The following is a 57,267-nucleotide window of genomic DNA, read 5'->3' as shown; positions in this document are numbered from 1 at the left end:
CATCGCGGAGAAGTTCGTCGAAGCGAAGACCCAGGAGTTCGAGGAGTACCTCGTCGACGTCTCCGATTGGGAACTCGATCGCTACCTCGAGACGTTCTGATACCGCCGGCGATCCGTCCGACGGTACGAGCCGAGGGGTTTCGGACGCGCTGTTCGCACGCCGCTCCCGTCCGTTCGTTTGTCTCCCCCGCCGTCGACCCGAGTCCTCTCTTATACGTCAGTGGGGGCCGCCTCGTCGTCCCGATAGGCCGCCTCCGTGCGCCGTAGTACCTCCCTGGTCGGGAGGCCGGTTTCGTCGGCGACCGCCGCACAGTCGTCGTACTCGGCGCTCACGTCGTAGACGCTGCCGGCGTCGTCCATGGCGACCTTGACGTCGATCTCGTGGCCCTCGCCGCCGATCACGACAGTGACGGACTCGATCGAGCGCTCGGCGATCCAGCGGTGGGTCGCCGGCGTCTCTCTGATCCCGAGCGTGCCGGTCTCGGCCGCCAGCCGCCGAGTGACGCTTGCGACGTCCTCGGGCCGGACGATAACCCGTATCAGGTGGCCGGGTCGGGACTTTTTCATCACCGTTGGGACGATCGTCACGTCGCGCGCGCCGACGTCGGCGAGTCGATCGTGGAGGCCGCCGAGTACCTCCGGCGTCGCGTCGTCGACCGTTGTTTCGAGAACGCGGATCCCGTCGCGGACGAGGTCCCCGGACGTCTCGCCGGCCGTCGCACGGAGGACGTTCGGGCGGTCGCGGAGGGACATCCCTCCCGCGCCGTAGCCGACCGCCTCGACCGACAACGGCGGGAGCGAGTCGACCCCCTCGGCGAAGTGTGCCAACACGGCCGCTCCCGTCGGAGTCAACAGCTCGGCTTCGAGCGGTCCGCCGGCCAGTTCCCAGTCGGCCTCGCTTGCGACGTAGGTGACGGCGGGAGCCGGGACCGGATAGGTACCGTGGCTCATCGACACCTCGCCGCCGCCCGCGGCGATCGGCGTCGTCACGATCGACTCGACCCCGAGGTCGTCGATGAGGATCGCGGCACCGACGATGTCGGCGATGGCGTCGTCGGCCCCGACCTCGTGGAAGTGTGTGGATTCGAGATCGGTCCCGTGGACGCGGGCCTCGGCCTCCCCGAGCAGCCGAAACACCGCCAGTGCGTCGGTTTCGACGGACTCCGAAAGGTCCATCGCGGTGATGATTTTGCGACAGTCGGCGTACGTCCGGTTCGGGCCGCTGCCCTCGGCGTGGGGATGCTCGTGGGAGTGTGAGTCGTCGTGCTCGTGGGAGTGTGAGTCGTCGTGCTCGCGGGTATCGATGTGTTCGTCGTCCGCTGTCACCGAACCGTCGGTACCACCCGTGAAGACGACGTCGGCCGTCGTGGCGACGATACCCTTTCGTTCGGTCTCGTCGATCCGGTACTCGATCGGGAGGGCGGCCTCGACGGGAGCGAGGGCGTCGGGGTCGGCACCGGCCGCCACGAGCGCGGCGAGGATCATGTCGCCGCTAGCTCCGGTCCTGCCGTCGAACGCGAGCGTCTGCATGTGCCTGGATCGATTCGCCGCGGCGAAAAAGGGATCGGTCGGCCGAGTGCCGCCGCTCGCGATCGATGAAATACGAAACGCGAAAGACGATCGCTTACCGGAGGTCCGGGACGAGCGCGGCCTCTACCTCGTCGGCGTCGTAGCGCTTTTTGTGCCCGCCATCGGCGCGGACGGTCGTTGCGGGTGTGTCGTCTGTCGGCATCATCGGGACCATCGGTTCGATCTCGTCTCGGGGCATCTACTACACCCAAAAACGTACATGGTATTAAATGTAATGATCGATCATCATAGATACGGCAAATACTGCCGGAGGCATCCGGCGTCACACGGACTGGTGCGGCCATACCGGTGAGCGCCGGTCCGGGCAGACGCCCACCGGTGGTCCGGTATGCCGACCCGTATCAGGCCAGGCGATCGAGGACCGGGATCTCCTCGCGCCGTGTCTCCCCCAGTTCCGACCAGTAGATCCCGGCCGGTTTCGGTCCCGGGTCCGTCCGGATCGTCCGCGTCGGCGTACAGACGACGTCGATCGGAACGTCGTGACGGCCGGGATCGATCGTCTCCTCGATCACCTGGACGTCGTGGACGGTCGTCACCGTCGGCGTCTCGTCGTCGACGAGGCCGAACTCCCGCAACACCGCGAACTCGAGGTCGCTGTAGCCCTCGCCTTTTCCGATGCGGGCACCGGACTCGTCGACCGCGACGCTGCCGACGACGACGGCGTCGATCTCGGGGAGCGCCTCGGGGCCGACGCGGGTCCCGTAGTTGCCCATGTGTGAGACGGTCGGTGCGGCGTCGAGATCCGAAACCGATGCGGGGTCCAGCTCGACGAAACACGCCTCCTCGCCGAGCCGTGGAACGGCCATGTACACCGTCGTCCCGGCCTTCAGAAGTCGCCGTCGCAGCGGGAGTTGCGGGGCGTCCGGGTTGGCCTTGACCGCGTCGGCACAGTCCAGTTCCGGAAGCGCCATCGCTCGGTCGGCGGCCGCTGGCGCGCCCTCGACGTTCGTGATCCTGCCGTGGGGCGGAAACGGGAACCGCGCGATCCCGTCGGCCGCCAGGCGGTCCCAGATCCGGGCTCTGACGGCGGCTTTTTTCACCACTGTCAGGCCATCCCCCGGACGAACTCGATCTGTTCGGGGCTGTAATAGAACGTGAGCATGAGGTAGGCGGCTATTCCCAACACGAGGCTCACGAGCCACGCCGTCACCGCGAGCCGGCCGATCGTCGCGTGGGCGGTCTCGCGCAACTCGGCCGGCGTGTGAGTCACCCCCAGCGTGATCGCGTACAACACGAACGGGACCGAGAGCACCGAGAGAACGATGTGGACACCGAGGCTTCCGAGATACAGCCCCCGAAGCGGCGCTCCGGCGATGATCTCCTTTCGACCGCCGCCGCCGGTCTTCAACAGATACAACGACAGGAACACGAGAATGAGCGCGAACGCGGTAAGCATCGCCGCGCGGTGTTTCTCGATTTCGTCGTGTTTGATCCAGTAGACCCCGGCGAGCAGGGTGAGAACCGTCGTGGCGTTGACGACCGCGATGGCGTGCGACAGCAAGTCGACGGTCGATTCCGAGATCTCCGGATAGATTCCAGCACCGCCGTATACCGTTCCGATGACGACCACGTAGCCGACGACGGTGCCGATTGCCGCGACCGCGCGGGGGTGCTTTCGGGCGAACTGCGGCCCGCGGACTGTGGACATATCCCCGCTTTGGGTTCGCGAACAAAGGTCGCTTCGTTTTCCCCACTCGCTTGTCGGCTTCGACCGGGGGAGAAGATCCCCATCGGGGCGGGCAATCCCGCCGGAACGCCGTCGGGCGCACGTATCGGTACGGTCAGTCGGTCCGCGGCAGCGCGTAGGCCCCGACGGCGAAGAAACCGGCCGCGAGGACGGCGAGCACCGCCAGGTTGAGATACGGGTCGGCACCGACGAGACCCGCCTCGCCGACGCCCGTCGCCGTTGCGCTCGGCGGCCGATAGGTGGCCGCCCGCAGCCCCCGAGCGAAGTACGTCAGCGGCGACAACTGCATGAACGGGACGAACCATTCGGGGAGCATCTCGGTGGGGACGAACGTCTCCGAGAGGAACAAAAGCGGGATCGCAACGCCGTTCGAGGCCGCGATGACGCCGTCTTGGGAGTCCGAGACCCGCCCCAACAGAGCGCCGAACCCACAAAACAGCGCAACGGCGAGCCCGAGATAGGGGACCACGAGCGGCGAGACGACGAAGGACGCGTCGGTAACCGCAAGCACCATCCCGAGGATGACGAGCGAGGCGAGGCCGATGACGGCGACGTTGACGAGCGTCTGAGCCAGGAGCCACTCCGACCGAGACAACGGCGTCGTCGCGAGCTTCTCGAAGCGGTTGCCCTCGCGGTGGCGCGCCACCTCGCTGCCGATCCGCGACAGCGGAGTAAAGAGGACGACGACGGCGAGATAGCCGGCGACGTAGTAGCCCGGCGGTTCGGCGAACAGCCCGCCACCGGTGGGGTCCGTTCGGATCAACGCCCCGAAGATGAGGATGAGGATGACGGGGAAAAAGAACGTAAAGAACACCGCCGTCCGCCGCCTGATGAAGGCGAGCCACGCCGCGTGTGTTTCCGCGCCAATCCGGCCGAGTCGGCTCACCGTCGACCCCCCGAGACCGCCGTCTCCGGGGCAGTCGGCCCCGGTCCGTCTGCCGCCTTCGTCGTTCCCGACGCGTCCGTCCCGGCCAGGACGGCGTAGGCGTCGTCGAGGCTCGGCTGTCGCCAGGCCAGCCCCTCGTAGGCGATTCCGGCGTCGGCGAGACACTCGACGATCGACGAGATCTCGGCCGCGTCGGCGGGCACCGAGACGTGTCTCCCGGCGTCGATCGGACCGTACCCGGCCGCGACGAGGGCGTCCTCCGCGGCCCGGTCGTCGTCGGCCTCGATCACGACGCGGCTGTCGCCGCCGTATCGGTCGATGAGCGCGGTCGGCGACCCGAGCGCGACGAGTTCGCCGTCGGCCAACAGCCCGACCCGGTCTGCGAGTTCCTCCGCTTCGTCCATGTAGTGGGTGGTCAACAGGACGGTCGTTCCGTCGTTCGCGAGGCCCTCGATGAGCCGCCACAGTTCGCGCCGACCCGTCGGATCGATCCCGGTCGTCGGCTCGTCGAGCACGAGCAGGTCGGGGTCGTTGACCAGCGTCGACCCGACGCACGCCCGGCGTTTCTGTCCGCCCGAGAGGTTCTCGTAGTGCGTCTCCGCGCTGTCGGTCAGGCCGACGTCGGCGAGGACCGCGTCGGGATCTCTCGCGTCGTCGTAGAGCCCGGCGTAGTACGCGAGCAGCTCGCGGGCCGTGAGTCGGTCCGCAGGCGTGAACTCCTGGGGGAGCAAGCCCACCCGACCGCGGTCGACCTCCGTGGGCGGCCGTCCGAAGACCGAAATCTCGCCCTCGGCGTCGGTCGTTCCGAACAGCGCACGGATGAGCGTCGTCTTGCCGGCTCCGTTGGGGCCGATAAGCGAGAAGATCTCCCCCTCCGCGACGGAAAATGAGACGCCGTCGAGGGCGAGCGTCTCCCCGTAGCGACGGCGGACGTCGGAAGCGTCGATAACCATACGAATACAGCGGGCGTCTCGGGCCTAAAGGCTGCTGTTCGCGGCCTCCGGGAGGCCTCGCCGTACTCCTCAGATTCGAAACTGTTCGCCGTCGACGGCCATATCGGTCTCGAAGGCCGCCTCGGCCGGAATGTAATGCGAGAGATGGACGAGCCGGTAGGTATCGGCGTCGAGGTCCCCGGCCAGCGCTCTCGCGCCCTCGATCGTCATGTGTTTGCTCCCGAACGTCCGGTAGGTGCCGCCGTCGTCGGCGTGGTCGCCGCCGGCCGGGTGGTGTTCGGCGTGTGTCGCCGAGACGATCCCGTCCGCAAAGAACAGGTCCGGATCCCGGAGTACCTCGCGGGAGGGCTCTTCGATCCCGTAGTTCGTATCGCCGGAAATCGATAGTTTCGCACCGGTCTCGGGGTCCTCGATGGCGAGTCCATAACACAACAGCGGCGGATGCTCGACCGGGACGAGCGTCACCTCGAAGCCACAGGCGTCGAACGGTTCGAAGGGCGACACCGGTCGGACGGCGATCGCATCGAGGTAGTGGTACTTCTCCGAGACCGTCTCGGCGACGCTTCGGTTCGTCACCGGATCGGTCTCGTCGGCGGCGAATACCGGCACGTCGTCGAGCAGTCGGTAAGCGTTGCCGAGACCGTCGAGGTGATCGAAGTGGACGTGGCTGATGAGGATCGCGTCGGGCAACGGTACGTCGTGGGCCAGAAATTGATATCGAAAGTCCGGGCTGGCGTCGACGAGCAGCGACTCGTCGGTCCGTTCGTTGCGGACGTGGACCGAAAACCGCGTGCGCTCGACGCCGAGGTCGTCGGCGCGCCCGCAGGTGTCACAGCCGCACTTCGGCGTGGGCGTTCCCGTCGTATCGCCGGTCCCGAGCAGCGTGACTTCCATCAGTCGTCGTGTTCGTGGGTGTGATCGGGGGCGTCGGATCCGCCCGCCACGAGGGCGTCGGCGTCGCCCTCGATCATGTCCATGTTCTTTAAGTTGTCCCGTTCTTCGAACCCTTCGATCGCGTCCAGGAGGTCCTCCTGTGTCAGCGTCGTCCGCTCTTCGGTCAGCGCGTCGAGGACGGCCTCCCGAAGCACGAGTCGGAGGTCGCTGCCCGTCAGCCCCTCGGTCGCCTCCGCGAGCGTCGCGGGATCGAACTCCTCGATGTCCATCCGCCGGGTGACGATTCGGAGGATGTCCGCCCGCATGCCCGAATCGGGCTTCGGGAAGTTGACGATCTCGTCGAAGCGCCGCCAGGCCGCGGCGTCGAGTTGGTCGGGGTGGTTCGTCGCGCCGATCAACAACACGTCGTCTTGGATCAGCGAGATCTCGTCGATGCTCTTCAACAGCGTGTTGACCGCGCGTTTGATCGCGGCGTGTTCGTCCGACGAGCGCGTCTTCGCGACGAAGTCGAACTCGTCCATAAAGAGGATACACGGCGAGAGCCGTTTGGCGATCTCGAAGGTCTTGTCGACGTTCTTCGCCGTCTCGCCGAGATACTGGCTCGTGATCATCGAGAGTTTTACCTCGACGAAGGGGAGGTCGAGATCCTGTGCGAGCGCGCGGGCGACGGACGTCTTGCCGGTTCCCGGCGGCCCAACGAAGAGCAGTTTGCCGATCTCACGCAGTCCGATCTCGGCCAGGTAATCGCGGTGTTCGATCGCTTTGACGACCTTGTGGATCTCGTTTTCCTGGTCGGCGGTCAACACGAGATCGTCGAGCGTCATTTCGATCTCCTCCGGCGCTCTGATCTCGACGAGATCGAGCATCTCCTGTTCGTCCTCGTCGAACATCTCCTCTAAGAGGGAGTCTATCCAGACCCGGTCGGCGTGGATCGGCCGGTTCTGCTCGCGTGCGGTCTCGTAATCGATATCGCCCTCGACCGACTCCGCGAAGGCGTACGTAAGCGTCGGGTTGTCCCGGAGCGCGTCGGTCGAGGCCCGTTCGAGAAACCACGATTCGGCCATTCCGCGGTCGCTGAACTCGATCTTCCCGGAGAAGTCATCACGGTCCGTGAACATCAGTCCGGATATCGCCTCCCAGGGTCGATCGACGCCGGTCGCGGCGGCGGCGGTGTTAGTCGTCGTCGTCAGCGGGCGTTCGACCTCGCCGTCCTCCCAGAAGACCCGCCGGTATCGGGGCGGCAGATCGCGCTCGTCGAGATCGCGGTTTTCGGTGTAAATAACCGCAGTCAACAGGAACTCAACGACATCGAGTTCGGGGCTGCTCATTCTCACCAATCTTGCCGTGGAAGGCGTATAAGCCCGTCGAAACCCCGAATACCGGGGGAGGGGGGGCGTCCGGACGTCGACGCGGCTCGTTCGTCAGCCGTCGGTGCCCGGTTGGCCGTCAGCCGTCGACGCGGCTCGTTCGTCAGCCGTCGGTGCCCGGTTGGCCGTCAGCCGTCGGCGCGGCTCGTTCGTCAGCCGTCAGCGCCCGGTTGGCCGTCAGCCGTCGGCGCGGCTCGTTCGTCAGCCGTCAGCGCCCGGTTGGCCGTCAGCCGTCAGCGCCCGGTTGGCCGTGGTCTACGAGGGGTCGGCGGTCCGAGACCGTTCGAACACCGAAGTCGGTTTATTGACGCCGCCGTTCGATGGGTGTATGTCGCTTCGGGTGACGTTTCTCGGGACGGGCGGGGCGGTACCGACGACCCGACGGAACACGAGTGCGGTGTTTCTCCGCCGTGAGGGTGAGCGTTTGCTCTTCGATTGCGGTGAGGGGACACAGCGCCAGATGATGCGCTTCGGGACCGGCTTCGGCGTCTCTACGGTCTTCGTGACGCATCTTCATGGTGATCACACCCTCGGACTGCCCGGATTGCTCCAGACGATGGATTTCAACGACCGGAAGGCCCCGCTGTCGGTCTACGCCCCCGAGGGCGCACAGGGACGGCTGACGCAGTTGATCGAGACGGCGGCCGGCCGTCCCTCGTTTCCGCTCCGGATCGAGGGCGTCGAGGACGGCGAGACCGTATTCGAAGGCGATAGCTACGAAGTCGTCGCCTTCCGGACGGACCACGACACCCGATCGGTCGGCTACGCGCTCTCCGAGGAGGATCGGAAGGGCCGGTTCGACCGCGAGCGCGCCGAGGAACTCGGCGTCCCCGTCGGCCCGATGTTCCAGCGGCTTCACGCGGGCGAGGCCGTCGAACTCGAGGACGGCACCGTCGTCGATCCGGAGCAGGTCGTCGGCGAGCCCCGCCCCGGACGGACGGTCGTCTACACCGGTGATACGCGGCCGACCGACCGAACCGTCGAGGTCGCTGGGGACGCGGACCTGTTGATTCACGATGCGACCTTCGCGGCCGACAACGGGGCACGCGCGCGCCGGACCGCCCATTCGACGGCCGAGGAGGCCGCCGAGGTCGCCGCCCGGGCCGGCGCGAAGCGGCTCGCGTTGGTCCACGTCTCCTCGCGGTACGCCGGCAACGTCGCCCCCATAGAGCGGGACGCGCGTATCGGGGAGTCCGGCGAACGGGCGTTCGTTCCCGAAGACGGCGACACCGTCGACGTGCCGTATCCCGACGCCGACGCCGAGGTGGAGCCGACGTAGCATCCCTCGGCTCGCACGGGGACCGTGATATTAATGCGTATTCTTCGAGTATGCCTCCAGTATGCCCAAGATAAGCGTGGAGATCCCACGGGAGCTCCTGGAGGACCTCGACGAGCACGTCGGCGACGACGGCAAGTTCGTCAACCGAAGCGACGCCGTCCGGGCGTCGATCAGAAAGACCCTCGATCTGCTCGACGAGATCGACGCCCGCCACGACCGCCTCGAGGAGACCGATGAGTAGGCCGGCCGCGGCCCCCACGTCCCGGCCCGAGCCGCCCGCCGGGGCAATCGTGCTCGCGGCGATCTTCGTCGCCTCGCTCGCGACGGCCCAGTTGACGGCCGCGAAGGTATTGGCGTTCGACCTCCCCGTCTCGATCCCGCTTGCGGGGGCCGAACTGGCGCTGCCGGGTGCCGCACTCGCGTACGCGCTGACGTTTCTCGCCTCCGACTGTTACACCGAACTCTACGGCAAACGGGCCGCGCAGGTGCTCGTCAACGCCGCGTTCGCGATAAACTTCCTCGTGCTCGCGTTGGTCTGGAGTACGATCCTCGCGCCGGCGGCCGACCCGGCGTTCGCCGCCACGTTCGCCGAGGTGCTCGGTGCCTCGACGAACATCGTGGCCGGGAGTCTCCTCGCCTACGTCGTCAGCCAGAACTACGACGTGCTCGTCTTTCAGGCGATCAAAGAGCGGACCGACGGCAAGTACCTGTGGCTCCGCAACATCGCATCGACGGGGACGAGCCAGCTGCTCGACACCGTCATCTTCGTCGGTATCGCCTTCTGGGCGATGCCGACGGTCCTCGGGATCGGTCCGCGGCTTCCGACGGCGGCCGTCGTCTCGCTCATGGTCGGCCAGTACGTCCTCAAGCTAGCGATCGCGGTCCTCGATACACCGTTCGTGTACCTCATCACGGGCGCTATCCGACGGTCGGAAACACGCCCGGCGTGAGATGGACCGTCACAGCGCTCGGAGCCACGGGAGAAACGATCCGTCGATGAATCCGACGTAGTCGACGATCCCGAGGACGAGCGAGACGACCAACACGACGAGCACCGGGATCCGGGCCAGCCAGATCCAGGAGGTTCCGAGCCGTCCGAGCCCCCCGATGCCCCGTTCGAGTTCCTCGATCGCCTCCTCGGACCACTTCCAGGAGACGTAGGCCGTCACGAGCACTCCGCCGAGGAGGAGCAATACGCCGTCGGCGAGTCCGTCGTACAACTCGAGCAACACGATGTCGTAGGCCGGCCCGAGCCCGAGGACGAAGAGCGCACCGCAGACGAGCACCGTCGCCCGGAACCGCCCGACCCCGCGTTCGTCGATCGCGTAGGCGACGACCACCTCGGTCAGGCTGATCGCACTCGATAGCGCGGCGACGGCGACGGTCGCGAAAAACAGCGTGCCGATCAGCCCACCCGCCGCGAGTTCGCCGAAGGCCGCGGCGAGCGTGATGAAGATCGCGCCGACACCCGGGTCGCCCGGATCGATACCCGCGGTGAAGAGGATCGGAAAGACGACCAACCCGACGGCGAACGCGATCGCGGTATCGAAGACGATGATGATCGCGCCGTCGGCCGCCAGGTTCCGATCCTCCCCGAGATAGGACGCGTAGGTGATCATGATGCCGAAACCCAACGAGAGGGTGTAGAACGCCTGTCCGGCCGCGGCCGGAAGGATCGAGGTCCAGTCGGCGACGATGGCGCCGAGGTCCGGCGAGAGGTAGTAGGCGTACGCCGCCCCCGCCCCGTCGAGGGTCGCCGCCCAGACGGCGAGGCCGGCGACGACGAGGACGATCGCCGGAACCATCACCTTCACCGCCAACTCGATCCCGCGGCGGATCCCCAATCCGACGATAGCGACGATAACGAGCAAAAAGAGCGCGTGAAACGCCATCGCCTCGACGCCCTGTGCCAGCGAGAGGAACTGCTCGCCCGCGGCCGCCGGATCGGCGGCGTACCCCCCCTGTAGGCCGAGGATCGTATACCGGATCGTCCACCCCGCGACGACGCTGTAGTAGGACATGATGACGAACGTCGTCACGACGAAGATCCATCCGACGTACCGCCAGCGTCCGGTCCCGATGGCCCTGAACGCGCCGACGGGATTGCTTCGGGTCTGTCGGCCGACGACGAACTCGACGAGGATCGCGGGGAGGCCGATCGAGACGACGAAAAGCAGGTACACGAGGAGGAATCCGGCACCGCCGCTTTCGCCGGTCACGAACGGGAACCGCCAGATGTTCCCGAGTCCGACGGCGCTGCCGACCGCCGCGAGCACGAACCCGGCACGCGTCGACCACTGTTCGCGGTCCACTTCGAGCGAAGGCATACCTCCGCTGTCGGCGCAGCCCCGAATAAAGGTGAGTGTATTCGGCCGGAGCGCCGATCCGTACCGGACCGCACATCCGACGCGCATTTCCGGGTCGGCCGCCTCATAGCCAGTATGAACGCCTGTTCGCCGACAGTTCGCACGCGAAGCGCCACACGGAGGGGGATCGAGCACCTATGACGCGGAAGGACGACTACTACAACCGGGCCAAACAGCAGGGCTACCGATCGCGGGCCGCCTACAAACTCAAACAGCTCGACGAGGACGCGGGGCTTATAAGCGACGGCGATACCGTCGTCGATCTCGGGGCCGCCCCCGGCGGATGGCTCCAGGTCGCAAACGAACTCGCGGGCGAGGGCGGCACCGTGGTCGGTGTCGACCTCCAGCGGATCAAACCGATCGACGGCGTCGAGACGATCCGGGGTGACATGACCGAGGCCGACACCCGCGAGCGGATCACGGCGGCCGTCGGCGAGGCCGACGTCGTGATCTCCGATATGGCCCCGAACATGACCGGCGAGTACTCGCTGGATCACGCTCGGTCGGTGTATCTCGCCCGAACCGCCTTCGAGACGTCGCTCGAACTGCTCGCTCCCGGCGGCGACTTCGTCGCGAAGGTGTTCGAAGGCCCAGACACCGACGAACTGCGGGCCGATATCGACCGGGAGTTCGAGTACGTCCGGACGATCCACCCCGCCGCCTCGCGGGACTCCTCCTCGGAGCTGTATATGGTCGCGAAGGGGCGGCTGACCGCCCCGGTCAGGGAGGGCGACCGCGTCGAGGTCGAAATCGAGGACGTCGGCCGCGAGGGCGACGGGATCGCAAAGGTCGAAGGATACACGCTGTTCGTCGCCGACGCCGAACCGGGCGAGGAGGTCGAGATCGAGATAACGGACGTCAAACCGCGGTTCGGGTTCGGCGAGACCGTAGAGTAGCCCGGGTGTGCTATGTGTTCTCGTACGTGAACTATAGTAAACATCGCAACTATGTACACATCGATCGCACTGCCGCCGTGCGGTCGAGTGTGTATTGTCTTCCGATCTCTACTATATCTTCGATGAATCTGGCCCCAAACTTTTCTATCTAATACGGTCAAGGGTTAATTATGACATCTAAAGGCATCCCGGACTCATTTGTTATCCACTCCGGTATGAGGATTACGTATGCGGATCCCGTGTTCTGTACACTCCTTGGAGTAGAGTCTCAAGAACAGCTTGTCGGGCGGTCATTGACGGACGTTGTGATACCGGAGTATCACTCCGAGCTCCGCGAGCAAGTGACTCGAATCGAAAATGAAGACGAACCGGTATTGGGGCTTGCCGTGGAGCTACAGATGCCTGCCGATCAGTCTCAGCGGGTTATCATCGTGAATTCACTGATGCGGTGGGATAACACTCAACAGGTTCAGGCCTCCGTACTCCCGATTGTTGAGCCTGATTCTACGGTTGGACGTCTGCTCCGCAGTGCAGCGATGGACGAAGCCCCGTTTGGCATCTCGATTTCAGATCCATCCCAACCCGATAACCCGCTCATTTACGTCAATGACGGGTTTTGCGAACTCACCGGCTATCCCCGTGACGAGATCCTCGGGCAAAACTGTCGATTTCTCCAGGGCGAGTCAACACGCGAGAAGCCGGTTGCGCAGATGCGAGCCGCCATCGAAGCCGAAGAGCCCGTGACTGTCAAACTCCGGAATTACCGGAGCGACGGCACGATGTTCTGGAATCGTGTGACGATCGTTCCGATCCGATCCGGGTCAGGGACCGTCACCAACTACCTCGGCTATCAGAAGGATGTGACCACCGAAAAGCGATTCGAACAGGATCTCACGCTGTTTAAGAAGCAGGCTGAAGGGTCTGAGGAAGCCATTTTCATAACCGACCCGGACGGGACGATACAGTATGTCAATCCTGCCTTCGAGCAGATGACCGGGTATACGGCTACCGAGGCAAACGGGCGCAATCCATCCATACTCAAATCCGGGCAACAAGACGACGCGTTTTATGCGGACCTGTGGGAGCAAATCACGGCCGGCGACGTGTGGGAAGCGGAGCTGACGAATCAGACCAAACAGGGGGAGCTCTTTGAGGTCACACAGAAGATCATCCCTGCCACGGGCAAGGACGGGAACACAACGCAGTTCGTGGCGATCATGCAGGACATTGGCGAGAACCTGCTCACGAAACAGACGCTTGATGTGCTTAATCGAGTGGTGCGGCACAATTTGCGAAACTCCGTGAGCGTGATTGACGGACACGCAAAACTGTTAGCATCTGATAAGATGGACGAAGAATCCCGACAGGCGTCAATCGAAGCGATTCGGGATCAAGCAACATCGATGCAGAAGATCGCGGAGACGGTGGACGGCATCCGCGAAGTTTTTGCCATGACCGACGACGACCAGACGTGGAATCGTCTCAATGTTGAGACGCTTTTCGAAGCGTATCAGAATCAGTACGCAGACGCGGAAATCACTGCATCGATCGATGGTGACGGGACGATTTACGTTCGAAACGCAGATTTACTCGAGCAAGCCATAGATGAGGCTGTCGAGAATGCAGTCAAACACAGTGATCAGTCATCGCCAGACGTTTCGATTACGGTTGACCGGGAATCAGATGCCGACTACGTGTACATATCGGTAGCTGACAACGGCCCCAGGATTCCGGATCTCGAGCGGCGCGTGATCGAATCGGGAGAGGAGACGCCGCTCCAGCACAGCCTCGGTATTGGATTATGGATGATGGAGTGGGTGATAACGACGCTTGGTGGAGAGTTAACGATTAGTGATAACGACCCACGAGGAAGCGTGGTGACGTTTCAATTGCCGAGTGTAGATCAAAGCATTGTGGCGGATAGCGGCTCTTGAGTGATACTGGTGGACGAAATCAAATGAAACCGACGCACGAGGATCACACCGTTCGACGGAGCGAACGGCGGATCACTCGTGAGTCGTGTGTACATTCTTTTGTCCGTCAGTATGAGTATGAACGAGACCAGTTGTGAACATCGCAACTACGTACACATCGATCGCACTGCCGCCGTGCGGTCGAGTGTGTACTGTCTTCCGATCTCTGCTATAACTACTCCGTGAGAGGGTGTCATAGAACTCTTATCATGGTGAACTGACCGGTGGAGAAAATACTAGATTAGGATTATATTTGAAATGGTATGTAGGACTGAAGGCGCGTATCCGGCATGGGATGTACCGGTATTTACTTAAATGTTTGGTTCGGATCAATCAATTGGAGAAGTTGTGACCACAACGAACGATAGAATACACGTTCTCTATGTCGATAATGAACCGGCGTTCGATAGCACGGCCACTGAGCTTCCGAGACATAGCGACGACCGGATCACTTTTTATACCGCAACCACCCCCAACGAGGGACTGACGCTTTTAAACAATCACGACATTGACTGCATCGTCTCCGAATACGACATGCCTGGCCGCGATGGACTTAGCTTTCTTGAGGCTGTCCGCAAGGAGTATCCCAGCCTACCGTTTATTTTCTACACCAACGAGGACCTTGAGACGGTCGTACCCGAGGCACTCTCTGCGGGGAGCACTGATTACGTCCCGAAAGGCAGCTCGACCGAACATTTCGCATTTCTCGCACAGCGAATCACCGCTGCAACCGAACAGCAACGAGCAAGCGACCTCAAACGCATTGCCGCCCTCGTCAGAGATATTCAGTCTGATCTCGTCCAGGCCAGAACACGCGATGACATCGAGGCCAGCGTCTGTGAACGGCTCATCGACGCTGACCCCTACGTATTCGCCTGGATCGGCGGTCTCGATGCTGACACTGCACATGTGACTCCCAGAGCGTCGGCTGGAGAAGAAGCAGGCTATCTCGATACCGCCGAGATCACCGTCGATGACAGTACAACGGGGCAGGGACCAACAGGACAGGCCGTTAGAACTCGCACGAGTCAAGTGGTGCAAGATATTTCGGCGGATCCAACCTACGATCCGTGGCGCGAGGCGGCGCTCGAACGGAGCTATCAATCGAGTGCAGCGATCCCAATCGAGCACGACGGAACCCTCTATGGCGTGTTGAACGTTTACGCTACCTATCCAAACGCGTTCGATGCTGACGAACAGTCACTGCTCGAAGACCTCAGCGACACCATCGCGCATGCGCACTATCACATTCAGGTCCGAGACCAGTATGACTCTCAGTATCAAGAATTGTTCGAGAACGCACCGGTAATGATGGCCTTCACGCGTGAGGCGAATGGCGAGCCGATCATCGAGGACTGCAATCAGCGATTCGCCGACAAACTGGGCTACTCACGAGAGGAGCTTCAGGAACAACCACTTGCAAACGTATACACCGAAACATCTACTGAACGACTGTTGGATAAAGGCGGGTATCAGCGATCCCTCGACGGCGAGTTCACACCCAAAGAGCGTGAGTTTATCACAGCCGACGATAAGCGATTAGTCACGCTCCTTCAGGCGACGCCGCGCCGGAATAACGAAGGCGACGTTGTCGGAACCCACGCACTATACGTCGACATTACCGATCGCAAGCGCGCCCAGTCGGTGCTTGAACGGGCGGAAGCGATGGACGCATCGATGGACGGGATGTCGATCCTCAACGAAAACAACGAATTGATCTATTTAAATCAGGCCCACGCGGACATCTACGGATACGATGATCCCGAAGCACTGGTCGGGAATACGTGGCGGATATTTTATGAGGACGATGAGGTTGAGCGGCTCGAGAGCGAGGTCCTCAGAGCCCTCGAAGATCGGGGAAAATGGCGTGGTGAAGCCACGGGGAGACGAAAGAATGGTGAAACCTTCCACCAGGACCTATCGCTGACTGAGACTGACAACGGTGGTCTCATCTGTGTCGTTCGTGACACCACCGAGCGCAAAGAGCGAGAAGAGGAAATTAAGCACCTCAAGGAACGACTCGAACTTGCGGTCGACGGCGCTGAACTGGGTGTCTGGGACTGGGATATGACCACCGACGAGGTGGAGTTCAACGAGCAGTGGGCCCAGATGCTTGGCTACTCGCTTGATGAGATCGAGTCACACCTCAACGCCTGGGAAAAGCGCGTCCATCCCGATGACGTCGCTGATACAGAGGCGGCCATAGACAGTCACATCACGGGCGAGACCGACTACTACGACACCGAAAACCGGCTACAGACTGCCAACGGCGACTGGAAGTGGATTCGTGATGTCGGTAAGACTGTCGAACGGGATGCAGACGGCAAACCGGTTCGTGCCGTGGGAATTCACATCGACATCGACGAACAGAAACAACGTGAGCGGAAACTCCGACAATTCCGGAAAGCCGTCGAACAGACCGCTCACATAGTGTATATCACCGATACTGAAGGGACTATCGAGTACGTCAATCCGGCATTCGAAGAGATCACTGGGTTTAGCGAATCCGAAGCCGTGGGCCAAGATCCGAGCATCCTCAAATCAGGCGAATATGGCGACGGGTATTACGGAGAGCTCTGGGAGACGATCCTCTCGGGCGAGCAATGGGCCGACGAAATGTTCGAGGAAGGAGCCGACGGCGAGGGAATCGTTCTCAATCAGACGATCTCGCCGATCACCGACGAAGACGGACAACCACAGAAGTTCGTCGCTGTCGGCCAAGACACCACCAAACAAAAGGAATACGAGCAAAAAATCGAAGACCAAAGGGACAATCTCGAGGTGCTCAATCAGGTCGTGCGTCACGATATTCGCAACGATATGGCCGTAGTTAGTGGTCGAGCGGAACTGCTCAAAAAACACGTCGAAGAAGCTGGGAAAGAGGACTTAGAGGCGATCCAGGACGCAACCGAAAGTGCAACTGAGTTGACAAAGACGGCCCGTGATCTCTCCGATATCATGCTGAGTACTGAAGAAGATATCGAGCCTGTCAGGCTGGATCAGTGTCTCAACCCAGTGGTTGAGAACGTCTGCGCGAAGTTCGATACGGCGATGGTCACCATCGATGGCCAGATTCCGAGGGCTCACGTTCGGGGGAACGAGTTGCTTGAAGCGGTGTTTCGGAACCTCCTGCAGAACGCGGTGGTCCACAACGACAAGCAGAGACCCGAGGTGCGGATTTCGACGAGGATTGATGAAGAGATCATAACTGTCAGGGTCGCAGACAACGGTCCCGGCATTCCCGATACTCAAAAAGAGACGATCTTCGGGAAGGGCGAAAAAGGCCTTGACAGCCCAGGAACCGGGCTCGGCCTCTATCTGATCCGGACGCTCGTCGAGCAGTACGGTGGCGCTGTTTGGGTCGAAGATAACGATCCCGAAGGAAGCGTGTTCGTCGTCAACCTTCCACTCACGGAGACGGCGGCCACAGATTGACGCCCCTACCGGTTCGTACTGCTGAACCCAGCCTCTGCATGTTCACCGGATTTCTGATGGATTCCAGATGGGTTGTCACTCGTCGCGGTATGTGCGTCCCCTGAGCTCAGCGATTTCTGTTTGGTGTGAGAAGTCTTCTATGACACCCTCACTCCGTGAAACAGCGATCGGCTATATGATAGTGGCATCAGATGGCATGTAACATAGAGGGCGCAAATTCAGCAACCGTCGTATCCCCTGCGGGAAAACTTAAGCACTGTCCTCTTCGACAATCGAAATAAAATGGGAGAAAAGGCTGAGGAACTAACCGTGAGCGAAGAGCGACTCAACACACTCATAACGCAAACGCCGGCAGTGATATATTCATACAGGGTCGGCGATGGAGATCCCGTGACGACCTACGTTAGTGAGAGCGTTAAGAACGTGTTGGGATTTGAGCCGGAGTATTTTGTGGGTTCCCCGGAGCATTTTCAGGAGAATCTACATCCGGAAGATGCTCAAGAGTTATTCGAAGAAGAAGAAAAGCTGTTGACAGATGAGGACACGGACAGAATCACCGTGGAGTACAGGTTCAAAGATAAACACGGAAACTATCGCTGGTTGCACGATGAGCAACAAGTGAGTACCAATGAGGACGGAGAACAGGAGGTATTCGGCGCTTGGTGGGACATCTCCGAGAGAAAGCGAGCGGAACAGAAACTCAAACGGCGGAACCAGCAGCTCGACAAATTTGCGAGTGTAGTGTCTCATGACCTGCGCAACCCGCTGAACGTAGCGCAAGGTCGGATCAATATCGCCCGGGAAAATCGTGAGAGCGATCATCTCGAGATCGCAGCCGAGGCGATCGATCGAAGCTTTGATTTGATCGACGATCTGTTAGCGCTCGCCAGGGGAGGCAAAGACGTCCAAGATACGGAAACTATCGAGTTGGCTGATTTCCTCGAAGACTGCTGGGAGACGGTCGAAACGCCCGGAGCAGAAATCGCAATCGATGTCGAGTCGACCGTAGAGGCCGACCGAAGCCGCCTTCGTCAGCTCTTTGAAAACCTCTTCCGCAATTCGATCGAACACGGCGGTGAGGACGTGACCGTCGAGGTCGGGTCACTGTCGGATGGGTTCTACGTAGCGGATACCGGCCCCGGTATTCCCCCGGAGAAACGCGAGAAGGTCTTCGAAGAGGGGTACTCAGAGAGCCAGGACAGCACCGGATTCGGGTTATCTATCGTCAAACAAATTGTGAATGCCCACGGTTGGGACGTTCGTATTTCGGAAGGGCAGGAAGGGGGAGCGCGATTCGAAATCACCGGGGTCAACGCTGCTGTCGATTAATGGCTCCCAAAGGAGCCTCCGTATCCTGCACTGACCCATTTCCCAGTGGCCGGATAGATACTGCTGTTTCACTGTGCTCGATGGGATCCTTATACGTATACCGTGCGGGCTACGTCGGCCGCCACCGTCCGCCGATCTCCTCCCGTGGATAGTCCTTGTACGTCCCGTCCACGAACGAGGTGACGCGGCCGTCCTCCTCGCTCAGCGTGACGGCCCAAAGCACCTCCTCGCGGGTGGATATCTCCAGGGCGCTCAGGTGTTTGGTTCCCATCCAGTCGGGGTAGGACAGCTCCTCGTCGGTGTCCATCTCCTCGGCGTTGGGGCTTCGGACCCGGACCATCTGTTCTTGGATCGTCCCGTCCGCGGCGATGACGACGGCCCCGTCGCAGCTGAACGCCACGTCCCGGGCGACGTCGATGAACGGCTCGGCCGACTCGGAGACGACGCCACAGCGGTCGATCGGCCACGTGTTCGCCCCGAGCGGGTCGGTGTACTCGACGAAGTCGACGTCGGCGACGATGAGAAAGTACAGACTCGGCCCGGAGACGTACTGTTCGTCCCAGCGCTCGAACTCGAGGCTCAGCGTCTCACACGTGTACCGGAGGAGATCCATGAGCCCCTGGCTGGTCTCGTAGTTCACCCGGGCGGTTTCGCGATCGAGCATACCGTCGGTACGGGCCCGATCCGTATATAAGCACGTCAGCCCGGAGGGCACGCTCCGCCCGCCGCGGTGGCAGCGACCCGGGCACGTTCGCGTCCCACGACCGCCGACCCGGGCGCTACTCGTCCGACCGGCGTCCGGGCGTCCACTCGGCGTCGAGGTCCTCGTGGAGGAACGCCAGCGCGTCCTCGCCGGAATAGCTCGCAACGAGGTGACCGTCGCCCTCGAGGTAGTATTTATACGTCGTCAGCCCTTCGAGCCCGACCGGACCGCGAGCGTGGATCTTGCCGGTCGAGATGCCGACCTCCGCGCCGAGGCCGTAGCGATAGCCGTCCGCAAAGCGCGTCGAGGCGTTGTGGAAGACGCTCGCGGCGTCGATCCCCCTCATGAACGTCTCCGCGGCGTCGGTATCCTCCGTGAGGATCGACTCGGTGTGTTTCGAGCCGTTCGCGTTGATGTGTTCGACCGCCCCGTAGACGTCCTCGACGGTCTTGATCGACAACTCGAGGTCGCCGTACTCGGTCCGCCAGTCCGCCTCGGTGGCCTCGCCCACGTCGACGACCTCACGGGTCGCCTCGTCGCCGCGCAACTCGACGCCCGCGTCGTCGTACCGTTCGACGAGGCCGGGCAGGAACTCGGCGGCGACGGACTCGTCGACGAGCAGCGTCTCGACGGCGTTGCAGACCGCCGGATACTGGACCTTCGCGTCGAAGGCGACGTCCTCGGCCATATCGAGGTCGGCCTCGCCGTCCACGTAGACGTGACAGACGCCCTCGGTGTGGCCCAATACGGGGATCTGAGTGTTGTCCTGGATATACGAGACGAACTCCGAGGAGCCCCGCGGCATCACGAGATCGACCTCCTCGTCCAGTTCGAGGAGACGATCGACCTCCTCGTGGGCCTCGATCAGCTGCGCCCAGCCGTCGGGGAGTCCCTCGAAGCGTCCGTCGGTCGCCTCCCGGATGATCTCATAGAGGACCCGGTTCGATTCGCTGGCCTCGCTGCCGCCCTTGAGGATAACGGCGTTGCCGGACTTCAACGCGAGGGCGGCGATCTGGACCAGCGCGTCGGGGCGGGACTCGAACACCGTCGCGACGACGCCGATCGGGACGGCGACGCGGTAGAGTTCGAGGTCAGCGTCGAGTTTCCGCGCCGAGAGCGTCGCCCCGAGAGGGTCGTCCTGGCCGGCGACGGACTCGACCATCCCGGCGATGTCCTCGAGCTTCGCCGGGTCCAGTTTCAGCCGGTCGACGAGCGCCTGGGTGTACTCACCGCGTTCGAGCATCGCCTCGGCCTCCTCGACGTCCTCGGCATTGGCCTCGAGGATCTCGTCCCCGCGCTCGCGGATCGCGTCGGCGATCGATTCCAGCGCCGCGTTCCGGTCCGTCCTCTCGATGTTCGCAAGCTCCAAGGCGGCGCGCTGTGCTGTCGCCACCTGCGCGTCGGTCTCGTCTTCGGGTGTGTCGGTCTCGTCTTCGGGTGTGTCGGTCTCGTGTGCAGTCATGTTCGGGTTCAGTCGTCGGTCTCACGCTCCGCCGGAACGAATATAGTTCCGACGGACGTTCCTGTGGCGATCCGATCCAGGACGTCCGGGTCGGCCGACCCGGCGATGATCGCCGGGATCCCGCGCTCGCTGACGTCGCGTGCGCCCTCGACTTTCGTCTGGATGCCGCCGAAGGCCGCGGTCGTGCTGTCGTCGACGAGCGCCCGGACCGAGTCGTAGTTCGCACCGACGGCGTCTATCAGTTCCGCGTCGGGATCGTGCTTCGGATTTCCCGTGTAGACGCCGCCGACGTCCGTCAGCGTCACCAACAGGTCGACATCGAGGCCGATCGCGACCGATGCCGAGAGCATGTCGTTGTCGCCGATTCGGAGTTCCTCGGTCGCCACCGCGTCGTTTTCGTTGATGATCGGGACGACACCCCACTCCAAGAGCGTCTCGACCGTGTTCGTGAAGTTCCGGAACCGCTCGGGTGTATCGAGGTCCTTGCCGGTCACGAGGATCTGTGCGACCGTCTGGTCGTAGCGATCGAAGCTCTGCGTATAGTGCCGCATCAACAGGCCCTGCCCGACCGTCGAGAGCGCCTGGCTCTGCTCGATCTGCTCCGTGCCGTGGTCGAGCCGTCCCATCCCGGCCCCGACCGCGCCCGAGGAGACCAGGATGACGTCTTTTCCCCGCCGCCGCAGGTCCATGATGTCCGCGACTAGCTTGTCGAGTTTGACGCGGTCGAGTCGTGAATCCTCGTCGGTCAGGGAGTTCGTCCCGGCCTTGACGATGACGTGATCGGCCTCGGCGGCGCGGGTTCTGGCCCGCGCCACCACGTCGGGATCGACGGCCTCGACGGCGTCCGTCTCACTCATCGTCGAACGCCTCGGCGAGTTCGCGGGACCGCTCCTCGGCCGCGCCGACGGCCTCGATGACCGTCTCGTCGGCGTTGCTGTCCCACAGTACTTCCATCCCCTCGATGGTCGTCCCGTTCGGCGAACAGACCGCATCGATGAGTTCGTCGACGCTTCGGTCGTCCCTGAGGACCGTCTCGGCGGCCCCCTTGAACGTCTGGGCGGCGAGGGTCTCCGCCTGATCGGGGGCGAGCCCCCCCTCGACCCCGGCGGCCTTCATCGCGTCGATGAGATAGAAAACGAAAGCGGGACCGCTTCCGTTGACCGCGGTCGAGACGTCCATCAGCGCCTCGTCGATCTCGATGAACTCGCCGACGTCGGCGAGCAACCCGCGCACGTCGTCGGTGAGGCCTTCGGTCGTCGCCGCCGCCGCCATGTCACCGGTTTCGGCCGCGAGGTTCGGCATGATCCGGACGACCGACGCCTCGGTCCGCTCGGCGACGAAGTCGCGGGAGACGCCTGCAGCGAGGGTGACGAGCGTCTGCTCCGCGGAGAGGTCGAGGTCGGACAACACCACCTCCACGAGGTCCGGCTTGACCGCCAGGACGACGACGTCGGATTCGGCGGCCGCCGCGGTGTCGTCCGTCGTCTCGTCGGCGTACGCCTCGAGGGCTTCGAGCGCCTCGGGGTCGAGGTCGATCGCCGTCAGGTGGTGTGATCCGGTTCGGGCGAGACCCTTTAAAAACGCGCCGCCCATGTTGCCGCAGCCGACAACGCTCACTCGTGTCATGTTGGCTCTACAGAGAGCATCGAGCGCAAAACCAACTACGGTTTTGACCGACCCGGCCACGAACACGACCGGCCGGGGCGGCCCTCGAGGGGGCGGCGGTCCCGTTCCCGCCGAGAAAAGCGCAACCGTTTCGGTCCCGACAGTACAATTTCGGCTCGAATGGCTCCCGCCGCCGGCTCGGTGCTCCTCGGGGAGGTACTACCGCGAGTGCTGACGATCGCGGTCGCCATCGCCGGGGGTGTCGCCTTCGCGAACGTCCTCGTCGCCTTCGGCGCGATCAGGTATATCGCGGCGCTGTCGAAGCCGCTGACCGGCCCCGCGAACCTCCCCGACGAGGTCGGCGGTGCCATCCTGACGACGGCCGCCTCGACGACCGCGGGGTATGGGATGCTCGCCGAGTACCGCGACTCGGGGTTGCTCGACGACCGCGCGACGCTCGTCGCCGTCACGATCAACACGTTCTTCGGGTTCGTCCAGCACATCTTCACGTACTACGCGCCGGTGTTGATCCCGATTCTCGGCCTCCGTGTCGGCCTGTTGTACGTCGGCACCCGCGCCGGCATCTCGCTCGCGATCACGGTCACCGGCGTCGTCGCCGGCGCGTTCTTGCTGTCGGCCCACAACGTAAACCCCGAGGCGATGTCGGATGTCGACCCCGACGCCAGGGCCGATGGCGACGACGACCGGCCGGCCGGCGAGAAGCTGCTCGACGCCGGCCGCGGTGGCCTCGAAAAGACCCGGGACATCCTGCCGCGGCTCGCCGTCGTCTACACGCTCGTCGTGCTCCTCACGGCGTATTACGACCTCGAGGCGCTGACCGGTGGGGCGGCCGACCCGCTGGCGGCGCTGACGGGGCTGCCGAGCGCCGCCGTCCCCGTCATCGTCGTCTACGCCGTCGATACGACCAGCGGGGCAGTGACGCTCGCCCCCTTCGTCGAGGACGGGACGTTCACCGCTCGAACCGCCGTCTCGGCGATGCTCATCGGTGGGATCGTCTCCTTTACCGTCTCGACGTTCAAGCGGTCGATCCCCTTTCAGTACGGCATCTGGGGGGCAGAGTTCGGAACGAAGGTGATTATCGTGAACACCTCGTTGAAGATACTGTGGATCGCGATCGCGCTGGTCGGGCTGTTGGTGATTTGAGACGGGCCGTAGCGTCGTCTCTCCACGGCGGGTACCCGCCGAGATAGATATATGTGCGGACGGCGTACCTGCCCACAGCATGCCCGAAGAAGTCCTGTTTAAATCCGAGAGCGACCAGACCAGAGAGGAGATCGCGGCGTACCTTCGGTCCGTCGCGGAAAACCTCGAACGTGGCGGCGAGATCACCCTGAAGGCGGGTGCGGAGTCCGTGACCCTCGACCCGCCGGCCCGCCCGACCTTCGAGGTCAAAGCCGAACGGGAGGGGCCGACCGACGCGCCGGGCGAATTGAGCATCGAGTTCGAACTCGAATGGGACGAAAACGGCGGGGACGGCGGCGGGGACGGAACCCTGGAGATCGAGTGAGGCTGTCGGACGGGGGCCGACGTCGACGCCCCGCCGTCGCGTACGCACTGACGTCGACGCCCCGCCGCCGAACCGGTCTTTCAGCGGAATTCGAGCCGGAGGCTCCGGCCGCAAGCAGCGGGCGAAGCGAGCGAGGCGCACGGGGCAGTTCCTCACAGCCGCTGGATGACGTCCACGACGGTCACTCGACGCTTTTTATGTTGTGGACGGGGTCCAACCGGTCCGTGACCGCGGCGGTCGGTTCGATCGCCGCGGCGATGGCCTCGGCGGGTTTGTACGCCATCGGTGCCTCGTCGCGCACACCGTCGACGACCGACTCGGAGTAGACGCCCTCCATCGCGGTTTCGAACTCGTCGAGGGCGACCGTTTCGAAGGCCTCGCCGCGGCTCATCGTCCGGCCGGCACCGTGGGGGGCGCTTCGGTTGTAGGCGTCGTTGCCGCGGCCGCGGGCGAGGATCGAGCCGTCGGCCATGTTCAACGGGACGACGATCCGTTGGCCCTCGCGGGCCGGCGTCGCTCCCTTTCGGACCGTCAGATCACGGAAGTCGATGTAGTTGTGGATCGACTGGAACGAATCGGCCGGGTCGATGCCGAGGGCCGAGCAGATCGCCTCGCCGATCAACTGCCGGTTCCAGCGGGCGTACTGTTGGGCGAACAGCATGTCAACGTAGTAGCCGTGTGCCTCCCGTCCCTCGAGGTAATCGAGGTCGTCGCTGCGCGTCTCGGCGTCGGCTTTCGGCCGCGAGAGCCGATCGAACGTCCGTTCGATCTCCCCTCCGTCGAAGGCCTCGCGGATCGCCGCCTTGCGGAGGTGGGATTCGCCCATCCCGCCGGTCACCCAGGTGTGGAGTTCACGGTCCCCGACCGTCTCCGGATCGAACTTCAGGAACTCGTAGTCGGACTCGGGGATGACCTCGCGGATCCGATCCGCCGACCGGTAGTCGCCGGCCCGCCCCTGCCAGAACTCCGCGACGGACTTGCCGAGATACCGCGACCCGCTGTGGACGACAAGCCAGTACGATCCCGTCTCCCGCGAGCGGGCGAACTCGATGAAGTGGTTGCCGCCCCCGAGCGTCCCGACGCTTTTGATGACGTGGCCCATCCCCTGGCGCTGGTCGGCGAGGACGCGGTCACAGAGGGAATTGAAATACTCCCCGTCGTAGCCGTCGAAGTCGAACGCGGGGTCGATCCGTTCGCCGAACCGCGCCGCGTGGGCGGAATCGAAGCGCTCGAAGATCCGGGTGGCGCGCTCGAAGGGAAACTCGTCTACGAGGTGCGGTGCGTCGTCGTACTCGTGGACGGATCGTCCCATCGGGACGGCCGCCCGGACGGCGCGCTCACGTTCGGCGTCACCGAGCGGCAGCGTCGATCCGAGTTCGAACGCCGCCATCCCACAGCCGACGTCGACGCCGACGACGTTCGGGACGATACGTTCGCCGAGCGGCATGGTGAAACCGACCGGGGCCCCCGCGCCGACGTGGGCGTCGGGCATCATCCGTATCGGCTCGGTGAACGCCGGGTGATCGACGAGTTCGTCGATCTGTTCGAGGACGTTCATCTCGAGGAGTTCCTCGTCGTCAGTCAACACCCGCGCCGTCGTGTGGGTCCCCTCGCGTTCGATCACTGGTCGGGGCTTTGCGCGTACCGGTATTTAAATCCGCGGGTGCGGCCCGAAGGCGTCCGCGAGCGGCGGAGGTCCTCGATCGTACGGTATCACGCCCCCCGACGCCGTGGCCGTCGTTGTCGACGGGCCGCTCCCCGGAGAACGGATCGGTGAGCGCCGCCCGGTCGTCGTCAGATCCGGTCCGCCCCGGGGCCGAACGCCTCGCTCATGAGGTCGTCCACGTCGTCCGGCCGGACCTCGGCGAACCACTCGTTGTGCGGCTGGATCGTGATCGCGGTGCCTGCCTCACTACAGAGGCCGAGACAGTCCGTCGTCGAGACGCCGACCGGCGACCAGAAGGCGTCCCGCTCGCGGAGCCACGTCTTTACGGCCGCGGCGGTCTCCTCGCCGCCCGCCTCGGCACAGCAGGCGTACTCGGAGTCGCGCTCGTTTACGCAGACGAAGACGTGGGCGTCGAGGCGGGTCGTCTGCTTGTCGGTTCGACGTTTCACGGTGGCCCTCGACGTTTCACGGGTTTCCTCGACGTTTCACGGGCCTCCTCCCACGAGTGCGTCGTCGGTCGTGCGTGTCGGTCCGTTCCGGTACTCCGATTCCCGTCGCCGGAGCGCGTTGAACGTTCCGGCGATGAGAAGCCAGATCCCCGCCTGCGTCAGGACGGTAAGCCCCTGATAGGCGGCGACGAGGTCCATCGGGTGGTTCGGATACGTCGTCACCGTCGGTGTCGCGAGAGTGAGAACGGCGGCGATGACGAGTATCGGGGCCGCGCCGGCGACGATCCCGAGGCCGACGTGGCGACGCGCCCCCCGTTTGTACGCGAGAACGGCCGCTGTAGCCGTGATCGCGCCGAGGACGGCGAGGCCGACGTAGGCCCGCATCCGGAGCCCGATCGGATACTGGTGTACGGCACCGGGAGCGGCGGGCGGCAACGCCAGCCACGGAACGCCCGAGACCGTGAGGAAGCCGGCTCCGGCGAGGACGTACGACCGGACGGCCGCGGAGCCCGGGATCGCCGGTTCGAGCAGATACAGTGCAACGGCGAAGACACCCCCGAGCAGGACCGCCCACAGTAGCCCGCTGCCCGCGCTGACGGCGGCGGTCGTCATCTCCGAGACGAGGCCGCCCGAGCCGTGCGCGTTGCCGGCGTGATCGCGGGCCGCGTGCTCGACGGAGCTGCTGAGCGGGTTGCCGACGAGCGTCATGTACAGCCCGTATGCGACCCCGGCCACGGCGCCGGCGGCGACGCCGCGTCGGAGGTACTCAGCGATCATGCGTCAGTGACACGTGATACCGGCGGCGTGTCGGAAGTTGTGCATCGACTCGTGGACGAGCGGCTCCTGGACGAACATGAGCGCGAAGACGATCGCGGTTCCAAAGGCGAGTCCCGCGGCGATCTGTGTGGCTGTCAGTTCGGTTCGGGCGACGTCGAGCCGGTCGCCGACGGTTTCGTTCGTACTCATAAATTGTATTTGCCCTTCTACAAGTGTGATTGTAAAGCTTTGGGTCGAACCGCCTAACCGTTCCGGTCGCGTCCAAAACTACCGCGACCGGGCGAGTTCACGCTCGACGCGCTCCGGGGTCAGCGCGTCGAGAGCGACGAGCGTTCCGTCGCTCGCCGAGACGACCTCGGCGAGCAGGCCTCGTTCGTCGCCCGCCTCGACGCAGACGACGCGGGCGTCGGTCGACGCGAGCGCTTCGGCGGCCGCCCGGGTGTCAGCGGTCGGGGTCGACGCGGCGTTGGCCCGGCCGTCGGAGACCACGACGGCGACGGCGGCGTCGGGGTCGGCCCGGTCTATCACCGCCGCGGTCGTCCGGAGTCCGGCGGGCAGCGGCGTCCGGTCGCCGGTCGGGAGTTCTTTTAAGTGCCGCGCCGCCAGCGTGACCGAGTCGGTCGGCGGGAGAAGCACCTCCGCACCCTCGCCCGCGAACGCGACGACGGCGACGCTGTCGCGTTCGGTGTAGGCACCCTCCAACAGTTCGAGCGTGACGCCCTTCGCCGCCGCCATCGCGGGTCGCATCGAGGCGCTCGCGTCCACGGCGAAGACGACGAGCGCCTCGCCCGCACCCGACCGAACGGACCGTCGCAGATCACGCGTTTCGACGCGGTCGCTTCCCCGGGTCGCGGCGGCCCGAACCGAGGCGGCCGCATCGATCGCGCTCCCGGTACCGGCCTGTTCGGTCCGGACACGGACGCCCTCGTTGTGGGCATCGGGTCCCGAGTCGGCCCGCCCCGCGCCGCTTCCGGCCTCGGCTTCGGGCGTGTCGACGTCGGGTGCCGTGGCGTGTTCGGCCGGTTCGGCCGGCTGGCCGGGGATCAGCGGCGTCGCTTGCTCCGTCCCATCGTCCCCACAGGGGTCCGCGGAGCCGCCCGCTTCGCCCGTATCCGGGCCGTCGGTCCCCCCGTCGTTTCCGGAGCCGGCTTCGCCGCCCCCCTTACCGGAGGAGTCGTCTCCGTCTCCGCCGCTGTCGTCTCCGTCTCCACCGTCGTCGGCGTCCGCGTTCTCGCTTCCACCGTCGTCGGCGTCCGCGTTCTCGCTTCCACCGTCGTCGGCGTCCGTATCGCCATCGGTGTCTTCACCGTCCTCGAAGTGGTCGTCGATGACCTCGTCGGCGTCGGGGGCGTCCTCGAAGGGCGTCGAGCGCATCCGATGGCCGAGCGCGAACGAGGCCGCGGTCCGGATGTCGGGTCGGGTAACGGTCGGTCGTTCGTCGAGGGCGGCGAGCGCTCGGGCGGCCCGAGCGGTCGCGATGTCGGCGCGGTGGCCGTCGACGCCGGCCTCGAGACAGAGTTCGGCGATCTCGCGTTTCTGTTCGTCCGTCAACGCGACCGACCCGATCGTCTCACGGGCGCGCCGCAGTCGCCGACGGTGGGCGTCGGTGTCGTCGTCGCCCCCGGCCGGCCGGCCGCCCCGCAGGTCGCTCTCGATGATGGCGACCCGGTCGGAGACGTCGCGTTCGCCCTCGACGTCGACCGAGAGCGCGAAGCGGTCCCGGAGCTGTGGACGGAGGTCGCCCTCCTCGGGGTTCATCGTCCCGACGAGCGTGAACTCGGCGGGATGGCTCCGGCTGACCCCGTCGCGTTCGACCCGGTTGACCCCCGAGGCGGCGGCGTCGAGCAACACGTCGACGAGGTGGTCGTCCAGCAGGTTCACCTCGTCGACGTACAACAGCCCGCGGTTGGCGCGAGCCAGCAGGCCGGGCTCGAACGTCGCCTCGCCGGCGAGCGCATCGGAGACCGAGAGCGTCCCGACAACGCGCTCGCGCGTCGCACCGAGCGGCAGCGTAACGAGCGGGACGGAGCGCGTCTCGACCGGGAACGTCGCCCGGTCGCGGCACTCCCGACACTGTCGGCTCCGGTCGTCGGGCGGGCAGCCGTACGGGCAGTCGGCGACGGCGCGCTGGTCGGGCAACAGCTCGGCCAGCCCGCGGACGAGCGTCGATTTGGCCGTACCCTTCTCGCCGGTCACGAGCAGGCCATCGAGGCCGTCGTCCGTGGCGACACACGAAAGCGCCTCTTTGAGCCGCCGTTGGCCGACGACCGCCCCGAACGGCGTAGAAACGCTTTTGTCCTCGGCGAAATCAAACACAGTTGTTTTAACACAAACGGAGTTTATTAACCTTATGCCAACCGTCGGACTCTACACCGCGACCGAAAACGAGTTGGGCGCGCTCGCCCGCGCCGCCGGCGAGGTCGAAGCCGACCTCGTCGCCCGATCCGAGAGCGACCTCGACGAGCCGGAGGCCGTCGAGGCGTTCTGCGAGGAACTGACCGACTGCGACGCCGTCGTCCTGTGGCTCCACGGCGACCAAGAGAGCATGCCCGGCTACGACCGCGCGCTCGATCGCTGTTATGCGGCCGGCGTTCCGGTCGTCATCAAAGCGACCGGCGACGCCTTCGCCGTCGAGGACACGACCGTCCCCGGCAGCGTCCGCGAAACCGTCTCGGAGTACCTCGAGCGCGGCGGCAGCGCCAACCTGGCGAACTGCGTCCGGTATCTGACCGACCGGTTCACGCCCGAGACCCCCGGGTACGACGACCCCGTCGCGCTGCCGACCGAAGGGGTGTATCACCCCGATCACCCGGGCGTTTCCGTCGAGGGGCTCTATGCGACCCTCGACGGGGACCGACCGACCGTCGCCGTCTGGTTCTACGAGTCCCACTGGACCCACGAGAACACCCGCTACGTCGACGCGTTGGTCCGGGCGATCGAAGCCGAGGGGGCGAACGCGCTGCCGGTGTTTTGTAACCCCGTCACCGACTCCGGGGAGCAGGGGGACGGCGAGGCGTCGGAAGACGCCTCGGAAAGCCGGGCGCGGCCCGGAGACGCCGAGTGGGTCGTCGACAACTGGCTCACCGACGGGGCGGGCGAACCGCTCGTCGACGCGGTCTGTTCGTCGTTCATGTTCTCGCTGTCGATGGCCGAGCGGGGCCGCGACGCCAACGACGAGGGCGGTGACGCCGAGGAGGTCTTCTTGAAGCGCCTCGGCGTCCCCGTGATCCAGACGGTGACGACGATGCGCTCGCGCTCGCGGTACGACTCCAGCGACACGGGCGTGATGGGCTTCGAACTCGCGCTCTCCGTCGCGCTGCCGGAGTTCGACGGCAACGTCATCACTCACCCGATCTCCGGGAAGGAACGCACCGACGACGAGGCCGGCATCGGTTCCACGCCGAAACAGCACTTCCCGATCGAGGACCGGATCGACCACGCCGCCTCGCTGGCAGTCAACTGGGCCGAGTTGCGTGACACCCCGAACGAGGACAAAAACGTGGCGGTCGTGCTCCACAACTACCCGCCGAGCGACGACGGCATCGGCACCGCCTTCGGGCTCGACTCGCCCGAGTCGACGGTGAACCTGCTGTCGGAGCTTCGCGCTCGGAACTACGACCTCGGGGGGCGGTTTCCGAGCTCCGGGCAGGAACTCATCGAGACGCTCACTGCGCAGTTGACGCTCGACGACCGGTGGGTCGCCCCCGAGGACGTCCGCGGGCTCTCCGCCGACGTCGTCCCCGCCGAGCGGTACGCCGAGTGGTGGGCCGACGCCGATCCCGAGTTCCGCGAAAACGTCCTCGAAGAGTGGGGCGACCCGCCGGAACGTCCCTTCGCGATCCCCGGCACGGCGTTCGGCAACGTCCTCGTGACGGTCCAGCCCCCCCGTGGATTCGGGATGGACCCCTCGAAGGTGTATCACGACTCCGATCTCCAGCCGCCGCACGACTACTACGCCTTCTACAAGTGGCTCCGCGAGGAGTTCGCCGCCGACGCGGTCGTCCATCTCGGTACGCACGGCTCCCTGGAGTGGCTGCCCGGCAAGACCGTCGGCCTCGACGCCGAGAGCGCGCCGGACGCGCTCGTGGGCGATCTGCCCAACGTCTATCCCTACATCGTCAACAACCCCGGCGAGGGGACGCAGGCCAAGCGACGCTCCTACGCCGCCGTCGTCGACTACCTCACGCCGCCGATGGCCGAGGCCGGCACCTACGACGAGCTCGCGGAACTGGAGGAGCTCGCCGACCAGTACCGCGAGGCCGGCAGCGGGGCCGGCGAGACGGTCGAACGGCTCCTCCGAGAGAAAATCGACGAGTTGGACCTCGCCGTCGAGTTGGGGCTCGAGGGCGACATCGACGAGAAAGCGGACGTTCGTGGCCCCGAGGAGGCGGGGACGACACTGGCGAAGGGCGCGGTCGAAGGCGACGACGTGCCGATCGACGAACTCGTCGAGCGCGTCCACGCCTACCTGACGGACGTGAAGACGACGCAGATCCGGATGGGCCTGCACACGCTGGGCGAACCGCCCGAATCGGATCGCCTCGTCGAGTACCTGATCGCGCTGATGCGGCTCGAAAACCCCGGCGCGCCGTCGCTGCGGGAGTCCGTCGCGGGCGTGCTCGGCGTCGACTACCAGACGATGCTCGACTCGCCGGGCGAGTACGACGAGACGCTCGGGATGACCTACTCGCAGGCCGCCGACGCGGTCCACGAACTGAGCATCGAGTTGGTCGGGACGCTCGCCGAGCACGGTTTCGACGTGCCGGAGGCCGAACCCGACGCCGGCCCCGACGACGAGACGACGATGAACCTCATGGTCGTCGATATCGACGCGCTGGGCGACGCCCGGGTGAAGGGCGGCGCCCACGACGACCTGCGGGAGGCGCTGGCCTACATCTGCGAGGAGGCCGCCCCGCGCGTCCTCGGGGCCGAAGCGGAGATCCCGCGGACGGCCGACGCGTTGAACGGCGAGTACGTCCCGCCGGGCGGGTCCGGCGCGCCCACCCGCGGCGGCGTCGATCTGCTGCCGACGGGACGGAACTTCTACACGCTTGACCCCCGGAAGATCCCCGCGAGATCGGCCTGGGCGGTCGGCCGGGAGGTCGCCGAGGGAACGCTCGAACGACACCACGGCGAGGCAGGCGAGTACCCCGAGGAGGTCGGCGTCGTCGCGTGGGGGACCCCGACGGTCCGCACGCGGGGGGAGACGATCGCGCAGGTGCTCGCGCTGATGGGCGTCGAACCGATCTGGACCGACGCGGGCCGGGTCGAGGCCGTCGAGCCGATCGGTCTCGACGACCTCGGCCGCCCCCGAATCGATGCGACCACCCGCGTCTCGGGGCTGTTCCGGGATGCCTTCCCGCAGGCGGCGGGGGTCGTCCACGACGCGGTCGAGGCCGTCGTCGATCTGGATGAGCCACACGAGATGAACTACGTCAAAAAACACGTCGAGGAGGAGACGGAGGAACTGGAAGCCGAGGGGCTAGAGCCCGACGAGGCCCGCGAGGCAGCCATGCCCCGCGTCTTTACCACCCGGCCGGGCGGCTACGGCGCGGGCACGAACAAGGCCGTCGACGAGGGCAACTGGACGGACCGTTCGGACCTCGCGGAGGTATACGTCCAGTGGGGCGGCTACGCGCTCGGCTCGCGCGGACGGGTGAAAGAGGACCACGACGCCTTCCGGCGGCGACTCGGAAGCGTCGACGCGACCGTCAAGATCGAGGACACGATGGAGCAAGACGAGTTCGACTCCTCCGATTGGTACGCCTTCCACGGCGGCTTCATCACCGCCGTCGCGGAGGTCTCCGGGGAGGAGCCGGCGTCCTACGTCGGCGACTCCTCGGACCCCGACAACGTCTCCGTGTACACCAACGAGGAGAAGGTCCGCAAGTCGATGCGCGCCCGCGTGTTGAACCCCGAGTGGCTCGATTCGATGGAGGAACACGGCTACAAGGGGGCGGGCGATCTCTCGGGAACCGTCGACGTGACCCTGGGATGGGACGCGACGACGGGCGTCGTAAGCGACACGCTGTGGGCGGCGATCGCAGAGCAGTACGCGTTCGAGGAGGACCGCCAGGCGTGGATGCGCGAGGTCAACCCCTGGGCGCTCGAGTCGATCACGGACACGCTGTTGGAGGCGATCGAGCGCGGCCTCTGGGACGCCGACGCCGACGTCGAGGAGCGGCTTACCGACCTCAACCTCCGGATCGACGGCGATCTGGAGGAGCGTACCACGAGGGATGAGCGGGGCGAAGCCCCCGGAACGGGAGATCGTACGACGCCGCGAGCAGGACGGGGAGGTGAGAAGCGATGACGACAGAAGGGACCGACGGCGACGGAACCGACGGCAACGGAACCGACGGCAACGGAACCGACGGCGACGGGACGGGAGACGGCTTTGAGGCGTACGCCGATCTCGGGGCGACGACCGCCGACGCGATGGAGATCGCCGAAACCAGCATGGATCGGGTCCACAAGCTGGTACCGCAGGACGTCCTCGCGGACCGGATCCGCGCGAAGTCGGTCCACGCGACCGGCGACCCGGAGTTTCAGTATCTGATGCGCTTTACCGGCGAGGACGACTCCGAGCCGGTCCGGGTCGGCGCCGAGGCCGTCCTCGACGGGCGCTCGATCGTCACCGACATCACCATGGTCAAGGAGGGGATCACCGGGCGGGGCCACGAGTGCCCGATCCGGAAGGCGATCGGGAACGGGGCGGAGTTGGCCGCAGAGACCGGGATGACCCGAACCGCTGCATCGGTGCTCGAACTCGACACCGAAGGCGTCTACGACGGCGCGATCGCGAGCATCGGCAACGCCCCGACCGCCGCGTTGGCGCTCGCCGACTGCATCGAGCAGGGGACCCGGCCGGCCGTCGTCGTCGCCACGCCGGTCGGGTTCGTCAAGGCCGCCGAGAGCCGAAAGCGGATCCGCGAGATCTGTGCGGAGTACGGCGTCCCGGCGATCACGAACGTCGGCCGTCGCGGCGGCAGCGGGCTGGCCGCGAGCCTGACGAACGAGTTGATCCACGTCGCAAGCGACGTCCGTGACGGCGAGGAGACCCTATACGACGGCGACGACGGGGCGTCGGAATGACCGACGGCGTCGAGTTCCCGGACGATCCGGGGGCGTTCGCGGCCGATAGACCGGAGGCCGTGGCCGGCGTCGGCTCCGAGAGGGACCCCGTCTACGCCGTCGGCATCGGCCCCGGCACCCCCGAGTATCTCACCCGCCGGGGCGAGCGGGCGATCCGCGAGGCCGACGTCGTCGTCGGATTCGAGACGGTCGTCGGGTTCGTCGCCGACGGGATAACGGGCGAGACGCTGACCTGCGGGTACGACGACGAACCAGCGGTCCTCGCCGCGTTCGCCGACCGGGTCAGGGCGGGCGAGAGCGGGACGGCCGTGCTGATGGGCGACCCGAACCACTCGGGGTATCAGTTCGTCGGCAAGGTCGAATCGGCAGTCGACGCACCCGTCCGGGTGATCCCGGGGATCTCCTCGCTGCAGATCGCGGCCTCCCGGGCCCGGACGCCGATGGAGGAGACGACCTTCGTCACCCTCCACAAGAGCGGGCCGATCGAGTCCGATCTCGACCGACTCGAACGCGACGTCGGGGACAGACACCTGCTCGTCCTCCCCCGGCCGTTCGATTGGATGCCCGAACGGATCGCCGGCCGGCTCCTGGAGTCGGGGGCGTCGGACCACGAGGCGCTCGTCTGCGAACGGCTGACCCACGACGACGAGGCGATCACACACACCTCGCTGTCGGAGTTGGCCGCCGACGTCGACTCCCGCGAGGGGACGGCGTTCTCGGATCTGTCCGTGCTCGTCGTCAGGCGATAGCGTCGGTCGCTACTCGAACTCGCGCGCAAGATCCGGGGCCGCGTCCGCTATCCGACGTAGCCGAGCGCCTGAAGGCGATCCTCGACGTCGGAGTCGTCGGTCTCCCGGTCGATCTCGGGCTCGTACGTTCCGTGATCCGTCGCGGTCGTGGTCGCCCACGGGACCGTCCGGACTGCGGGGTGTAGACAGCCGACCGGGTGGTCGTAGATCCCCCACTCGCCGAGGGCGTCGCCGTGGTCGGCCGTGATCGCGACGCGGTCGGCGTCGACGTTCGACAACAGGAGTTCGACGTCGTCGAGCGCGAGGCGGAGATTGTCCCGGTAGGCCTCCCAGAACGTCTCCCGGTCGATCTTTCCCTTCCGGAGCGCGTCGACGACGGTGTCCGAGAGCGCCGGGCCGAACGGGTCGGCGTCGAAGCCCGCCTCGAGGCCGACGAAGGGGTGATGTGGCTGGACGTAGTGGACGATCAGCCGGTCGGGGTCGTCCTCGCGGGCGGTACGGATCGCGCGGTCGGTCATCGTCCGGGGGAGGACGGTGTCGGCCGCCTCGTCCCAGCCGTCGCGCCACACCTCCTCGAGGCTCCCGAAGCGGTCGGCGTCGAGCATCCGTTCGGAGAAGACGTTGCTCGTGACGTACGCGGTGTCGGCCACCTCGTCGGCGTGCTCGTCGGTGAACGTCTTCGCCATCCACTCTTTGGACATGCTGCCGACCGACTCGACGCGCGCTATCTCGCCGAGGAAGTCGTACTCGTCGGCGACCGATCGGAGGAGATCCACGCGGCAGGCGTCGAGGACGACGAGGACGTCCCACTCGCGCTCGTAGATGTTGGTACCGCGCGGGATCGGCCACGCGAGCCACCAGAGCCCGGTGTAGAGGTCGTAAGCGACGTCGTAGAACCCCTCGAGGCCCTTCTTTCGGATCTTTTCGGCGGAGACGGAGACCCAGTCGTCGAAGCCCATCGTACGTTCCGGTTCGACGGTGTGGCGTAACTGCGTATCGGATTCGGATCGGAGGCCGGCCCAGCGTGGGGCTGGGACGCGAAGACCGCTCGACGCGAAGACCGGACTGCCAGCAAACGAGACAGAACAGAACGTTAAATAGCCGACCGGTGGTACGGCCCCATAATGATACCGGGAATCGGCCAAATCGCCGAGAACGCGGGGACGTGGATCGGGATCGCGGTCCTGCTCGTCCTCGGGTTCTTTACCGGGGCGGACATCTGGACGATCGCCGTCCGACCGCTTTTCGTCGTCACCTTCGTCGAGGGGGCCGTCTACGTCGGACTGTTCACCGTCGCCGTCACCGCCACCGGGCTGTTACTCGTCTACGACGTCTGGCGAGGCGGTTCGGGCGATCGGGTACCCTCGGGACCGCCGGTTCGGGCGATCGTCCCCGCCTACCGGGACGCCGACGTCGTCGACGAGAGCGTCACGAGCCTCCTCGGGAACGATTACGACCCCCTCGAGATCGCCGTCGTCGTCGAACCCGACGACGATCGGACCCGGTCGCGGGCGCTGGAACTCGCCGAGCGCTACGATCCCGTCGAGTGTCTCGTCAACGACCGTCCGGGCTCGAAAGCGACCGCGATCAACTGCGCCGTCGAGGGGAGTTCGGCGGACCACTTCGTCGTTTTCGACGCCGACGAACGCGCCTCGCCGGGCTTCGTTGCGACCGCGATGGGCGAACTGCTCGACGGAACGGACGTCTTTCAGGGACGGCGGATCCCCCGCCCGACGGGAGCGATCGAGACGCTCGCCTACTGCGAGCGGGTCGTCGTCCAGACGGGCTATCTGGTCGGCGAGTTCGTCGGCTTTACGCACTGTCAAAGCTCCGCGACCGGGTTCACCCGCGAGGCCTTCGACGCGGTCGGCGGCTACGCCGACGTCCTGACGGAGGACATCTACTTCTCCCATCAGTGTCACCGCGCCGGCCTCACCGTCACGGGGGACCGCCGCTGTACGAGTTCGATGGAGGCACCGCATACCCTACGCGACCTCTGGGGCCAGCGCAAGCGCTGGCGGATCGGCCACATACAGGTCGTCCACATGCGCCTCCGCGAGGCCCTCGAGGGGGACCGCGACCTCACGGACGCCATCGCGGTCAGTCGGGCCGTCGGCGGCGTCCTCGCGGGCGGTATCCTGTTGGTTCTCACCGCCCACGTGCTCTTCTTGGCGTTGCTCGAGCCGGGAACCGTTCTCGTCCCGTTCGCGGGCATCCTCGCGGTCATCCTGGGCGTCTGGAGCCGAGACGCGCTCGACGGGCGCGTCGGCTTGCTCTCTCCGGCACTCGCGCTCGCACCGCTCGTGTATCTGGGCCACGGGGTCTTGACGGTCAAGGCGGCCTTCGAGTACGCGCTCACCTGGAGCGGCGAGTGGTATCAGGTGACCAAAACGGGCGCGTGAGCGTCCGGGACGTACGCTTCGATGTTCGGTGAGCTATCGACCGCCGGGACCAGCCGCGGGACGGTCCTCAAGGCGTTCCTCGGGTTCGGCGTTGCGCTCCTCCTCGTTGGGCTTCTCGCGGTGGGCGTCGGCTGGGAGCGGACGCTCGATCGGCTCCGGACGACCCGGCCCGAGTGGGTCATACTCGCCTGTGTCTCGACCGTGCTGTGTCTCGCGGCGTGGACGAAGACCTGGCAGGCCGTCCTCGGGGCGGCCGGCGTCTCGGTCCCCTACCGGAAGCTCGTCGTGACGTTCTTCGCGGCGACGTTCGCGAACTACGTGACGCCGATGGGGCAGGCCGGCGGCGAGCCGTTCATCGCCTACGTCCTCTCTCGGGACACAGACGCGACGTACGAACAGAGCCTCGCGAGCGTCGTCACGTCGGATCTGATCCGCCTGTTGCCGTTTTTTACCGTCGGCGGCGTCGGCCTCGGCTACCTGCTGTTTACCGCCCAGATCTCCGGGACGATAGAGCGGTTCGCGCTGGTGCTCGTCTCGCTCGCGGTCGCGCTCCCGTTCGTCACCGTCGTCGGGTGGCGGTTCCGCCCCCGGCTGCGCGGCGGCGTGCTGTGGGCGCTCACGCCGATCGCAAACCGGACGTCACGGATCTCGATCCCGTCCGTCCGCGACCGGATCGACCGGCTCTACGCGTCGATCGAGGTGATCGCGGCGGCACCGAGGGCGCTCCTCGTCGCGGTCGTCTTCGCCTACGTCGGCTGGGTGTTCTTTGCGATCCCGCTGTACTTTTCGGGGCTCGCGCTCGGGACGCCGGTCCCGCTCTTGCTCGTCTGTTTTTTGGTTCCCGTGAGTGTCATCGCCGGATCGGCACCGCTTCCGGGGGGACTCGCGGCCATCGAGGGGACGCTCGTCGCGCTGTTGACCGCGCTCACGGCGCTGTCGACGGCCGACGCGCTCGCGGTGACGACGGTCTATCGGCTGGCGAGTTACTGGCTCGTCGTCGCCGCCGGCGGCCTCGCGGCGCTTTGGGTAATCCGTCGGGCATAGATCGCCTCGGGGGTATCCGCCGTGTGATTCCGTGACGCCACCGGAGGAGTGGTTTTCGGCGTCTCCGCTGGGTTCAAGTCCGCTTGCGCGGAATACAAGCGCAATGACACGACTGGTTCTCTGCGCCGGGACGACGCGGACCGCCGAGATCGACGGCATCAGCGCGGCGGGGGCGGATCCGGACCTGATGACCCACACGCCGAGCGCCGACGGCGAAATCCTGACCTACGGCCGGACCGTCCGATCGCCGGTCGTCCCCGTCTCGCCGACCGGCTGCCCGACGCCGGCCGTCGTCACCCGGGCGGTGGTCGAACGCCTCGGCCTCGAGACGACCGTCGTCGACGCCGGCCTCGCCGAACCGACCGGCGCGCCGACGGTGACCGTCGGGGCCGCTCCCGGCCGTGACATCCGGGAGTCCGATCCCGTCCCGTCCGCCCCAGGTGCGTTCGCCGCCGCCCGCCAGTTCGGCCGAAAGCTCCCCGACGAGGAGCTGTTTCTCGCCGAGACGGTTCCCGGCGGAACGACGACCGCCCTGGGCGTGTTGACCGCGCTCGGGGAGGCAAGCGTCCTCAATGGGGAGGCCGAAACGGAAGAGGCGGCCGACCGGGGGACTATCTCCTCCTCGCTACCGGAGAACCCGCTCGGGCTGAAACGGGAGGTCGTTGCCGAGGCGCTCGCCGCCTCGGCGCTGGACCCCGGCGGGGCCGCCGGCGAGCCGACCGTCGCGCTGCGCCGGGCGGGCGACCCGGCGCTTTCGGTCCTCGCGGGGCTCGCGGCCGGCGCGCTCGAGACCGATACCGCGGTGACGCTGGCCGGCGGCACCCAGCTCGTCGCCGCCGCGGCCTGTCTCCGACACGGCGGATACGAGGGACCGCTGTCGCTGGCGACGACGTCGTTCGTCGCCGAGGACCCCTCGATCGACGTCGGTCGGGCCGCCTCGGAACTGGATCTCTCGGTGACCGTCACCGATCCCGGATTCACCGACGATCACCCGGCGATGGCCGCCTACAACGCCGGGGAGGCCAAGGAGGGCGTCGGAATGGGCGGCGCGCTCGCGCTTGCGGATCGGGCCTCGGTACCGATGGCCGACGTCCGCTCGGGCGTCCGCGACGTGTACAGCCGAGTGCTCGAGGAGGCCGACCGGGAGGCTCCTGCCCCATGAAAGGGTTCGTCCTCGCCGGGACCGCCTCCGGGGTCGGGAAGACGGTCGCCTCGCTTTCGGTCCTGGCGGGGCTCGAAGACGCCGGCTACGATCCCCAGCCCGCGAAGGCCGGCCCGGACTTCATTGATCCGAGCCACCACGCCGCCGTCTGTGAGCGTCCCTCGCGCAGCCTGGATCCGTGGCTCTCCGGCGAGGACGGCACTCGCCGCAACTACTGGCGCGGATCGGGCGACGTCTGCGTCGTCGAGGGGATGATGGGCCTCTACGACGGGACGAACTCGACCGCGGCCGTCGCCGAAACGCTCGGGCTGCCGGTCGTCCTCGTCGTCGACGCGAAGGCCGGCATGGAAAGCGTCGCCGCGACGGCGCTCGGGTTCGAGACCTACGCCGCCGAGGCCGGCCGGGATATCGATATCGTGGGCGTCCTCGCCCAGCGCGCCCACGGCGGCCGCCACGCCGACGGTATCCGCGAGGCGCTGCCCGAGGGCCTCGCGTATCTCGGACGGATCCCGCCGCTGTCGGGACTCGAGATCCCCGACCGTCACCTCGGGCTTCACATGGGCGCGGAGGCACCGATCGACGCCGACACCCTGGCCGAGGCGAGCGAACACGTCGAGATCGAACGGCTCGTCGCCCTCGCCCGCGAACCGCCCACGCCGGGCTCGGCGAGTCCCTCCGGCCCCGGGACGGACGCGACCGTCGCCGTCGCCGACGACGGCGCGTTCTGTTTTAGGTATCCCGCCACCGTCGAACGGCTCCGCGAGCGGGCGTCGGTGGTCACGTTCTCGCCCGTGGCGGGCGATCCGCTGCCGGCGTGTGACGGCGTCTACCTTCCCGGCGGCTACCCCGAACTCCACGGCGCGGCACTGGCCGACGGCGGCACGATAGACGAACTGGGCGAGCGCGCCGCCGACGGCCTGCCCGTCCTCGGGGAGTGCGGTGGCCTGATGGCGCTCTCGGAGACGCTGACGGACGGCGACGGCGGGACACACCGGATGGCCGGCGTCCTGCCCGCGGACGTGCGGATGTGCGATCGCTACCAGGCGCTCGACCACGTCGAGTTACGCGCCCGGAGGGATACGCTCACCGCCGGACGCGGCGGGACGGTCCGGGGCCACGAGTTCCACTACTCCGAGGCCGACGTGGCCGACGACGCGACGTTCGCCTTCGACGTCGAGCGCGGGGACGGGATCGTCGCAAAGAGGGACGGACTCACCGAACACCGGACGCTCGGTACCTACGCGCACGTCCACGCCGATTCGGGGGCGTTCGATCGGTTCGTCGAACACCTATAACTGGGGAGGAGTCGGTCGGCGCTCGGCCCCGATGCGGCGACGGCCAGCGCCGGAGGAAACACTAATCGGCCTCGGACCCTCCAGTTGTAGTATGTACCACCCGACGTCGATCCGACCGACCGGTACCGATTCCGAACACGGGGGGAGCCGCTGATGGTGGGCGAGTTCGAGCGTCCGCCACAGGGCGAGTTCGAACGCGAACTGAAGTCGTTCCCGGAGTTCTTCGATCGTCTGGAGAGCCAGGGCGCGCTCGATCTCTGGGATGCGGTCACCTCCGAGACCGAGATCGAGGGGCTCGTCTATCACCACCGCGGGATCCAGGTCCCGAGCTACGACGGGCGGTTCGTCCTCGAACCGGCCGGCGACGGGCGCGAGACGCCGGCGTTTAGCATCGAGTTCGGAACCGTCGGGCCGCGAAGCGTATGGGCGGTCTTCGACCGGTCGTTCTCCTGGGACGTCTATCTCCTGCTCTTCGAGGAGGGCGCGGTCGTCGCCTGGATGAGCGACGCCGAGTTCGAATCCGAGGAGGCCGACCACTTCAGGTCGAAGGCCAAAGCGGTCGAGGCCGGGCAGTTCTCCTTCGGCGTCTTCTTCCGGTTCGGCCCCGACTGGGTCGAACGCGAGGAGTGGGGACAGTCCTCGACCGCGCCGGCGATGATACAACTCGGCGACGGACGGCTCTTGACCCCCGAGACGGAGTCGGAGTTCTACGAGAGCGCCCGCGCGATCCCCAACGAGTTCCGCCCCGCCGTCGAGGGGAGCGCGCCGTCGTTCTACGGCGTCCTCGAGGCGGACCTGTCCGCGGACGCCGGGTGAATCCCCTCATACTGCCGGACGTACCGACTCGAATCGCGGGCCACTCGACACGCACGTTCGACCGGCGGTTTGGACATGGACCGAGTCGGACGTTCACGAACGGACGTCCGGCAGTATCACGAGCGCGCCGGTTCGAGCGGGTCGTATCCGATCCCTCCGAGGACGAACTCGACGGCGTTGATGACGTAGTGTGCCACGACGACGATCAGCAGGCTCTCCGTCGCCACGAAGACCGCGGCGAGGACGAGCCCCAGCGCGCCCGTCACGGCGATTCCGAGCCGCCCCTGTGCGCCATGGCCGGCGGCGAAGGCGGCCGAGGCACCGATAGAGAGGAGCCACGGCGAGATTCCGAAGCCGGCGGAGAACCCCCCGATCAGGATCGCCCGAAACAGCAACTCCTCGAAGCCGGCGATAACGGGGAGAACGACGGCGAGAAGGACGATCCACCCCGACGTCGACTCCGGGGTGAGCAGTGCCCGAAGCGCCGCGCCGGGGTCGGCTTCTATCAGGCTCCCGAGGAGGGTATTGACGGCCGCGATTCCGGCACCGACGCCGATCCCGATCCCAACGGCGGCCACGCCCGTCGCGCCGACGCCGATCCCCAGCGCCGCGGGTGGCACGTCGGTTATCCAGACGCCCGCAACGAGCACGCTCGCGAACAGCGCGTGTGAGATCCCGACGTTCGCCAACAGCGCCATCGAGGAGGGCTCCTCGGGGCCACTCCCGGTATCGGGCTGCCCCGTCGCATCGGGATGGTCGGCGTCGGGGCGCTCGCCGGCGTGTGGGCGTGGCCGCCGTTCCGCGGCCAGATCGGTGACGACACGCTGGGATGCACGCGCGGAAAAGAGCACGAACGCCAACACGGCGAGAGCGAGCGCCGCGAAAGCGGCCCACCGGGGCACGCCTTATTGGGGGCTCGGGCTGCTCGCCCCGCCGACCTCGCGCTGTTCGAGCGCGGAGCCGGTGATGTTCTTGAGGCGGTCGATGAGCGAGTCCTTCGCGGGTTCGCCCGCCAAGGCGACGTCGAGGACCTCGGAGATGTGCGAAACGGGCACGATCTCGATTTGATCTTTGTACTCGTCTTCGATCATCACGTCCTGTTCGTTGGCTTTGGGGATGATCACGGTGTCGAGTCCGGACTTCGCGGCGGCCTCGATCTTGTGGGTGACGCCGCCGACGGGTAAGACGTCGCCACGGACCGACAACGAACCGGTCATCGCCATGTCCTGTCGGACGGGGATGTCTTCGAGCGCCGAGATGACGGCCGTCGCGACGGTGATCGAGGCGGAGTCGCCGTCGACGCCGCCCTCGCCGGCCTGGACGAACTGGATGTGGACGTCCTTCTGGGAGATGTCCTCGTCCGAGAACTTCTTGATGATCGCGGAGACGTTCTGGACGGCCTCCTGGGCCATCTCCTTCAGTTGGCCCGTCGCGATGACCTCGCCGGGGCCCTGGCTCGGGGTGACCTCGGCCATGACGGGGAGGACGATTCCCGAGTCCTCGCCCATGACGGCCAGGCCGTTGACCCGACCGACCACGTCGCCCTCGCTGACGGTGAGCTCGTAGTCCTTGCGGCGCTCGATGTAGTCGTCGGCGAGCTGTTGTTCGATCGAACGCGAGCGCGCCTTCGCCTGCAGGACGTCCTCACGCCGGGTGTACTCGCGGTTCTCGGCGCGGGCGATGTCGCCCGAGACGCGGACGAGACCGCCGAGGCTTCGGAACTTCAGCGTCAGGTGACCCTTCCGGCCCGCGCGGCGGCGAGCTTCGAGGATGATTTCTTCGATCGCCTCGTCGGTGAACGGCGGCAGTCGGCCGTCGTTCGTGACCTCCTGGGCGACGAAGCGGGCGTACTTGCGGCGCATTTCGGGGCTGTCCTCGATGGTGTCGTCCATGTAGACTTCGTAGCCGTACCCCTTGATCCGCGACCGGAGCGCGGGGTGCATGTTCTCCATCGCGTCGAGGTTCCCGGCGGCGACCATGACGAAGTCGGTCGGGACGGGTTCGGTCTGGACCATCGCGCCCGAGGAGCGCTCGCTTTGGCCGGTGATGGCGAACTCGCCCTCCTGGATCGCGGTCATCAGCTTCTGTTGGCTGCGGATGTCGAGGGTGTTGATTTCGTCGACGAACAACACGCCCTTGTTGGATTTGTGGATCGCGCCCGCCTCGACACGGTCGTGGCTGGGCGTCTCCATGCCGCCCGACTGGAAGGGGTCGTGTCGGACGTCGCCGAGCAGGGCGCCGGCGTGGGCACCGGTCGCGTCCTCGAAGGGGGCGACCTGCTGGTCGGCGTTGTTGACGAGCAGGTTCGGCACCATCGCGTCCGAACCGCGGCTCATGTACTTGAACGCGAGATAGATGACGCCCGCGGCGACGATACCGAGAAGCAGCGCCTGCGCGATGAGGATCGCGTAGCCGAAGACGACGGCGATGATGATCCACATCAGGAAGCTCCGCATCTGGTTTCGCTTTCTGGCTTCCTCCTTGTGGGCGTCGACGATCTGTTCGCCCTTGCCGGCCGGCACCGTCCGGACCTTCGGCTCGTTGCCGTCGTCGGGGTTGTGATACACGAGGACGTCCTGCAGTTCCTCCTTCGGGAGGAGCTGGCTCATCGCCTTCGCCAGCATCGACTTACCCGTCCCGGGCGAGCCGATCATCATCACGTGACGGCGCTGTTTGGCCGCCTTCAGGATGATGTCACGGGCGTGGTCCTGCCCGATGACCTGATCGACGAGCCGGTCCGGGACCTGAATGTCGGCGCTCGAATCGATCTGTAGTCCACCGAGGAGGTTGTCCTCCTCGTCCTCCTCGATTTCGACTTCGCTGTCGACGTGGACTTCGCTGCCGAGATCCGAGCCGTCGAGCAGCTCTTCGTCCTCGTCGAGGCGTTCGCTCGCACCCCGTTCGTCCGAGGAGCGTGCGTCCTCCGGGTACGGATCGTCCGGGTCCGGGCCGGCCGCCCCCGTGTCGTCCCCGCCGCCACGGTCGGTGGCACGATCGGCCTCGCCGCCACGGTCGGTGGCACGATCGGCCTCGCCGCCACGGTCGGTGGCACGACCGGCCTCGCCGCCACGGTCGGTGGCACGACCGGCCTCGCCGTCGTCCGGGGCGGACCCGTTTGGGGCGTCGGCCGGCTCCTCCTGTGGCGTCCGGCGCTCGTCCGCGTCGGACGCCTCGTTTTTTTCCTTTTCGTTGCTCATAGAAACGTTTCTGCTACCCGTAAGGATGGGTTATCGACTGATATACTTTCTCCCCGAGTCACGCGCTGCCGACGGACAAACCCGCAGCAAGGCGGCCACGTCGGCCGCTCAGCCCCGATGGCCGACTCCGACTCGCCGGGTTTATGATGTCCCCCCACTCACTCACCGACATGACGCGGGGGTTCTATATCGGGCGGTTCCAGCCGTTCCACGAAGGCCACCACGCGATGGTCGACCGGATACGCGAGGAGATCGACGAACTCGTCGTGGGGATCGGGAGCGCGGACAAATCCCACACCGTCCGGAATCCCTTCACCGCCGGCGAGCGGATCATGATGATCACGAAGGCACTCGCGGAGTTCGAGATGACGACGTACGCCGTCCCGATCGAGGATCTCAACCGCAACGCCGTCTGGGTCGGCCACGTCCAATCGATGAGCCCGCGGTTCGACGTCGCGTACTCGAATAACCCGCTCGTCGTCCGACTCTTCGAGGAGGCCGACATCGAGGTCAGACAGTCGCCGATGTTCCAACGCGACGAGTTCGAAGGGACCGAAGTGCGCCAGCGGATGGTAAACGGCGACGACTGGGAGTCGCTCGTCCCCCGGACCGTCGCCGAGGTCATCGGCGAGATCGAAGGAGCAGAGCGGATTCAACAGATCTCACAGACCGATACCAACGGGGCCGACAGGGTCAACGGGAACGGCGACCCGGCCGACGACTAAAGGCGATCAAAGGATACATGATCACGCTCGCCTCCGATTTCGGCACGCCCTATCCCGCGGCGATGAAGGGTGCGATCCTCAGCCGTTGTGAGGCCCGTCTCGTCGATATCGGCCACGAGTTCCCGCGGCAGGACGTCCGCGCGGCCGCCTTCTGGCTCAGGAAGGTCCTGCCGGAGTTCCCGCCCGCGGTGCATCTGGTCGTCGTCGATCCCGGCGTCGGCACCGATCGTGCGGCCCTGGTCGTCCGGGCCGGCGATCACGTACTCGTCGGCCCGGACAACGGCGTGTTGCTCCCGCCTGCTCGCGCGCTCGCGGACGCCGGGGACGACCACCACGCCGATATCGAGGACCACGCCGACATCGACGTCTACGAACTCGACGTCGGCGACCCCCGGAGTTCGACGTTCCACGGCAGGGACGTGTTCGCCCCTGGGGCTGCAGTGGTCCACGAGGCCGGGATCGACCGACTCCCCGAACTCGACGGGATTTCGCCCGCCGGCGACGCCGTCGACCTCGGGATTCCCGAACCGGAACGCACCGACGACGGGGTGGTGGGTGACGTCCTCGTCGTCGACGGCTTCGGCAACGTCATCACGAACGTCCCGGGGACGGTACTCGGAAACCGAAGCGTGGTCCGGGTCGACGGCGAACCGACCCCGGTCGTCCGTTCGTACGCCCACGCGGAGGGGGACGAGGGCATCGTAACCGTCGGCAGCCACGGGAACGTCGAACTCGCGGTCAACCGGGGGCGCGGTGACGACGCGTTCGGGCTCGACGTCGGCGACGACGTCCGGATCGGGTTCTCGTGACCCGCCTCGGCCTGCTCCGCCCGTGGACGGTGTACCGCAGGGGTGCTTTTCGTTCCTCGACGGACGCACAGCGGTGATCCGTCCTTATTTGCAGTAGGCGTTCTCGTCGTCCATGAGGTTCTTCAGCCGGTTCCGGGCCGTCGGCTCGAACTGCCGTTGGGTTCGGCGGGCCGGACTCGATGTCGACTCGTCGGGGGTAGCCCACGGATCGCTACCGCGGCGGGCGGCGATCTCGGTCGTCTGTGTGGTCGGTTTCGGTTCGGGCGTCGTCTGCGGATTCGTGCTCATTGTTGGGTTCGGGATGGGGTCGGGGTAGTCGTCAGCGGTGCGGACACAGAGAAATTAGTCTACGTGTACCCCGAGGGCGAGCGACGATCCATAGCCGCGAGCAGTGTCTCGCATGTACTCACCCATACCTCATGATTGTTCATAAAGGTATCGGATCGTCGTCGTCGACCGGACGCGGGCGAACGAAAACGGGGGATTCAGGGCTCCCAGACGACGATCGTCGCGTCGAGGCGGCCGTAGGGGATCTCGTAGCGTTCGGTCGGATCGACGGGGAGCAGTTCGGGGCTCGTCGTCAACGCGACGAGTCGGCCGACGCTACCCGCTTCGAGCCGATCAACGAACCCCGCATAGAGCTCCCGAAGGTCCGTTCCCGTCCGGACCCCGAACGGGAGGTTCGTCACGACGCAGTCGGCGTCGATCGACGCGGTCCGAGCGTCGGCGTCGACGATGCCGAAGGCGTCCTCCAGTTCGGCCGCCTCGCGGTTGACTCGCGCACACCGTCGCCACCGCGCCCGGACCTCCCGCGCCTCGATATCGAGGGCGGACGGATCCGTCGCCTCCAGCGCCGCCGACGCCGTCGCATACGCCTCGTGGCGTCGTCGAAACCGGTCGCCGTCGTAGCCGGGGAGCGCCCCGAAGTTCGGATCGAGGTCGGGACGCGGAACCGCCTCCGTTGCCGCCAGAGCCGCCTCCGTCGGAATCGTCGCCGACCCGGCCATCGGATCGACGAGCCGGTCGTCGGGCGTCCACCCGGCGATCCGGAGCATCGCGTACGCGAGCGTCCCTCGGACCGGCGCGTCGTGTTCACAGACCCGGTAGGGCCGCTTGTGAAGCGACGCGCCGGTCAGATCGACCGCGAGCGTGAAGCGGTCGTCGTAGAGATACGCCTCCAGTCGGACGGTCGGGTCGTCCAGGTCGACGGGGAGCCGTACTCCCGTCGCGTCGCGGTAGGCGTCGATAACCGCCTGTCCGACCCGCTCGGCGACGTCGACGCTCGTGAACGCGTGCTCGCCGTGGCGGGTACCGACGACGCCGAAGTCGGCCTCGGGGAGCCGGTCGGCGATCGGGCCACGCTCGGTCGCCGCATAGACGTCTTCGAGTTCCTCGACGGTGTCGTCGACTAATACGGCCATGATTCGATGAAGCGTCCGCCCCCGACAGTGGAGTTCGTAGACGTCCGCCTCGTCGCCGTCGAACTCGACGACTCCCCGGTGATGTCTCGACGCGTCGCTCCCGACGAGCTCGTGTATCTCTCCGGCCGCGATCGTTTCCAACCCGCCGTTCGTCGTCGCGAGAAGCCTCACGGCAGATGTACTGTATCGGCGGGGAAAAGGGCCGCGTTGCGGGTGTTGGCGGTCTGCTCGCGGGGACGTTTCCGAAAGGGGTACACGAACCCCGATTCCGAGGTGATCGCGGCGAAGTCGGGCAACTGGATCCCCGGCGTCCGCTCCCCATTGCGACGGGGGAGACCGTCAGCGACACCGAAATCGAATCTAGAGACGATCGGGTCCTGAGACGGGTCGCCGTCACGCGATCCCGCCGAGTCTCAGTCCGGATTCGGCCCTCGACGGCACACGACGACGCCCGTCCGGATTCGGTCACTCGTCGCCACGGACGCCTTTCAGTCGCCGGAGCCGTCCGACGGTCTGATCGGTCAGCCGGAGGTACATATACTCGCTGACGCCGACCAGTCCGAGCGCCGCGGCGAGAAAGAGGACGCCGAGCACGAGTCGTCCTTCGAGGAGGTTGAAGACGCCGACAAGCCCGACCGGCCCCGCGACGACGAGCGTTCCGGCCAACTGAAGGGTTCGAACGATCCCGAGAGCCATGGCGTTCGTTCACCCCCGTCCCTTATATACCTCTTCGTCGCCGACGCCGTCGCCACCGCGGTTGCGGCCGGTATCGGTACTGGCGTCGGCGTCACCGTCGGTATCGGTACTGGCGTCGGCGTCACCGTCGGCATCGGCCGCCGCATCGCGGTCGCCACCACCGACGACCACATCGCCGACGCTTCCGATCACGATCGACGACAGGCTCGGCCTGAAGTAGCCCCCAGCGACGAGCGCGCCCGCGACGAACACGAAGCCGCCGCCGACGATGGGGCGTCCCCCGACGAGGAGTTCCTCGATGCCGAGAAGCCCGATCGGTGCCGCGAGCGCGACCGTTCCGAAGAGCGTGAGCGTATCGAGCAGCTTCATTCGTGTATCGATGGGCGCTGGGGAACAAAAAGTCGCCGTGTGACGACAGCCTTTCGGTACCGACGGTCCAACAGCGGCCATGTTCACCGGCATCGTCGAGGCGACGGGTGAGGTCGTCTCGGTCGAGGACACGGACGAAGGACGGCGTATCGAAGTCACCGCGCCATTCAGTGACGAACTCGAGGAGGGCCAAAGCGTCGCGATAAGCGGTGCGTGTCTGACAGTCGAGGCGTTCGATGCCGAGCGCTTCGAGTTGTTCCTCTCCGAGGAGACGCTCGAACGGACGTATCTCGGCTCGGTCACGGTCGGGACGGCGATCAACCTCGAACGCGCTCTCCCCGCCGACGGCCGCTTCGACGGCCACTTCGTTCAGGGCCACGTCGACGGCCTCGGCGAGGTAACGGGGATCGAACGGGTCGGCGGCGAGGGCGGCGATTGGGTCTTCGACGTCTCGTTGCCCGCCGAGATGGCACGGTACGTAGTCGAGAAGGGCTCTATCGCGGTCGACGGCATCTCGCTGACGGTGGCTGACCTCCGCGAGGACGATTTCGGCGTCGCCATCATCCCCGCAACGTACGAGGCGACGACGCTCTCTACGAAATCGGTCGGCGACCCGGTCCACCTCGAGGTCGACGTGGTGGCGAAATACGTCGAGCGCCTGACCGAAGGACACCGGTAGCGCCCGGCCGTATGTTCCGTTCGGACGCATCCATGCGGCCGGTTGCCGTCGCCGCGGTCCGGGCCGTTTAAACGACTCGGGCGGATACTCCTGATAATGAGTTCCGGGTCCCGATCGGGGGCGTTCTGCCCGCGCTGTGGCGACGAGATCGAGCGGTCGCCGGAGGTCGACCTCCCCGGCGGCCCCCGCGATCCAGACGCCGTGTTGTGTGACGGGTGTTACTTCGAGTCGTTCGACCTCGTCGACGCACCCGAGCGCATCGAGATCCGTGTGTGTAGCCGCTGTGGGGCGCTACACCGCGGCAATCGGTGGGTCGACGTCGGCGCACGCGATTACACCGACATCGCCGTCGACGAGACGGCCGAACGGCTCTCGGTCCACGTCGACGCCGGCGACGTCGAGTGGAGCGTCGACCCCGAACAGGTCGACCAGAACACCATCCGCATGCACTGTCTGTTTAGCGGTCGGGTTCGCGAGACGGCCCTCTCGGAGGACGTCACTGTCCCGGTCTATATCGCCAGACAGACCTGCGACCGTTGCGGTCGGATCGCCGGCGATTACTACGCCAGTATCGTCCAGGTTCGAGGGACGGATCGGACGCCGACGCCGGCGGAAAACGACCGCGCAGTCGAGATCGCGGAGTCGTACATCGCCGACCGGGAGGCAACCGGCGACCGAAACGCCTTCATCACCGAGACGACCCGGACCGACGACGGCGTCGACATGAAGATATCGACGAACCAGATGGGCCAGGGGATCGCAAAACGGATCGTCGCCGAACTGGGCGGGGCCGTCTCGGATGCGCCGACACTCGTCACGGAGGACAGCGACGGCAACGAGGTGTATCGGGTCACGTTCACCGCCCGGCTGCCGCCCTACACCCCCGGCGACGTGATCGACCTCGACGACGGCGACGGTCCCGTCCTCGTGAGGAGCGCCCACGGCAATCTGAAGGGGATCCGACTCGCCACGGGCGAGCGCTATGAGGCCGACTTCGAGGAGGGGATCGACCCCGACGCACGGAAACTCGGCGAGCGTACCGACGCCGAGGCGACGACGCTCGTCGCCGTCGAGGACGCCCACGCCGTCCAGGTCCTCGACCCCGACACCTTCGAGTCGAAGACGATTCCCCGGCCCGACTACCTCGACCCCGACGCGGAGTCGGTGCCCGTGCTCAAACACCGTAAGGGGCTCCACGTTCTCCCCGAGGAGGGCTCCGACGATGACCGACCGTCCCGGTAAGGCGGCGATCGTCGAAAAGCCCCGAACCGAACGCGTCGCCGAGGCGCTCGAGGCGGAGGGCGTCTACGATCCGAGCCGTCGGATCGAAGCCTACGACGCCGATCGGGTCGCGCTGCCGGTCACCCGCCGGCCCACCGAGATCGACGTCGAGGCGGTCGTCGCCCTCGAACTCTCGGTTCGTGAGCGGGGGCTGGCGGACGTACTCCGGTCCCGCGGCGTCCCGGAGCACGTCGTCGAGGCAGCCCCCTCGTCGTGGGCGGTGATCGGAAACGTCGTGCTGGTGGATTTCGGCGACGTCTCCGTCGAGGGGACGCTCGATCGCGACGCGCGCGAAACCGTCGGCGAGGCGCTCCTCGAGGTCCACGGCGACGCCGACACTGTCCTCGCCCGCGGCGGGATCTCCGGAACACGACGGGACCCAGCCGGCGAGGTCGTCGCCGGGTCCGGCGACACCGAAACGGTCCACACCGAACACGGGATCGAGTACGCCCTCGACCTCTCGGAGACGATGTTCTCGCCGGGCAACAAGGCCGAACGCGCCCGGATGGGCGATGTCGTCTCGACCGGCGAGCGCGTCTTCGATATGTTCGCCGGGATCGGCTACTTTTCGCTACCGATGGCGCGGGCGGGGGCGTCGGTGACCGCCGCCGAGATCGACCCTACGTCCCACCGCCGACTCGTCGAGAACGCCCGCCGGAACGGTGTCACGGGGAACGTCCACGCCCTGTTGGGCGACTGTCGGACCGTCGAGACGACCGCGGATCGGGTCGTAATGGGGTATTACGAGGCCCACGAGTACCTCGGTACGGCGCTGGACGCACTCGTCTCAGGGGGTATCGTCCACCTCCACGAAGCGACGCCCGATGCGATGTTTCCCGACCGGCCACTCGGTCGGCTTCGGGACGCCGCCGCGGCCGCCGGCCGAACTGTCGACGTATTCGACGCTCGGCGCGTCAAGAGCCACAGCGCGGGCGTCGTCCACGGCGTCGTGGACGCGCACATCGAGTAGGAAGGCGCGACCGAGAGGCGTCAGCGCCGACCCGCAAACGCCAGCACGACCGCCCCTGGCCGCGAGCGCGGCGACGATTACCTACAGGGTCACCCGCGCCGGCGACTCCTCGACCGAGTCGCGCTCCGTCGCAGCGTCCGCCGCCGTCGGCTCCGTCTCCATCGATCGGACGGGCTAGCGTTCCTCGCGGAACCGCTCCGTCCCGAGTTCGTGGAGCCGCGTCGAGACGGCACCGACACCGTCCTGGAGGTCGTCGTGATACGCCTCGAGGCGGTCCGCCAGTTCGGGGTAGGCTCGAGAGAGAATTTGGGCGGCTGACAGGCCGGCGTTGAACGACTTGCCGGCGTCGACGGCGACGATCGGCGCGCCGGTCGGCATCCCCACGACCGAATCGACCGACTTCTCTTGGACCGGGACGCCGACGACGGGGAGTGGATAGGCGATCGAGGCGGTCATGTTCGGCAGGTCGGCCGACTTGCCGCCCGCCCCCGCGATGATGACGTCGAGACCGCGGTCGGGGGCCGTCTCGCCGTAGGCGTACATCAACTCCGGCGTCCGGTGGGCCGAGACGACGTACGTCTCGAAACTGAAGCGGCTCTCCGGCGGCTCGTCGTAATCCGTGATCTCCTCGAAGCCGAGTTCGGTCAGCGCCTCGTAGGCGCCGTACATGGTGTCGAGATCCGAGTCGGAGCCCATGACGATGCCCACGTCGGGCGTCTCCCCGTCGGGACGGTCGCGGTCGGCTTCGGCTTCGAACAGGTCGATGAGCGCCTGTACGTCGGCGGAACGGGTCATACGGGAGACGGCGGGCGGCGGTCGTTTGGGCGTTGTGGTTTCTCGACAGTCCTCGGTCCGTACCGGGGTCCCGTTTTCGGAACGGCGTCACTCCTCGGGGAGGGGGTAATCGCGGTACCGATTGGCCTGTTCGGCCCCGAAGGCGTCGAGGCCGACGATGTCCGCCTCGCCGAGGTCGTCGTAGGCCCCGACGTAGGCGACCGCGTCGGATCGATCGGCGAACGGTTTCGGATTGTGCGCCATCACCTCCTCGTGGCGCTCCTTGCTGAAATCGAGGACGAAACTCGCCTCAGTCGCGTCGAGGAAGGCCTTGGTCCCGAAGTCCCGGGCCCAGACGTTCCGGATCGCCGCGTCCGGACCGTCGTAGAACGTCGGGTCGTGGAGATAGGAGACGAGACAGCCGGCGCTATCGAAGAAGACCCCCCGGCCGTCGGCGTGGGCGATCTGTGCGTTCGCCTCCGGGTGGCTGGCGGGTTCCATCCCACAGGGGCCGTCACAGCGCCGTCCCGCGGGCGGGTCGCGGGGCTCGTTACCGGGGTGATCAGGAAACACCGGGTCGTCGCCGCCGTTCGCTGTGTCGTCGCCGGCGTCCGCATCCGGTCCGGCCACGCCGCCGAGACAGCCGGCGACCGCGATGGCCCCACCCGAGACGATCGCCGCGAGTACCGATCGTCGGCCGGGATCCGCTTTTGACGGTTGCATCACCGGCCGATTGGACCGCCGAAAGCAAAATAGGATCGGTCGCGGCCGTCCGGTCTGCGCGCTCGACCGCGTGAACGTCGACTCGGCCGCGTGAACGTCGGTTTGGCTGGCTATAGTAAACATCGTAACTATGTACACATCGATCGCACTGCCGCCGTGCGGTCGAGTGTGTATCGTCTTTCGATCTCTACTCTAGGCTCGGCTGGCTCCCTCGGTCGACCGGAGTAGCCACACCGACCGACGCTGCCGACAGCGTTTCGTGACGAGCATCGCACCTACGGGGATGCGGGACCGACGTCGAGGACGGGGTCGACCCCGGATCCCTCGATATCCACCACGGGTATCGCCATCGGGGTGAACCATCACCGTACCGTGGGTCCCGAACAGAGAGTGGGCAAACAGGCGGATCGATGCGGGAGTGATCCGACAGCGGTGATCCGCGCACCCACCTCGACCGGCTGTCGGCTCCGTGTCAGCTCACGGGCGGTATGCCCCCGTGTTGGTTTATAAACCCTCGGCCACATCGTCGCGGTCGTACCGGGGGCACCCGGCCGTTCGATCGGGTTACGCGAACGTCGTCGAGTCGACTAGCTCCCGTGCCCGTGAGAGCAGCGCATCCCGGCCGTCTTCGGTGTCGACAGCCGCCTGTGTTCGGCGTCCGTCGCCGACGAGCGTCACGTGGCCCATCTTTCGGAGCGGCCGCGCCTCGTGCTTGCCGTACCAGTGTAGCGACGCCTCGGCGGCCTCGAGGATCGCCTCGCTCCCCCGGAGATCGGCCGGTTGGGGGCCATCGACGTCGCCGAGTAGGTTCGCCGTCACCGCGGGCGAGCGCGGTTCCGTGCTGCCCAGCGGCCACCCCAACACGGCCCGGAGGTGCTGTTCGAACTGCGAACAGACTGTCCCCTCGATCGTCCAGTGCCCGGAGTTGTGGGGCCGTGGTGCGATCTCGTTGACCAGGATATCGCCGTCGTCCGTCTCGAACAGCTCGATCCCGTAGACGCCGCGGCCATCGAGCAGTTCCAGGACGTCGAAGGCGACCTCGCGGGCGCGCGATCGGACGTCCGCGTCGGTCCGGGCCGGCGTCACGGACTCCCGGAGAATCTCCTCGCGGTGGATCGTCTCGGTAACGGGATACGCGCGCCGGTCGCCGTCGCCGACGACGCCCATGATCGCCACCTCCCGTTCGAACTCGACTAGCTCCTCGGCGAGTGCAGGGCCGCCGATCTCCGCGAGCGCCTCGTCGGCCTCTCCGGGGCCCTCGACGGGTCGGTTTCCACGGCCGTCGTAGCCGCCCTCGCGGGCCTTCAGCATGAGCGGCCATCCGAAGTCCTCCGCGGCCGAACGCAGGTCCGCCGCGTCGTCGATGCGCCGGAACTCGGGGACTGGGACGCCCCCTTCGTCGAGTGCGCGATTCTGGACGAGCTTGTCCTGGATCGTCCGCAGCGTACCGGGATTGGGATGGACGGGCGTGTCGGTCGCCTCACCGATGCGTTCCATCGCGTCGGGGTCGGCGAGTTCGATCTCGAAGGTGAGTACGTCCGCACGTTCGGCGAGGTTGCGGATCGCCGCCTCGTCGTCGAAGTCCCCGACGATCTGCTCGCGGACGACCGGTGCGGCCGGACAGTCCGGCGTCGGATCCGAGACGACCAACTCGACGCCGAGGGGGCCGGCCGCCTCGCCCAGCATGCGGCCCAACTGCCCCCCGCCGACGACGCCGACGGTCGCGGCCGGAGTGCGGTGGTTCATATATTCCGGTCGTGTCGCGGCGGTTGATAAGGTTGCTATTTTCGCCGGGTCGGTGTGTACGTCCCCTCGTCTGGACGTGTCATCCGCGAGTCGTCGACGTAGTAGACGTACGGCGTGTCCGTCGTCCGCATACGGTGGACCCGCCGATCGTAGCTCTCGTCGATTCGGCCGTCGACGAGGTCCGCCTCCGTCTCCGTGACGACGACGATCGGTGGTTCGTCCGCGATGGCATCCTCGATGGCCGGTGCGGTCGGGGCACACTCGACGTCGATCCCGCCGGCCTCGAAGTACCACGGCAGCGGGAGGATGTCGAACCAGTCGGCGCAGTTCGGCCGTCGGTCGAGCTCCCCGCCCGAACTGGGATTCGAGAGGTTCCCGCCGGCGAGGACCACGTCGGTCCCGCCGGATCGATCCGCGAGCGCCCGCGTCTCAACGAGCGTCGACCTGAGTTCGCTCGATGGCTGGGCGTACTGCACGAGCGGGTTGTCGTCGTCGCTCGGCCCGGCGACGTTCGTCGCGTATCCGCTCCAGAGGACGGAAGCGACGAGCAGGGCAGCGAGCCCGACGGAGACGGCCGCACTCACCGTGTCGCCGTCGATTTGGGCGTCCCGGCCGACCCCATAGAGGACGCCCGCCCCGAACGCCGCCGGCACCGAAAGCGGGAGGACGACGTGGACGACGAGCCAGGCCGCGCCGCCGATGTCCGTGATGAGCGGGTAGCCGACCATCGAGGCGGCGCCCCAGTAGAATCCGAAGGAGACGAGGTCGTCGGGCAGTCCGGGACGATACAGTGTCACCGCGAACCCCACCACGGCGAGGCCGACCAGCGCGGCCGAGGCCTCCCCGGTTATCGACGCCAGTTCCCCGAGGTACTCGAGGTAGGGGTTCGGCTCGTCGGCTCGGGGGGTGATCCACTGACAGGCGTACAGTTCCGCGGTCGAGCCCACGGTGAACCAGCCGAGTCGGAAGACCGTGAGCGGGTTCGCGATCGCGTCCCCGAGCGTCGGTGCCGCCTCGATCCCGATGATCGGATCGTATCCCCGACAGGAACTGTAGTACGTCCCCGAATCGGGGACCGATCCACGGGGCGCGTAGACGTACGTGATGGCCGCAAAGAACGCGACGACGCTCCCGATGACCGCTCGGAGGTGACGGCGGACCCCGGCGTAGCCCCACCACATCAGCCCCTTCAGCTCCGAGACCGACGACCCGAGCGCCGTCGTCGGTCCCACACCATCCGCCGTTGCCGATTCCGCTCCCCCGTACCACGCGAACACGAGCCGGTGGCCCGCTAGCAGTCCCGTCGCGCCGACGAAGGCGAGGACGTACGCCAGGGCGTTCTCCTTGGCACCGAATCCCAGTGCCAGCGCGACCGCCGCGACCGGGAGATACCGGCCGTCGTCGAAGTCGATCGCCCGGACGAAAGCGGCGAAGGCAACGAAACAGAAAGCCGCAACCAGGACGTCGTTGCGCATGAACCGCGAGTAGTACAGAAGCGTCGGATCGAGCGTCAAAAGCGCCGCGAGCGCGACGACGGCGGCGTCACGGAGTCGGTGCCGGAACGCGAGCGCGACGAGCGGTAACAGTCCGCCGACGAGGGCCGGCACGAGCCGCATCGTGAAATCGGTCGCACCGAGGAGCTCGAAAAGCGGGGCGTTGAGGAGTTTCAACAGCGGGCCGTGGACGATCGGTCGGTAAAACAACACGCCCGTCTCGGCGTACTCGATAATCCAGTAGGCGACCCGCCCCTCATCCCAGTGCGCGATGCGGTTCCCGAGACCGACCAGACGGAGGGGCACAGAAACGGCCGTGAAAACGAACACCGCCCCGACGGTCCGATCGCGGACGTTCATCCCTCGAAGTCTATCGTGGCGGGATTAGAACCCTTGTGGTATCGACCGGGCATCACGGACGGGGGACGGCGGCTTCGGGTCGAGCCAGGCGTAGCGTTCGAGTTCGGGTCGAGCTAGGCGTAGCGTTCGAGTTCGGGTCGGTCCAGCTCCTCGATGAGTTCCTCGGCAGTATCGTCGAGGAGTGCACGTCCCTCGCCGCTGACGCTGCGGCCGCGTCGCTCGGAGGTTTCGACGTAGCCCGCGTCCTCGAGTTGCTGGAGCGCGGTTCGGATGACGTTTCCGGAGCCGTCGCGTTTGTGCTTCGGACGGACGCGGTAGCGCGTCGAGCCGTTCGTGGCGTCACCGTACGCGCCCCGGAGTCGCTCGACACCGACGGGGCCGTCTACGGCGACCTTCCGAAGGAGGCTCGCGGCACGGCGGCTCCAGAAGTCCTCCTGTTCGGGCGGCAGTTCGCGGCCGGTCCCGGTCTTCGTAAACTCGAGCCATTCGGGCTCCTCGAGGTCGGATTCGAGCGTTTCGGCGACCGCCTCGATGAGGTCTTCAGCGGGTACGTCGTAGAACGTCGTCATTGGGTCTCGGTTCCCGTCGGGTGCGTTTAACGCTGTTGATATCGTCC

The 57,267-nt window shown here is 66.3% G+C and carries 53 protein-coding genes (1 of these 53 only partly in view); 23 read left to right on the top strand and 30 right to left on the bottom strand.

Translation table 11 applies throughout. The annotated features are described in order from the left end of the window. Positions 1-100 carry the end of a type I glutamate--ammonia ligase gene (gene glnA / locus HZR14_RS00530; RefSeq protein WP_181690915.1) on the top strand. Its footprint begins 1,271 nt before the window's first position, so 100 of the gene's 1,371 nt are visible here — the last part of the coding sequence; the start codon falls outside the window, past its left edge; the stop codon is at positions 98-100. A 110-nt stretch (positions 101-210) separates the two neighbouring features. Here the strand turns inward: glnA and larC are convergent, their stop codons facing one another. From larC to HZR14_RS00490, 8 genes are all read right to left on the bottom strand, one after another. Next, positions 211-1,530 (bottom strand): nickel pincer cofactor biosynthesis protein LarC, encoded by a 1,320-nt coding sequence (larC, locus tag HZR14_RS00525; protein WP_181690914.1) that lies wholly within the window; start codon positions 1,528-1,530, stop codon positions 211-213. A 94-nt stretch (positions 1,531-1,624) separates the two neighbouring features. Next, on the bottom strand, positions 1,625-1,768 hold the full coding sequence (locus HZR14_RS00520; protein WP_181690913.1) for a hypothetical protein: 144 nt from the start codon (positions 1,766-1,768) through the stop codon (positions 1,625-1,627). A gap of 163 nt (positions 1,769-1,931) precedes the next feature. Further along, entirely contained in the window at positions 1,932-2,630 is a 699-nt protein-coding gene (locus tag HZR14_RS00515) for a 5-formyltetrahydrofolate cyclo-ligase (RefSeq protein ID WP_181690912.1), read from the bottom strand. 5 nt (positions 2,631-2,635) lie between these two features. After that, positions 2,636-3,238 (bottom strand): DUF420 domain-containing protein, encoded by a 603-nt coding sequence (locus HZR14_RS00510; protein WP_181690911.1) that lies wholly within the window; start codon positions 3,236-3,238, stop codon positions 2,636-2,638. A 133-nt stretch (positions 3,239-3,371) separates the two neighbouring features. Beyond that, on the bottom strand, positions 3,372-4,163 hold the full coding sequence (locus tag HZR14_RS00505) for an ABC transporter permease (RefSeq protein WP_181690910.1): 792 nt from the start codon (positions 4,161-4,163) through the stop codon (positions 3,372-3,374). Continuing rightward, positions 4,160-5,122, bottom strand: coding sequence for an ABC transporter ATP-binding protein (locus HZR14_RS00500; protein WP_181691045.1), 963 nt, complete (start codon positions 5,120-5,122; stop codon positions 4,160-4,162). The genes HZR14_RS00505 and HZR14_RS00500 overlap by 4 nt, the downstream gene beginning before the upstream one ends. Positions 5,123-5,185: 63 nt before the next feature. Then, positions 5,186-6,010: an MBL fold metallo-hydrolase gene (locus HZR14_RS00495; RefSeq protein ID WP_181690909.1), complete on the bottom strand. Its 825-nt coding sequence runs from the start codon at positions 6,008-6,010 to the stop codon at positions 5,186-5,188. Continuing rightward, on the bottom strand, positions 6,010-7,338 hold the full coding sequence (locus HZR14_RS00490; protein WP_181690908.1) for an ATP-binding protein: 1,329 nt from the start codon (positions 7,336-7,338) through the stop codon (positions 6,010-6,012). The genes HZR14_RS00495 and HZR14_RS00490 overlap by 1 nt, the downstream gene beginning before the upstream one ends. 367 nt (positions 7,339-7,705) lie before the next feature. Between HZR14_RS00490 and rnz the strand changes: the two genes are divergently transcribed. The 3 genes from rnz to HZR14_RS00475 all read left to right on the top strand — a co-directional run bounded on the left by rnz (position 7,706) and on the right by HZR14_RS00475 (position 9,606). After that, positions 7,706-8,656, top strand: a complete 951-nt coding sequence (gene rnz, locus HZR14_RS00485) for a ribonuclease Z (RefSeq protein WP_181690907.1) — start codon at positions 7,706-7,708, stop codon at positions 8,654-8,656. 61 nt (positions 8,657-8,717) lie between these two features. Next, positions 8,718-8,897: a ribbon-helix-helix domain-containing protein gene (locus HZR14_RS00480; protein ID WP_181690906.1), complete on the top strand. Its 180-nt coding sequence runs from the start codon at positions 8,718-8,720 to the stop codon at positions 8,895-8,897. Continuing rightward, entirely contained in the window at positions 8,890-9,606 is a 717-nt protein-coding gene (locus HZR14_RS00475) for a queuosine precursor transporter (protein ID WP_181690905.1), read from the top strand. The genes HZR14_RS00480 and HZR14_RS00475 overlap by 8 nt, the downstream gene beginning before the upstream one ends. A 9-nt stretch (positions 9,607-9,615) precedes the next feature. On the opposite strand, the gene HZR14_RS00470 is transcribed toward HZR14_RS00475, so the two are convergent. Beyond that, positions 9,616-10,983, bottom strand: coding sequence for a sodium-dependent transporter (locus HZR14_RS00470; RefSeq protein ID WP_181690904.1), 1,368 nt, complete (start codon positions 10,981-10,983; stop codon positions 9,616-9,618). Positions 10,984-11,159: 176 nt separating this feature from the next. Here HZR14_RS00470 and HZR14_RS00465 point away from each other — a divergent pair, with 176 nt between their 5' ends. From HZR14_RS00465 to HZR14_RS00450, 4 genes are all read left to right on the top strand, one after another. Then, the gene (locus HZR14_RS00465) at positions 11,160-11,918 is read left to right on the top strand and encodes a 23S rRNA (uridine(2552)-2'-O)-methyltransferase (RefSeq protein ID WP_181690903.1); all 759 of its coding nucleotides are present in this window, start codon (positions 11,160-11,162) and stop codon (positions 11,916-11,918) included. Positions 11,919-12,088: 170 nt separating this feature from the next. Then, positions 12,089-13,852, top strand: a complete 1,764-nt coding sequence (locus HZR14_RS00460; RefSeq protein WP_181690902.1) for a PAS domain-containing protein — start codon at positions 12,089-12,091, stop codon at positions 13,850-13,852. Between the two features lie 387 nt (positions 13,853-14,239). Next, the gene (locus tag HZR14_RS00455) at positions 14,240-17,326 is read left to right on the top strand and encodes a PAS domain S-box protein (protein ID WP_181690901.1); all 3,087 of its coding nucleotides are present in this window, start codon (positions 14,240-14,242) and stop codon (positions 17,324-17,326) included. A gap of 282 nt (positions 17,327-17,608) precedes the next feature. Further along, on the top strand, positions 17,609-18,655 hold the full coding sequence (locus tag HZR14_RS00450) for a PAS domain-containing sensor histidine kinase (RefSeq protein ID WP_181690900.1): 1,047 nt from the start codon (positions 17,609-17,611) through the stop codon (positions 18,653-18,655). 109 nt (positions 18,656-18,764) lie between these two features. Here HZR14_RS00450 and HZR14_RS00445 read toward each other — a convergent pair whose 3' ends face one another. From HZR14_RS00445 to proC, 4 genes are all read right to left on the bottom strand, one after another. Continuing rightward, positions 18,765-19,319, bottom strand: coding sequence for a diadenylate cyclase (locus HZR14_RS00445; protein WP_181690899.1), 555 nt, complete (start codon positions 19,317-19,319; stop codon positions 18,765-18,767). 115 nt (positions 19,320-19,434) lie between these two features. After that, positions 19,435-20,820, bottom strand: coding sequence for a glutamate-5-semialdehyde dehydrogenase (locus tag HZR14_RS00440; RefSeq protein WP_181690898.1), 1,386 nt, complete (start codon positions 20,818-20,820; stop codon positions 19,435-19,437). A gap of 8 nt (positions 20,821-20,828) precedes the next feature. Beyond that, on the bottom strand, positions 20,829-21,677 hold the full coding sequence (gene proB, locus HZR14_RS00435; RefSeq protein ID WP_181690897.1) for a glutamate 5-kinase: 849 nt from the start codon (positions 21,675-21,677) through the stop codon (positions 20,829-20,831). Next, positions 21,670-22,446 (bottom strand): pyrroline-5-carboxylate reductase, encoded by a 777-nt coding sequence (gene proC / locus HZR14_RS00430; protein ID WP_181690896.1) that lies wholly within the window; start codon positions 22,444-22,446, stop codon positions 21,670-21,672. Before proC ends, proB begins: the two co-directional genes overlap by 8 nt. A gap of 159 nt (positions 22,447-22,605) precedes the next feature. Here proC and HZR14_RS00425 point away from each other — a divergent pair, with 159 nt between their 5' ends. Together HZR14_RS00425 and HZR14_RS00420 are read left to right on the top strand one after the other, a co-directional pair. After that, entirely contained in the window at positions 22,606-23,589 is a 984-nt protein-coding gene (locus HZR14_RS00425) for a nucleoside recognition protein (protein WP_181690895.1), read from the top strand. Between the two features lie 79 nt (positions 23,590-23,668). Further along, a complete protein-coding gene (locus HZR14_RS00420) occupies positions 23,669-23,953 on the top strand; it encodes an amphi-Trp domain-containing protein (protein WP_181690894.1) in 285 nt (94 codons plus the stop codon). Between the two features lie 181 nt (positions 23,954-24,134). On the opposite strand, the gene HZR14_RS00415 is transcribed toward HZR14_RS00420, so the two are convergent. The 5 genes from HZR14_RS00415 to HZR14_RS00395 all read right to left on the bottom strand — a co-directional run bounded on the left by HZR14_RS00415 (position 24,135) and on the right by HZR14_RS00395 (position 29,161). After that, positions 24,135-25,577: an RtcB family protein gene (locus HZR14_RS00415; protein ID WP_370464931.1), complete on the bottom strand. Its 1,443-nt coding sequence runs from the start codon at positions 25,575-25,577 to the stop codon at positions 24,135-24,137. Between the two features lie 170 nt (positions 25,578-25,747). Next, entirely contained in the window at positions 25,748-26,068 is a 321-nt protein-coding gene (locus tag HZR14_RS00410; protein WP_181690893.1) for a (2Fe-2S) ferredoxin domain-containing protein, read from the bottom strand. Between the two features lie 36 nt (positions 26,069-26,104). Next, a complete protein-coding gene (locus tag HZR14_RS00405) occupies positions 26,105-26,845 on the bottom strand; it encodes a CbtA family protein (RefSeq protein WP_181690892.1) in 741 nt (246 codons plus the stop codon). A 3-nt stretch (positions 26,846-26,848) separates the two neighbouring features. Further along, positions 26,849-27,034, bottom strand: coding sequence for a CbtB domain-containing protein (locus tag HZR14_RS00400; RefSeq protein WP_181690891.1), 186 nt, complete (start codon positions 27,032-27,034; stop codon positions 26,849-26,851). Positions 27,035-27,112: 78 nt separating this feature from the next. Continuing rightward, a complete protein-coding gene (locus tag HZR14_RS00395; protein WP_181690890.1) occupies positions 27,113-29,161 on the bottom strand; it encodes a VWA domain-containing protein in 2,049 nt (682 codons plus the stop codon). 34 nt (positions 29,162-29,195) lie between these two features. Here HZR14_RS00395 and cobN point away from each other — a divergent pair, with 34 nt between their 5' ends. From cobN to HZR14_RS00380, 3 genes are read left to right on the top strand one after another with little or no spacing between them, the layout of a single operon-like run. Continuing rightward, entirely contained in the window at positions 29,196-33,158 is a 3,963-nt protein-coding gene (cobN, locus tag HZR14_RS00390) for a cobaltochelatase subunit CobN (RefSeq protein ID WP_181690889.1), read from the top strand. After that, positions 33,155-33,940: a precorrin-8X methylmutase gene (locus HZR14_RS00385; protein ID WP_181690888.1), complete on the top strand. Its 786-nt coding sequence runs from the start codon at positions 33,155-33,157 to the stop codon at positions 33,938-33,940. Before cobN ends, HZR14_RS00385 begins: the two co-directional genes overlap by 4 nt. Beyond that, entirely contained in the window at positions 33,937-34,689 is a 753-nt protein-coding gene (locus tag HZR14_RS00380; RefSeq protein WP_181690887.1) for a cobalt-precorrin-7 (C(5))-methyltransferase, read from the top strand. The genes HZR14_RS00385 and HZR14_RS00380 overlap by 4 nt, the downstream gene beginning before the upstream one ends. 47 nt (positions 34,690-34,736) lie before the next feature. Here the strand turns inward: HZR14_RS00380 and HZR14_RS00375 are convergent, their stop codons facing one another. Next, complete coding sequence (locus HZR14_RS00375) at positions 34,737-35,648, bottom strand: alkaline phosphatase family protein (protein ID WP_181690886.1); 912 nt, start codon at positions 35,646-35,648, stop codon at positions 34,737-34,739. A 165-nt stretch (positions 35,649-35,813) separates the two neighbouring features. Between HZR14_RS00375 and HZR14_RS00370 the strand changes: the two genes are divergently transcribed. From HZR14_RS00370 to HZR14_RS00350, 5 genes are all read left to right on the top strand, one after another. After that, positions 35,814-37,091 (top strand): glycosyltransferase family 2 protein, encoded by a 1,278-nt coding sequence (locus tag HZR14_RS00370; RefSeq protein WP_181690885.1) that lies wholly within the window; start codon positions 35,814-35,816, stop codon positions 37,089-37,091. A 21-nt stretch (positions 37,092-37,112) separates the two neighbouring features. Next, a complete protein-coding gene (locus HZR14_RS00365; protein ID WP_181690884.1) occupies positions 37,113-38,135 on the top strand; it encodes a lysylphosphatidylglycerol synthase transmembrane domain-containing protein in 1,023 nt (340 codons plus the stop codon). Positions 38,136-38,238: 103 nt separating this feature from the next. Further along, positions 38,239-39,297, top strand: coding sequence for a nicotinate-nucleotide--dimethylbenzimidazole phosphoribosyltransferase (locus HZR14_RS00360; protein WP_181690883.1), 1,059 nt, complete (start codon positions 38,239-38,241; stop codon positions 39,295-39,297). Further along, entirely contained in the window at positions 39,294-40,592 is a 1,299-nt protein-coding gene (locus HZR14_RS00355; protein WP_181690882.1) for a cobyrinic acid a,c-diamide synthase, read from the top strand. Before HZR14_RS00360 ends, HZR14_RS00355 begins: the two co-directional genes overlap by 4 nt. Positions 40,593-40,745: 153 nt before the next feature. Beyond that, complete coding sequence (locus tag HZR14_RS00350; RefSeq protein WP_181690881.1) at positions 40,746-41,408, top strand: hypothetical protein; 663 nt, start codon at positions 40,746-40,748, stop codon at positions 41,406-41,408. Between the two features lie 116 nt (positions 41,409-41,524). On the opposite strand, the gene HZR14_RS00345 is transcribed toward HZR14_RS00350, so the two are convergent. Further along, entirely contained in the window at positions 41,525-42,310 is a 786-nt protein-coding gene (locus HZR14_RS00345; RefSeq protein WP_181690880.1) for a CPBP family intramembrane glutamic endopeptidase, read from the bottom strand. 3 nt (positions 42,311-42,313) lie between these two features. Further along, on the bottom strand, positions 42,314-44,605 hold the full coding sequence (gene lonB / locus HZR14_RS00340; protein WP_181690879.1) for an ATP-dependent protease LonB: 2,292 nt from the start codon (positions 44,603-44,605) through the stop codon (positions 42,314-42,316). Positions 44,606-44,775: 170 nt separating this feature from the next. Between lonB and HZR14_RS00335 the strand changes: the two genes are divergently transcribed. Together HZR14_RS00335 and HZR14_RS00330 are read left to right on the top strand one after the other, a co-directional pair. Further along, positions 44,776-45,330, top strand: a complete 555-nt coding sequence (locus HZR14_RS00335) for a nicotinamide-nucleotide adenylyltransferase (protein WP_181690878.1) — start codon at positions 44,776-44,778, stop codon at positions 45,328-45,330. Positions 45,331-45,347: 17 nt separating this feature from the next. After that, positions 45,348-46,139, top strand: coding sequence for an SAM hydrolase/SAM-dependent halogenase family protein (locus HZR14_RS00330; RefSeq protein WP_181690877.1), 792 nt, complete (start codon positions 45,348-45,350; stop codon positions 46,137-46,139). Positions 46,140-46,223: 84 nt separating this feature from the next. Here HZR14_RS00330 and HZR14_RS00325 read toward each other — a convergent pair whose 3' ends face one another. The 4 genes from HZR14_RS00325 to HZR14_RS00310 form a co-directional block, all read right to left on the bottom strand. Continuing rightward, on the bottom strand, positions 46,224-46,427 hold the full coding sequence (locus HZR14_RS00325) for a hypothetical protein (protein WP_181690876.1): 204 nt from the start codon (positions 46,425-46,427) through the stop codon (positions 46,224-46,226). 197 nt (positions 46,428-46,624) lie between these two features. After that, positions 46,625-47,731 (bottom strand): THUMP domain-containing class I SAM-dependent RNA methyltransferase, encoded by a 1,107-nt coding sequence (locus tag HZR14_RS00320; RefSeq protein ID WP_181690875.1) that lies wholly within the window; start codon positions 47,729-47,731, stop codon positions 46,625-46,627. Between the two features lie 294 nt (positions 47,732-48,025). Continuing rightward, entirely contained in the window at positions 48,026-48,256 is a 231-nt protein-coding gene (locus HZR14_RS00315) for a DUF7533 family protein (RefSeq protein WP_181690874.1), read from the bottom strand. Between the two features lie 9 nt (positions 48,257-48,265). After that, on the bottom strand, positions 48,266-48,625 hold the full coding sequence (locus HZR14_RS00310) for a DUF7533 family protein (RefSeq protein WP_181690873.1): 360 nt from the start codon (positions 48,623-48,625) through the stop codon (positions 48,266-48,268). A gap of 79 nt (positions 48,626-48,704) precedes the next feature. Here HZR14_RS00310 and HZR14_RS00305 point away from each other — a divergent pair, with 79 nt between their 5' ends. From HZR14_RS00305 to HZR14_RS00295, 3 genes are all read left to right on the top strand, one after another. After that, positions 48,705-49,304, top strand: a complete 600-nt coding sequence (locus tag HZR14_RS00305) for a riboflavin synthase (RefSeq protein WP_181690872.1) — start codon at positions 48,705-48,707, stop codon at positions 49,302-49,304. A gap of 96 nt (positions 49,305-49,400) precedes the next feature. Continuing rightward, positions 49,401-50,546: a 60S ribosomal export protein NMD3 gene (locus HZR14_RS00300; protein ID WP_181690871.1), complete on the top strand. Its 1,146-nt coding sequence runs from the start codon at positions 49,401-49,403 to the stop codon at positions 50,544-50,546. Then, positions 50,527-51,555 (top strand): class I SAM-dependent methyltransferase, encoded by a 1,029-nt coding sequence (locus HZR14_RS00295; RefSeq protein ID WP_181690870.1) that lies wholly within the window; start codon positions 50,527-50,529, stop codon positions 51,553-51,555. Before HZR14_RS00300 ends, HZR14_RS00295 begins: the two co-directional genes overlap by 20 nt. Positions 51,556-51,729: 174 nt before the next feature. Here the strand turns inward: HZR14_RS00295 and purE are convergent, their stop codons facing one another. From purE to HZR14_RS00270, 5 genes are all read right to left on the bottom strand, one after another. Beyond that, positions 51,730-52,350, bottom strand: coding sequence for a 5-(carboxyamino)imidazole ribonucleotide mutase (purE, locus tag HZR14_RS00290; protein ID WP_181690869.1), 621 nt, complete (start codon positions 52,348-52,350; stop codon positions 51,730-51,732). An 87-nt stretch (positions 52,351-52,437) separates the two neighbouring features. Next, positions 52,438-53,052, bottom strand: a complete 615-nt coding sequence (locus HZR14_RS00285; protein WP_181690868.1) for a nitrous oxide reductase accessory protein NosL — start codon at positions 53,050-53,052, stop codon at positions 52,438-52,440. A 564-nt stretch (positions 53,053-53,616) separates the two neighbouring features. Next, positions 53,617-54,798: a 5-(carboxyamino)imidazole ribonucleotide synthase gene (locus HZR14_RS00280; protein WP_181690867.1), complete on the bottom strand. Its 1,182-nt coding sequence runs from the start codon at positions 54,796-54,798 to the stop codon at positions 53,617-53,619. Positions 54,799-54,833: 35 nt separating this feature from the next. After that, on the bottom strand, positions 54,834-56,651 hold the full coding sequence (locus HZR14_RS00275) for a flippase activity-associated protein Agl23 (protein WP_181690866.1): 1,818 nt from the start codon (positions 56,649-56,651) through the stop codon (positions 54,834-54,836). A 113-nt stretch (positions 56,652-56,764) separates the two neighbouring features. Next, positions 56,765-57,220: a 30S ribosomal protein S19e gene (locus tag HZR14_RS00270; RefSeq protein ID WP_181690865.1), complete on the bottom strand. Its 456-nt coding sequence runs from the start codon at positions 57,218-57,220 to the stop codon at positions 56,765-56,767. Positions 57,221-57,267 lie beyond the last annotated feature (47 nt).

The organism is Natronomonas salinimetallica, from assembly GCF_013839515.1.
In the GTDB taxonomy this organism is placed as follows: Archaea; Halobacteriota; Halobacteria; order Halobacteriales; family Haloarculaceae; genus Natronomonas.
The sequence above is the reverse complement of the archived record's forward strand: the minus strand, read 5'-3'. Positions and strand labels throughout refer to the sequence as shown.

Bases quoted from the DNA above. Each gene is read 5' to 3' on its own strand.
- larC (WP_181690914.1), bottom strand. From the start codon at position 1,530: ATGCAGACGCTCGCGTTCGACGGCAGGACCGGAGCTAGCGGCGACATG.
- HZR14_RS00520 (WP_181690913.1), bottom strand. From the start codon at position 1,768: ATGCCCCGAGACGAGATCGAACCGATGGTCCCGATGATGCCGACAGAC.
- HZR14_RS00510 (WP_181690911.1), bottom strand. From the start codon at position 3,238: ATGTCCACAGTCCGCGGGCCGCAGTTCGCCCGAAAGCACCCCCGCGCG.
- HZR14_RS00495 (WP_181690909.1), bottom strand. From the start codon at position 6,010: ATGGAAGTCACGCTGCTCGGGACCGGCGATACGACGGGAACGCCCACG.
- HZR14_RS00490 (WP_181690908.1), bottom strand. From the start codon at position 7,338: ATGAGCAGCCCCGAACTCGATGTCGTTGAGTTCCTGTTGACTGCGGTT.
- rnz (WP_181690907.1), top strand. From the start codon at position 7,706: ATGTCGCTTCGGGTGACGTTTCTCGGGACGGGCGGGGCGGTACCGACG.
- HZR14_RS00480 (WP_181690906.1), top strand. From the start codon at position 8,718: ATGCCCAAGATAAGCGTGGAGATCCCACGGGAGCTCCTGGAGGACCTC.
- HZR14_RS00475 (WP_181690905.1), top strand. From the start codon at position 8,890: ATGAGTAGGCCGGCCGCGGCCCCCACGTCCCGGCCCGAGCCGCCCGCC.
- HZR14_RS00470 (WP_181690904.1), bottom strand. From the start codon at position 10,983: ATGCCTTCGCTCGAAGTGGACCGCGAACAGTGGTCGACGCGTGCCGGG.
- HZR14_RS00465 (WP_181690903.1), top strand. From the start codon at position 11,160: ATGACGCGGAAGGACGACTACTACAACCGGGCCAAACAGCAGGGCTAC.
- HZR14_RS00460 (WP_181690902.1), top strand. From the start codon at position 12,089: ATGACATCTAAAGGCATCCCGGACTCATTTGTTATCCACTCCGGTATG.
- HZR14_RS00450 (WP_181690900.1), top strand. From the start codon at position 17,609: ATGGGAGAAAAGGCTGAGGAACTAACCGTGAGCGAAGAGCGACTCAAC.
- HZR14_RS00445 (WP_181690899.1), bottom strand. From the start codon at position 19,319: ATGCTCGATCGCGAAACCGCCCGGGTGAACTACGAGACCAGCCAGGGG.
- HZR14_RS00440 (WP_181690898.1), bottom strand. From the start codon at position 20,820: ATGACTGCACACGAGACCGACACACCCGAAGACGAGACCGACACACCC.
- proB (WP_181690897.1), bottom strand. From the start codon at position 21,677: ATGAGTGAGACGGACGCCGTCGAGGCCGTCGATCCCGACGTGGTGGCG.
- proC (WP_181690896.1), bottom strand. From the start codon at position 22,446: ATGACACGAGTGAGCGTTGTCGGCTGCGGCAACATGGGCGGCGCGTTT.
- HZR14_RS00425 (WP_181690895.1), top strand. From the start codon at position 22,606: ATGGCTCCCGCCGCCGGCTCGGTGCTCCTCGGGGAGGTACTACCGCGA.
- HZR14_RS00420 (WP_181690894.1), top strand. From the start codon at position 23,669: ATGCCCGAAGAAGTCCTGTTTAAATCCGAGAGCGACCAGACCAGAGAG.
- HZR14_RS00405 (WP_181690892.1), bottom strand. From the start codon at position 26,845: ATGATCGCTGAGTACCTCCGACGCGGCGTCGCCGCCGGCGCCGTGGCC.
- HZR14_RS00400 (WP_181690891.1), bottom strand. From the start codon at position 27,034: ATGAGTACGAACGAAACCGTCGGCGACCGGCTCGACGTCGCCCGAACC.
- cobN (WP_181690889.1), top strand. From the start codon at position 29,196: ATGCCAACCGTCGGACTCTACACCGCGACCGAAAACGAGTTGGGCGCG.
- HZR14_RS00385 (WP_181690888.1), top strand. From the start codon at position 33,155: ATGACGACAGAAGGGACCGACGGCGACGGAACCGACGGCAACGGAACC.
- HZR14_RS00380 (WP_181690887.1), top strand. From the start codon at position 33,937: ATGACCGACGGCGTCGAGTTCCCGGACGATCCGGGGGCGTTCGCGGCC.
- HZR14_RS00375 (WP_181690886.1), bottom strand. From the start codon at position 35,648: ATGGGCTTCGACGACTGGGTCTCCGTCTCCGCCGAAAAGATCCGAAAG.
- HZR14_RS00370 (WP_181690885.1), top strand. From the start codon at position 35,814: ATGATACCGGGAATCGGCCAAATCGCCGAGAACGCGGGGACGTGGATC.
- HZR14_RS00365 (WP_181690884.1), top strand. From the start codon at position 37,113: ATGTTCGGTGAGCTATCGACCGCCGGGACCAGCCGCGGGACGGTCCTC.
- HZR14_RS00360 (WP_181690883.1), top strand. From the start codon at position 38,239: ATGACACGACTGGTTCTCTGCGCCGGGACGACGCGGACCGCCGAGATC.
- HZR14_RS00355 (WP_181690882.1), top strand. From the start codon at position 39,294: ATGAAAGGGTTCGTCCTCGCCGGGACCGCCTCCGGGGTCGGGAAGACG.
- HZR14_RS00350 (WP_181690881.1), top strand. From the start codon at position 40,746: ATGGTGGGCGAGTTCGAGCGTCCGCCACAGGGCGAGTTCGAACGCGAA.
- lonB (WP_181690879.1), bottom strand. From the start codon at position 44,605: ATGAGCAACGAAAAGGAAAAAAACGAGGCGTCCGACGCGGACGAGCGC.
- HZR14_RS00335 (WP_181690878.1), top strand. From the start codon at position 44,776: ATGACGCGGGGGTTCTATATCGGGCGGTTCCAGCCGTTCCACGAAGGC.
- HZR14_RS00330 (WP_181690877.1), top strand. From the start codon at position 45,348: ATGATCACGCTCGCCTCCGATTTCGGCACGCCCTATCCCGCGGCGATG.
- HZR14_RS00325 (WP_181690876.1), bottom strand. From the start codon at position 46,427: ATGAGCACGAATCCGCAGACGACGCCCGAACCGAAACCGACCACACAG.
- HZR14_RS00315 (WP_181690874.1), bottom strand. From the start codon at position 48,256: ATGGCTCTCGGGATCGTTCGAACCCTTCAGTTGGCCGGAACGCTCGTC.
- HZR14_RS00310 (WP_181690873.1), bottom strand. From the start codon at position 48,625: ATGAAGCTGCTCGATACGCTCACGCTCTTCGGAACGGTCGCGCTCGCG.
- HZR14_RS00305 (WP_181690872.1), top strand. From the start codon at position 48,705: ATGTTCACCGGCATCGTCGAGGCGACGGGTGAGGTCGTCTCGGTCGAG.
- HZR14_RS00300 (WP_181690871.1), top strand. From the start codon at position 49,401: ATGAGTTCCGGGTCCCGATCGGGGGCGTTCTGCCCGCGCTGTGGCGAC.
- HZR14_RS00295 (WP_181690870.1), top strand. From the start codon at position 50,527: ATGACCGACCGTCCCGGTAAGGCGGCGATCGTCGAAAAGCCCCGAACC.
- purE (WP_181690869.1), bottom strand. From the start codon at position 52,350: ATGACCCGTTCCGCCGACGTACAGGCGCTCATCGACCTGTTCGAAGCC.
- HZR14_RS00285 (WP_181690868.1), bottom strand. From the start codon at position 53,052: ATGCAACCGTCAAAAGCGGATCCCGGCCGACGATCGGTACTCGCGGCG.
- HZR14_RS00280 (WP_181690867.1), bottom strand. From the start codon at position 54,798: ATGAACCACCGCACTCCGGCCGCGACCGTCGGCGTCGTCGGCGGGGGG.
- HZR14_RS00275 (WP_181690866.1), bottom strand. From the start codon at position 56,651: ATGAACGTCCGCGATCGGACCGTCGGGGCGGTGTTCGTTTTCACGGCC.
- HZR14_RS00270 (WP_181690865.1), bottom strand. From the start codon at position 57,220: ATGACGACGTTCTACGACGTACCCGCTGAAGACCTCATCGAGGCGGTC.